At 72.1% G+C, this 57,671-nt stretch carries 49 protein-coding genes (2 of these 49 running past the window's edge); 26 read left to right on the forward strand and 23 right to left on the reverse strand.

Annotated elements, in window-relative coordinates:
* Positions 1–1,037, reverse strand: partial view of a chromosomal replication initiator protein DnaA gene (gene dnaA, locus O7607_RS12590; protein ID WP_269703330.1) — the 5' portion only. The gene continues 841 nt to the left of window position 1, outside the view; 1,037 of the gene's 1,878 nt are visible here — the first part of the coding sequence; it begins with the start codon at positions 1,035–1,037; the stop codon falls past the left edge of the window.
* A 576-nt stretch (positions 1,038–1,613) separates the two neighbouring features.
* On the opposite strand from dnaA, the gene rpmH reads away from it, so the two are divergent.
* From rpmH to O7607_RS12635, 9 genes are all read left to right on the forward strand, one after another.
* Positions 1,614–1,751 (forward strand): 50S ribosomal protein L34, encoded by a 138-nt coding sequence (gene rpmH / locus O7607_RS12595; RefSeq protein WP_184680567.1) that lies wholly within the window; start codon positions 1,614–1,616, stop codon positions 1,749–1,751.
* 34 nt (positions 1,752–1,785) lie between these two features.
* A complete protein-coding gene (rnpA, locus tag O7607_RS12600) occupies positions 1,786–2,199 on the forward strand; it encodes a ribonuclease P protein component (protein ID WP_269703333.1) in 414 nt (137 codons plus the stop codon).
* Positions 2,200–2,243: 44 nt separating this feature from the next.
* On the forward strand, positions 2,244–2,483 hold the full coding sequence (gene yidD, locus O7607_RS12605) for a membrane protein insertion efficiency factor YidD (RefSeq protein ID WP_013477538.1): 240 nt from the start codon (positions 2,244–2,246) through the stop codon (positions 2,481–2,483).
* Positions 2,484–3,485, forward strand: coding sequence for a membrane protein insertase YidC (yidC, locus tag O7607_RS12610; RefSeq protein WP_269703334.1), 1,002 nt, complete (start codon positions 2,484–2,486; stop codon positions 3,483–3,485).
* 209 nt (positions 3,486–3,694) lie between these two features.
* Positions 3,695–4,285 carry a Jag family protein gene (locus tag O7607_RS12615; RefSeq protein WP_269703336.1) on the forward strand — a complete coding sequence of 197 codons (591 nt, stop codon included), beginning with the start codon at positions 3,695–3,697 and terminating at the stop codon, positions 4,283–4,285.
* Between the two features lie 341 nt (positions 4,286–4,626).
* Complete coding sequence (gene rsmG / locus O7607_RS12620; protein WP_442929524.1) at positions 4,627–5,379, forward strand: 16S rRNA (guanine(527)-N(7))-methyltransferase RsmG; 753 nt, start codon at positions 4,627–4,629, stop codon at positions 5,377–5,379.
* A 245-nt stretch (positions 5,380–5,624) separates the two neighbouring features.
* Entirely contained in the window at positions 5,625–6,962 is a 1,338-nt protein-coding gene (locus tag O7607_RS12625) for a ParA family protein (RefSeq protein ID WP_269703338.1), read from the forward strand.
* A gap of 27 nt (positions 6,963–6,989) precedes the next feature.
* On the forward strand, positions 6,990–8,030 hold the full coding sequence (locus O7607_RS12630) for a ParB/RepB/Spo0J family partition protein (RefSeq protein WP_269703340.1): 1,041 nt from the start codon (positions 6,990–6,992) through the stop codon (positions 8,028–8,030).
* Between the two features lie 1,832 nt (positions 8,031–9,862).
* Positions 9,863–10,792: a hypothetical protein gene (locus O7607_RS12635; RefSeq protein WP_269703341.1), complete on the forward strand. Its 930-nt coding sequence runs from the start codon at positions 9,863–9,865 to the stop codon at positions 10,790–10,792.
* A 2-nt stretch (positions 10,793–10,794) separates the two neighbouring features.
* Here the strand turns inward: O7607_RS12635 and O7607_RS12640 are convergent, their stop codons facing one another.
* On the reverse strand, positions 10,795–11,790 hold the full coding sequence (locus O7607_RS12640; protein WP_269703343.1) for a D-alanine--D-alanine ligase family protein: 996 nt from the start codon (positions 11,788–11,790) through the stop codon (positions 10,795–10,797).
* A gap of 7 nt (positions 11,791–11,797) precedes the next feature.
* Positions 11,798–13,111 carry an aminotransferase-like domain-containing protein gene (locus tag O7607_RS12645; RefSeq protein ID WP_269703345.1) on the reverse strand — a complete coding sequence of 438 codons (1,314 nt, stop codon included), beginning with the start codon at positions 13,109–13,111 and terminating at the stop codon, positions 11,798–11,800.
* Between the two features lie 283 nt (positions 13,112–13,394).
* On the opposite strand from O7607_RS12645, the gene O7607_RS12650 reads away from it, so the two are divergent.
* Positions 13,395–14,060, forward strand: coding sequence for a GNAT family N-acetyltransferase (locus O7607_RS12650; protein WP_120572526.1), 666 nt, complete (start codon positions 13,395–13,397; stop codon positions 14,058–14,060).
* 8 nt (positions 14,061–14,068) lie between these two features.
* Here the strand turns inward: O7607_RS12650 and O7607_RS12655 are convergent, their stop codons facing one another.
* From O7607_RS12655 to murJ, 7 genes are all read right to left on the reverse strand, one after another.
* The gene (locus O7607_RS12655) at positions 14,069–15,229 is read right to left on the reverse strand and encodes an N-acetylmuramoyl-L-alanine amidase (RefSeq protein WP_120574075.1); all 1,161 of its coding nucleotides are present in this window, start codon (positions 15,227–15,229) and stop codon (positions 14,069–14,071) included.
* Between the two features lie 163 nt (positions 15,230–15,392).
* Positions 15,393–15,716, reverse strand: a complete 324-nt coding sequence (gene trxA / locus O7607_RS12660; RefSeq protein WP_013289375.1) for a thioredoxin — start codon at positions 15,714–15,716, stop codon at positions 15,393–15,395.
* A 38-nt stretch (positions 15,717–15,754) separates the two neighbouring features.
* Positions 15,755–16,708, reverse strand: a complete 954-nt coding sequence (gene trxB / locus O7607_RS12665; protein ID WP_030499494.1) for a thioredoxin-disulfide reductase — start codon at positions 16,706–16,708, stop codon at positions 15,755–15,757.
* Between the two features lie 177 nt (positions 16,709–16,885).
* Positions 16,886–17,833 carry a hypothetical protein gene (locus O7607_RS12670; protein ID WP_269703349.1) on the reverse strand — a complete coding sequence of 316 codons (948 nt, stop codon included), beginning with the start codon at positions 17,831–17,833 and terminating at the stop codon, positions 16,886–16,888.
* A complete protein-coding gene (sigM, locus tag O7607_RS12675; protein ID WP_269703350.1) occupies positions 17,830–18,534 on the reverse strand; it encodes an RNA polymerase sigma factor SigM in 705 nt (234 codons plus the stop codon). The genes O7607_RS12670 and sigM overlap by 4 nt, the downstream gene beginning before the upstream one ends.
* Positions 18,535–18,577: 43 nt before the next feature.
* A complete protein-coding gene (locus O7607_RS12680) occupies positions 18,578–20,188 on the reverse strand; it encodes a protein kinase family protein (protein WP_269703353.1) in 1,611 nt (536 codons plus the stop codon).
* Positions 20,189–20,597: 409 nt separating this feature from the next.
* Positions 20,598–22,346 carry a murein biosynthesis integral membrane protein MurJ gene (gene murJ, locus O7607_RS12685; protein WP_269703354.1) on the reverse strand — a complete coding sequence of 583 codons (1,749 nt, stop codon included), beginning with the start codon at positions 22,344–22,346 and terminating at the stop codon, positions 20,598–20,600.
* 133 nt (positions 22,347–22,479) lie between these two features.
* Between murJ and O7607_RS12690 the strand changes: the two genes are divergently transcribed.
* A complete protein-coding gene (locus tag O7607_RS12690; protein ID WP_269703355.1) occupies positions 22,480–23,940 on the forward strand; it encodes a CCA tRNA nucleotidyltransferase in 1,461 nt (486 codons plus the stop codon).
* 177 nt (positions 23,941–24,117) lie between these two features.
* Positions 24,118–26,154: a S8 family serine peptidase gene (locus O7607_RS12695; protein WP_269703357.1), complete on the forward strand. Its 2,037-nt coding sequence runs from the start codon at positions 24,118–24,120 to the stop codon at positions 26,152–26,154.
* A 56-nt stretch (positions 26,155–26,210) separates the two neighbouring features.
* On the opposite strand, the gene O7607_RS12700 is transcribed toward O7607_RS12695, so the two are convergent.
* Complete coding sequence (locus O7607_RS12700) at positions 26,211–27,719, reverse strand: flotillin family protein (protein ID WP_269703359.1); 1,509 nt, start codon at positions 27,717–27,719, stop codon at positions 26,211–26,213.
* 25 nt (positions 27,720–27,744) lie between these two features.
* On the reverse strand, positions 27,745–28,287 hold the full coding sequence (locus tag O7607_RS12705) for a hypothetical protein (protein WP_269703361.1): 543 nt from the start codon (positions 28,285–28,287) through the stop codon (positions 27,745–27,747).
* A gap of 81 nt (positions 28,288–28,368) precedes the next feature.
* Here O7607_RS12705 and O7607_RS12710 point away from each other — a divergent pair, with 81 nt between their 5' ends.
* Positions 28,369–28,848, forward strand: coding sequence for a methylated-DNA--[protein]-cysteine S-methyltransferase (locus O7607_RS12710; protein WP_269703362.1), 480 nt, complete (start codon positions 28,369–28,371; stop codon positions 28,846–28,848).
* A gap of 65 nt (positions 28,849–28,913) precedes the next feature.
* On the opposite strand, the gene O7607_RS12715 is transcribed toward O7607_RS12710, so the two are convergent.
* Both O7607_RS12715 and O7607_RS12720 read right to left on the reverse strand, forming a co-directional pair.
* Entirely contained in the window at positions 28,914–29,993 is a 1,080-nt protein-coding gene (locus O7607_RS12715) for an inositol-3-phosphate synthase (protein WP_269703364.1), read from the reverse strand.
* A gap of 23 nt (positions 29,994–30,016) precedes the next feature.
* On the reverse strand, positions 30,017–30,655 hold the full coding sequence (locus O7607_RS12720; protein WP_269703365.1) for a PadR family transcriptional regulator: 639 nt from the start codon (positions 30,653–30,655) through the stop codon (positions 30,017–30,019).
* A gap of 175 nt (positions 30,656–30,830) precedes the next feature.
* Here O7607_RS12720 and O7607_RS12725 point away from each other — a divergent pair, with 175 nt between their 5' ends.
* From O7607_RS12725 to O7607_RS12735, 3 genes are all read left to right on the forward strand, one after another.
* Positions 30,831–31,277 (forward strand): DUF5318 domain-containing protein, encoded by a 447-nt coding sequence (locus O7607_RS12725; RefSeq protein ID WP_013289362.1) that lies wholly within the window; start codon positions 30,831–30,833, stop codon positions 31,275–31,277.
* Between the two features lie 194 nt (positions 31,278–31,471).
* Positions 31,472–34,300 carry a transglycosylase domain-containing protein gene (locus tag O7607_RS12730; protein ID WP_269703366.1) on the forward strand — a complete coding sequence of 943 codons (2,829 nt, stop codon included), beginning with the start codon at positions 31,472–31,474 and terminating at the stop codon, positions 34,298–34,300.
* 118 nt (positions 34,301–34,418) lie between these two features.
* Entirely contained in the window at positions 34,419–35,975 is a 1,557-nt protein-coding gene (locus tag O7607_RS12735; protein ID WP_269703368.1) for a glycosyltransferase family 87 protein, read from the forward strand.
* A 21-nt stretch (positions 35,976–35,996) separates the two neighbouring features.
* Here the strand turns inward: O7607_RS12735 and O7607_RS12740 are convergent, their stop codons facing one another.
* Both O7607_RS12740 and O7607_RS12745 read right to left on the reverse strand, forming a co-directional pair.
* Complete coding sequence (locus tag O7607_RS12740) at positions 35,997–38,018, reverse strand: hypothetical protein (RefSeq protein WP_269703370.1); 2,022 nt, start codon at positions 38,016–38,018, stop codon at positions 35,997–35,999.
* On the reverse strand, positions 38,015–38,797 hold the full coding sequence (locus O7607_RS12745; protein WP_269703372.1) for a deoxyribonuclease IV: 783 nt from the start codon (positions 38,795–38,797) through the stop codon (positions 38,015–38,017). Before O7607_RS12745 ends, O7607_RS12740 begins: the two co-directional genes overlap by 4 nt.
* Before the next feature lie 637 nt (positions 38,798–39,434).
* Between O7607_RS12745 and rpsF the strand changes: the two genes are divergently transcribed.
* The 4 genes from rpsF (at position 39,435) to rplI (ending at position 41,077) form a co-directional block, all read left to right on the forward strand.
* Positions 39,435–39,725 carry a 30S ribosomal protein S6 gene (gene rpsF, locus O7607_RS12750; protein WP_013289357.1) on the forward strand — a complete coding sequence of 97 codons (291 nt, stop codon included), beginning with the start codon at positions 39,435–39,437 and terminating at the stop codon, positions 39,723–39,725.
* Positions 39,726–39,807: 82 nt separating this feature from the next.
* Positions 39,808–40,335 (forward strand): single-stranded DNA-binding protein, encoded by a 528-nt coding sequence (locus O7607_RS12755; RefSeq protein WP_018788497.1) that lies wholly within the window; start codon positions 39,808–39,810, stop codon positions 40,333–40,335.
* 41 nt (positions 40,336–40,376) lie between these two features.
* On the forward strand, positions 40,377–40,616 hold the full coding sequence (gene rpsR, locus O7607_RS12760) for a 30S ribosomal protein S18 (RefSeq protein ID WP_013289355.1): 240 nt from the start codon (positions 40,377–40,379) through the stop codon (positions 40,614–40,616).
* Between the two features lie 14 nt (positions 40,617–40,630).
* Positions 40,631–41,077: a 50S ribosomal protein L9 gene (gene rplI / locus O7607_RS12765; RefSeq protein WP_018788496.1), complete on the forward strand. Its 447-nt coding sequence runs from the start codon at positions 40,631–40,633 to the stop codon at positions 41,075–41,077.
* A 78-nt stretch (positions 41,078–41,155) separates the two neighbouring features.
* Here the strand turns inward: rplI and O7607_RS12770 are convergent, their stop codons facing one another.
* Positions 41,156–41,983: a hypothetical protein gene (locus O7607_RS12770; RefSeq protein ID WP_269703374.1), complete on the reverse strand. Its 828-nt coding sequence runs from the start codon at positions 41,981–41,983 to the stop codon at positions 41,156–41,158.
* A gap of 1,260 nt (positions 41,984–43,243) precedes the next feature.
* On the opposite strand from O7607_RS12770, the gene dnaB reads away from it, so the two are divergent.
* The gene (dnaB, locus tag O7607_RS12775; RefSeq protein WP_269703376.1) at positions 43,244–46,063 is read left to right on the forward strand and encodes a replicative DNA helicase; all 2,820 of its coding nucleotides are present in this window, start codon (positions 43,244–43,246) and stop codon (positions 46,061–46,063) included.
* 6 nt (positions 46,064–46,069) lie between these two features.
* Here dnaB and O7607_RS12780 read toward each other — a convergent pair whose 3' ends face one another.
* From O7607_RS12780 to O7607_RS12800, 5 genes are all read right to left on the reverse strand, one after another.
* Positions 46,070–46,750, reverse strand: a complete 681-nt coding sequence (locus O7607_RS12780; RefSeq protein ID WP_269703378.1) for a maleylpyruvate isomerase N-terminal domain-containing protein — start codon at positions 46,748–46,750, stop codon at positions 46,070–46,072.
* A 94-nt stretch (positions 46,751–46,844) separates the two neighbouring features.
* On the reverse strand, positions 46,845–47,249 hold the full coding sequence (locus O7607_RS12785) for a TFIIB-type zinc ribbon-containing protein (protein WP_269703380.1): 405 nt from the start codon (positions 47,247–47,249) through the stop codon (positions 46,845–46,847).
* Between the two features lie 23 nt (positions 47,250–47,272).
* Complete coding sequence (locus O7607_RS12790; protein ID WP_269703381.1) at positions 47,273–47,905, reverse strand: phosphoribosyltransferase; 633 nt, start codon at positions 47,903–47,905, stop codon at positions 47,273–47,275.
* Positions 47,902–49,245: a glycosyltransferase 87 family protein gene (locus O7607_RS12795; protein ID WP_269703383.1), complete on the reverse strand. Its 1,344-nt coding sequence runs from the start codon at positions 49,243–49,245 to the stop codon at positions 47,902–47,904. Before O7607_RS12795 ends, O7607_RS12790 begins: the two co-directional genes overlap by 4 nt.
* 40 nt (positions 49,246–49,285) lie before the next feature.
* Complete coding sequence (locus O7607_RS12800) at positions 49,286–51,772, reverse strand: putative bifunctional diguanylate cyclase/phosphodiesterase (RefSeq protein WP_269706961.1); 2,487 nt, start codon at positions 51,770–51,772, stop codon at positions 49,286–49,288.
* A gap of 642 nt (positions 51,773–52,414) precedes the next feature.
* Between O7607_RS12800 and O7607_RS12805 the strand changes: the two genes are divergently transcribed.
* Genes O7607_RS12805 through O7607_RS12825 form a run of 5 tightly spaced genes read left to right on the forward strand, consistent with a single transcriptional unit; the run spans position 52,415 to position 56,312 of the window.
* A complete protein-coding gene (locus O7607_RS12805; RefSeq protein WP_269703385.1) occupies positions 52,415–53,599 on the forward strand; it encodes a BTAD domain-containing putative transcriptional regulator in 1,185 nt (394 codons plus the stop codon).
* Positions 53,596–54,087, forward strand: a complete 492-nt coding sequence (gene moaC / locus O7607_RS12810; RefSeq protein WP_013289345.1) for a cyclic pyranopterin monophosphate synthase MoaC — start codon at positions 53,596–53,598, stop codon at positions 54,085–54,087. Before O7607_RS12805 ends, moaC begins: the two co-directional genes overlap by 4 nt.
* The gene (locus O7607_RS12815; protein WP_269703386.1) at positions 54,084–54,554 is read left to right on the forward strand and encodes a MogA/MoaB family molybdenum cofactor biosynthesis protein; all 471 of its coding nucleotides are present in this window, start codon (positions 54,084–54,086) and stop codon (positions 54,552–54,554) included. Before moaC ends, O7607_RS12815 begins: the two co-directional genes overlap by 4 nt.
* 37 nt (positions 54,555–54,591) lie before the next feature.
* Entirely contained in the window at positions 54,592–55,851 is a 1,260-nt protein-coding gene (locus O7607_RS12820; RefSeq protein WP_269703388.1) for a molybdopterin molybdotransferase MoeA, read from the forward strand.
* A gap of 47 nt (positions 55,852–55,898) precedes the next feature.
* Positions 55,899–56,312, forward strand: coding sequence for a molybdenum cofactor biosynthesis protein MoaE (locus O7607_RS12825; RefSeq protein ID WP_269706962.1), 414 nt, complete (start codon positions 55,899–55,901; stop codon positions 56,310–56,312).
* Positions 56,313–56,316: 4 nt separating this feature from the next.
* Here the strand turns inward: O7607_RS12825 and O7607_RS12830 are convergent, their stop codons facing one another.
* On the reverse strand, positions 56,317–57,671 hold the 3' portion of the coding sequence (locus tag O7607_RS12830; protein WP_269703390.1) for a glycosyltransferase 87 family protein. The gene runs 70 nt beyond the window's last position; only the last 1,355 of its 1,425 coding nucleotides appear in the window; its start codon lies beyond the right edge, outside the window; the stop codon is at positions 56,317–56,319.

Below are 57,671 nucleotides of genomic sequence, written 5' to 3' on the forward strand. Positions count from 1 at the left end.
GTCGTGGCGTAGTGCCCGATGGCGTGCAGCAGGTGCGTCTTGCCCAGCCCCGAACTGCCGTAGATGAACAGCGGGTTGTACGCCTTCGCCGGCGACTCGGCCACCGCCACGCTCGCGGCGTGCGCGAACCGGTTCGACGAGCCGATGACGAACGTCTCGAACATGTACTTCGGGTTGAGCCGGTTGCCGCCGCTCTCCGTACCGCCGGGGAGCCTGCGGTCGGCCTGGCCGCCGCCGGGACGGTGGTGGTCGGCGCCACCGCGGCCGGGGCCACCCCGACCGGGGCCGCTGTCAGTGGCGCCGTCGCGGGGCAGGCCGCGCATCGGCGCGGGATCGGCGGGGCCGGGGCTCTCCCGGTAGCGGGGCTCGTATCCGCCGGAGTCGGGGGCGGGCGGCTCGACCCGGCGCTCGTCGAAGGCGCGGCGCTCGGGCGCGGCGCGCACCGGCTCGGCGAACGCGGCGCTGAAGAGCGTGTCCTGCGCGTCCCGCCCGGACGGGATCAGATGGGGGCGGCCGCCGTCCGCGGTCCGCTGCCGGGGCGCCGGTTCGTCCGCCTGCTGCTCCGTGCGGGGATCCGCGTAGCCGGGCTCGGCGTACCCAGGCTCGGCGTAGCCGGACTCGGCATAGCCGGGCTCCGGGCGAGGAGACGGAAAGGGCGGGTTGGCCGTGGCCGGTCCGGGATGGTCGAAACCGGGCAGCGGGGCGGCGCCGTCGTGCTCGGGCAGCGGCTCGGGGCTGCTGCGGTAGACGGTGCCGGCCGGGCGGGCACCGGGGTCGTCGGCGACCCGTACGGTGACTGCCACCTGGATGGGCCGGCCGAGCCGACGGCTCAACGCCTCGGTGATGGCCGGGCGGAGCCGGGACTCGATCACGTCCCGGGTGAAGGCGTCCGGCACCGAGAGCAGCGCGGTGTCCTCGACGATCGCCCGTAGCCGGGTCAGCCGGAGGTACGCCCGTTGCTGCGCGGAGATGATCTCGTCGGCGAGTTCGTCGGTGGTCGCCGTCCACACCGCGGCAAGGTCGGTCGCTCCGGTCACCGTCGTGCCACCCCCTCGCCTGCTCCTTCTCACGCCCGCCCGGACGGCTGACCGGTCGTCATCCACAAGTTATCCACAGCCTGTGTACCGACCGATTGTGGCCGCCCACCGGACGCGGGTCGGACCTGCCCCCCTCGATCCACGGAGGCGTTGAAGCGGGTTCACCGTGCCGAACGATTCAACAGCGTGTCCGGTCTTGCCGATCGGCGACAAACCCCGGACCCCCGACGCCGACCGCAATCGCGCACGCTAACAGCGCGGACCCCACAGCATCAACCGGCGACACCCAGACGACCTTGGCAACATCAGTGAAAACCGCCCCTTCGGTCGCGCTTGCCCGCAGGTCGGACGCCGGAGTGTGACGTTTGACGGTCATTGCGCCCCTGCGTAGGCTGGAGCGGCTGCTCTCTCGCCCTCTGCTAGGGTGATTGATGCTTGCTGTCCGTGGCTGTCACTCCGCATCGCCGGGGAGCGTGTCACGGCAGCGCCGATCGGAGGTCACCGGCAGGTGATCTGGACCAGCACACGACCCCGGGCGATCCGCCGCGCGGGGCGTACGACAACGGAGAGCCTGACGTGAGCAAGCGCACCTACCAGCCGAACAACCGCCGGCGCGCGAAGACCCACGGCTTCCGGCTGCGCATGCGCACCCGTGCCGGCCGCGCCATCATCGCGACCCGTCGCTCCAAGGGCCGCACCCGCCTGTCGGCCTGACGCCGACAGGTCCGGTCCGGGGACGTGGGCAGTCGTGCTGGCCGCCGCGCAACGACTGCGGCGCAGTAGCGACTTCGCCGCAGCGGTCCGCGGTGGCCGACGCGTCGGCCGCGGTGCCGTCGTGGTCCACCTGACCCTCCCCGGATCGATCGGCACGACCGAGACACCCTCGCCGGAGCCGGCGCGAAGCAGCGGTGCGGAGATCTCCGCACCGAGCCGCGCCGGCTTCGTCGTGTCCAAGGCCGTCGGCGGCGCGGTGGTCCGCAACAAGGTCCGCCGCCGGCTCCGGCACCTGGTCCGCGAGCGGCTGGACGCGCTGCCCGCCGGGACCACCCTCGTGGTACGCGCGCTGCCCGCAGCGGCCGACGCGACGTACGCCCGGCTCGGCGCCGACCTGGACGCCGCCCTCGCCGCCGCGCGGTCCCCCCGGGGACGGCGGTCGCGGTGAACGGCCCGACGACGGCGACTCCGCCGCCCACAACCGGTGCCCGCATGCTGCTGGCGCCCATCATCGCGTACCGTCGGTGGATAAGTCCGGCACTGCCGGCCCGCTGTCGGTTCTACCCGTCGTGCAGTGCCTACGCCGTGGAGGCGGTGTCCCGGCACGGTGCGCTGCGGGGAGCCTGGCTGACGGTCCGTCGGCTGTCGCGCTGCCATCCCTTCCACCCTGGTGGACACGACCCGGTTCCGGAGCCGGGCGACCGCCGCCGTTCCGACGTGACTGGAGCCTGAGTGTTTAGTCTCGACTGGATCTACTACGCGATCTCGTGGATCCTGCTGGCCTGGCACTCGGCCTGGGACGCTATCGGAGTTCCGGTCGGGGCCGTACTCGGTACGAACTGGGCCTGGATCCTCGCCATCATCTTCCTGGTGGTGACGGTCCGGGTGATCCTGTTCCCGGTCTTCGTCAAGCAGATCAAGTCGCAGCGTGCCATGCAGGCGCTCCAGCCCAAGGTGAAGGAGCTCCAGGAGAAGCACAAGGGTGACCGGGAGACGCTCCAGAAGGAGATGATGGAGCTCTATCGGAAGGAAAAGGCCAACCCGCTCATGGGCTGCCTTCCGATGTTCCTCCAGATCCCTGTCTTCCTGGGCCTGTTCCACACGCTGCGCCGCCTCAGCCCGGACAACCAGGGCAAGACCCTGTACGGCTGGACTGTCGACCAGTTCAACAGCGCCTCGAACGCGACGCTCTTCACCGCGCCGATCTCCGGCAAGTTCGGCTCCACCGCCGAGGAACTGAGCCGGCTGGGCGCGAACACCGGCACGGTCAAGGTCGTCGCCGGCATCCTGGTGATCATCATGATCGCCACCACCTACCTGACCAGCCGTCAGATGATCCTCAAGACCGGGTGGGCAGAGGACCCGCAGCAGCGCATGGTGCAGCGACTGATGCTCTACGGCATCCCGCTGTCGCTGCTGATCTCGGGCGCGATCTTCCCGATCGGTGTGATCATCTACTGGGTCACGAACAACCTCTTCACGCTCGGCCAGCAGCAGTGGGTGCTGCGGAAGTTCCCGCCGCCGCCGACCGCGAAGAGCACCACCGCCGGCAAGAGCACCGCCGGCAAGGGCCCGGTGCAGCCGGCCAAGACCGGTGGCCTGTTCGGCCGCAAGGCGGCCCAGCCGCCGGCGAAGGCTCCGGCCGCCGCGCCGAAGGTGGCCGGCCCGAAGCCGGGCGCCAAGCCGGTCAACCCGAAGAAGGGTGGCAGCCGGCCCGCCAAGCGACAGGGCTGAGCCCACGGGGCCACCGTCGCGCGTCGGCGGTGGCCCGTTCCGGCCGCGTGCTGCCATCCGAGGAGTCGGCGCCGGGCTGGAATCGCCGCGCGAAGCGCGGACACGGGCGAAACTGGCCCGTACAGACGTGCCCGAGGGCACCCGGCGAACCTCCCGCCGGCCCCGGGAGACCAGCGGACCCCCGACGGTCCGGCCGAGCGAGTACGGAGATGAGACCCGTGACCGAGACCAGCATCCCCAGCGCCGACCAGTCCCTGGACGAGGAGACCCCCGTTACCGCCGCCACCGAGACCGAGGACGCCCCGGGCGAGGCTCGGGAGAAGAAGGCCCCGGCCGACAGCGACCTGTTCCGGCAGAGCGAGATCGCCGCCGACTACGTCGAGGGCCTGCTGGACATCCTCGACTACGACGGCGACATCGACGAGCTGGTCTCCGGTGGCCGCCCCGTTGTCGAGGTGGTCGGTGGCCGGCTCCAGAACCTGGTCGGCCAGCGCGGCGCGACCCTGGAGGCGCTCCAGGAACTGACCCGGCTGGCCGTGTTCCGTCAGACCGGTACGCCGAGCCGCCTGCTGCTCGACGTCGGCGGCTACCGTGCCGCCCGGCGCAAGGAACTGGCCGCCGTGGCGAAGAACGCGGTCGAGAAGGTCAAGGAGCACGGCGAGCCGGTGCGCCTGGAGCCGATGTCCGCGTTCGAGCGCAAGTGCGTGCACGACGTGGTGAACGCGATGAGCGGGGTGGAGAGCGAGTCGGAGGGCGTCGAGCCCAACCGCCGCATCGTCGTCCGGCCGGTGGCGGACTGAGGTCCGTGATCTCCGACGAGACGACGGCAGGAGCCGTGACCGGCCCGGGCGGTACGCCGCCCGGGCCGTCGGCTGTGCGCCCCGACCCCACTGTCGACCCGGTCTTCTCCGACGACGACGGACCGGCCGACCCGGCGTACCCGGGAAGCGCCGTGACCGACCCCGGAGAGCCCGCCTTCTCCGCCGAGCCGACGGTGGTGACCGGGATCGAGCCCGCCGATCCGGCGGCCGACGTGACCCCCGCCTTCTCCGGTGAGCAGGCGGCGGACGAGACGCCCGCCGCTCCGGCCGTGGCGGCCGACCCGGTCTTCGCGGAGCCGTCGGAGGAACCACCGTCCCTCGTGGACGGTGCCGGGGCGCCCGACCCGGCGACGGCGACGCTGCCGCCCGAGCTGGCGGAGGCCGCACGCGCGCTGTTCGGTGACCGGCTCGACCTGGCCGCCGCGTACGCCGAACTGCTCGCCACCGACGGCGTGGTCCGCGGCCTGATCGGCCCCCGCGAGACGCCGCGACTCTGGGAGCGGCACCTGCTCAACTGCGCGGTGGTGGCGGAACGGGTCCCGGAAGGGGCCCGCGTGATAGACGTCGGCTCCGGTGCGGGGCTACCCGGCCTGGTGCTGGCGATCGCGCGTCCCGACCTCACCGTGACGCTCGTGGAGCCGCTGGCTCGGCGGACCGCCTTCCTGATCGAGGCGATCCAGCGCCTCGGCCTGACGCGGGACGTGCGTGTGTTCCGTGGCCGGGCCGAAGAGGCGGCGGCCGGCTCGCGCGACCGGGAACCGCTCAACGCCGACATCGTGACGGCCCGCGCGGTGGCGCCGCTGGACCGGCTCGCCTCCTGGTGCCTGCCGCTGGTGGTTCCCGGCGGCCGTCTGGTGGCGCTCAAGGGCGCGTCGGCCGCCGACGAGATCACCGAGCACTCCGAGGCCGTGATCCGCCTGGGCGGCGGGACGCCGGAACTGCACCGCTGCGGCGAAGGGGTGATCGAACCCCCGGCGACGGTGGTCGAGGTGGTCCGGGAGCGTGTGGTCAACCCGCGCCGTCCGAAGAAGCCGAAGCGGTCGCGTGGCGGTCGCCGTCGCGGCGACCGCTGAGGCGGTACGCCATTCCGCACGCCCGATCCGGTCGTTGGACCGGTGGGCGTGACGTGATCGATCACAACCCGACATGGACCCACCGCGCCCGTCGGCCGTAGGCTGACCGCGCGTCGATAGTGTGGAACGGCGGTGCCGGGCGGCACCCGAACCCGATGGTTCCCGCCGATCCGACGGCGCCGTGCGAGGCGCGGACGCGATTCGACGGGTGCGGACCGACCATCCGGAGCGGGTAGGGATGACAGGTGCATGACGACGGCAGGTACGACGATCCACGGTTGACCGGACCAGGAGGGCAGCCCTCCGCCGACCCCGTTTCACGTGAAACCAACGACCAGGAGTGGACGGTGAACGAGTCCGGCGAGCCGTCCTCCCCGTACCCGGCCCGGCCGTCGAAGCGACGGGAGTCGTCGGCCGGCGGGCCCGTGCGGCCCGTCTCGTCGGTGCCGGCGAACGTACCGCCGGCCCGTGATCCGCTCGACCCGGCCGACGGCCCGGTGAACGCGCCGACCCCGCGCCCGCCCGCGGTGCGGGCGAACGCCGCGGTGCCCACTCGCTACGAACCCCAGCCGCCCGTCTCGGCCGTGCCGCATCAGGCCGTCCCCGAGGTGACGGTGGCGCCGTCCGACACGCCACAGGCCGACGGGTACGGGGACGAGGTAGACGCCAGCACGTACGTTTCACGTGAAACCCCGACGCGCGAAGAGGATGATCCACCGTTGGCTATGGAGGCGATGCGCGCCGTGCAGATCCTGAATCCCAGTGGCGAGGTCACCATGCCCCGCCCCGACCGGACCCGGGTGATGTGCGTCGCCAACCAGAAGGGCGGCGTGGGCAAGACGACCACCACCGTGAACCTCGCCGTGGCGCTCGCGCTGCACGGCAACCGGGTGCTCGTGGTCGACCTTGACCCCCAGGGCAACGCCTCCACCGGTCTGAACGTCCCGCACCACACGGGCGTGCCCGACGTGTACGACTGCCTGATCGACAGCGTGCCGCTCGAGGAGGTCGCCCAGGCGGTCGAGGGCATCCCGAACCTGTGGTGCGTACCTGCGACCATCGACCTGGCCGGCGCCGAGATCGAGCTGGTCTCCGTGGTGGCCCGGGAGTCCCGCCTGGCGCGGGCCATCGCCGCGTACCCGGGGCACTTCGACTACGTCTTCATAGACTGCCCGCCGTCGCTCGGCCTGCTCACCGTCAACGCGCTCGTGGCCGCGCAGGAGGTGCTGATTCCGATCCAGTGCGAGTACTACGCGCTGGAGGGCCTCAACCAGCTCATAAACAACATCAACCTGGTCCGGCAGCACCTCAACCCGAAGCTCGAGGTCTCCACGATCCTGCTCACCATGTACGACAGGCGTACCCGGCTGGCGGACGCGGTGGAGCAGGACGTCCGGAACCACTTCGGGGACAAGGTCCTCCAGGCCGTCATCCCGCGCAACGTGCGTGTCTCCGAGGCGCCGAGCTACGGCCAGTCGGTGATGACCTACGATCCCGGTTCGCGGGGAGCCACGAGTTACTTCGAGGCCGCCCAGGAGATCGCGGAGCGAGGCGTCAAGGAGCCGGTGAGCCGGAATGCGTAGTGCGGAGATGTCGCTGGGAGGCGTCGCATGAAGAACCGTCCCCGCGGCGGACTGGGCCGAGGGCTCGGTGCCCTCATCCCCACCGGACCGGTACCGGGCGCCGAACCGGCGGCCGCTGAGCCGGAGTCGTCGGCCGCAGCCGTGTCGCCGTCGGCGCCGGTCGCCGATGCGACAGCCGCCATCACCGGCAGCGTCGGAAGTAGCCCGCTGCCGGCCGCAGAGCCCGAGCCGTATCTGAGCCCGGTGCCCGGCGCCCGCTTCGCGGAGATCCCGGTCGACGCCATCGTGCCGAACCCGAAGCAGCCGCGGCACGTCTTCGACGAGGAGGCGCTGGAGGAGCTGAAGACCTCGATCCAGGAGGTCGGCTTCCTCCAGCCGATCGTGGTCCGCCAGCTCGACCCCGAGAAGTTCGAACTCGTGATGGGCGAGCGGCGCTGGCGTGCCGCCCAGGCGGTCGGGCGGGAGACGATCCCCGCCATCGTCCGGGACACCAAGGACGACGCGATGCTCCGGGACGCGCTCCTGGAGAACATCCACCGCGCCAACCTCAACCCGCTCGAAGAGGCGGCGGCGTACCAGCAACTGCTCGAGGAGTTCGGCGCCACGCACGAGGAACTGGCCCGGCGGATCGGGCGCAGCCGCCCGCAGATCTCCAACACCATCCGGCTGATGAACCTGCCGCCCGCCGTGCAGCGCCGGGTCGCCGCCGGCGTGCTCTCCGCCGGTCACGCCCGGGCGCTGCTCAGCCTCGACAACGCCGAGGCGCAGGAGGCCCTCGCGGAGCGGATTGTCCGCGAGGGCATCACGGTCCGCGGCGCCGAGGAATTGGTGCACCTGGCGCTCGCCGAGGAACCGGCGAAGGCCGCAGCCGCCAAGCGCCGGCCGAAGCCGCACGCCCCGGCCCTCACCGATCTCGCGGACCGGCTCTCCGACCGCTTCGACACCCGGGTGAAGGTCGACATCGGCCGCAGCAAGGGCAAGATCACGATCGAGTTCGCCACCGTGGACGACCTGGAACGGATCGTCGGCATCATCGGCGTGGGCCAGGACGGTCAGCCCGAGGCGTAGTCCGCTCCTCCGATCTGCCATCCGGCCGCACCGCTCGACGAGGGGTGCGGCCGGATTCGTGTCCGGGCACTCTCGGCGCTGCACGAGTCGGTCGAAGGGTGGCGGGTCGATTCCCGCTTGCATCGGCCGACGGCGGCAGGCTCCCTGCCGTGGTTTCACGTGAAACGTGGTGACGGCCGGTTGACGGTGGACCGGCCCTGCGGGGATCCGGCTCGGCAGCGGGCCGTGCCGTTGAAAGCAGGCGGGGCATGTGCGCCCGTGTCCGTCGCCCCATGGGATGGAAGTCAGGGCGGCTCTCTATCGGATTTCCCAGAGGTCGTCCGCCGGTCCACGCAGTTGCCGGTTGGTGGTCGGCTGACTCGGTCCGATCCGGTGTGTGGCCGCCTGCGCAGGCTGCCCTTCAGGACTGTCGGAAACCGAGCCCGCCGTCCGAGAACCGAACCGTAGGACCGTCGACCCGCTCCCCGGTTGGGGGTTCGGACCCGCTTTCAGAACCGTGGCGGCATGCCGCTCCGGCCACCCCTCCTCGACGGCCAAGCTCAGGTTCGGGCCCTTCCCTGCCGAGGCGGGGCCGTCCGGGTGCCGGGCGTGGCCTGGACGTCGGATCCGGGCGGTCTGGACCGCGTTCCGGAACGGGCGCGGCCTGACCTCGGAGCCGGCCCGAGGTGGGGCACGGGAATTCGGAACGGGCGCCGCGCGGACCGGCTCGGCGGGGCGGCCGGACCCTGGATAGTGCCGGCGCCGGATCGGGCCGCGCTCGCCGTGTGGCTCGGCGGTGTCAGCGCCGGGTCGAGCCGGGCTCGCCGTGTGGCTTGGTCGGTGTGAGCGCCGGGGCGCGACCGGGCTCGCCGTGTGCCTTGACGGTGTCATCGCCGGATCGGGGCGCGGGCTCGCTGTGTGGCTCGGCCGCGCCACGCCGGGTCGGGGATCCCGCTCGTCGTGCTCGGCCGTGCCGATGCCGGGTTGGGACCCGCTCGCCGGCCTGACCGTGTTAGCGCCGGCTCGGGATCCCGCTCGTCGTGCTCGACCGTGCCGATGCCGGGTCGAGACCCCGCTCGCCTGCCCGACCGTGCCAGCGCCAGCTCGAGACCCCGCTCGCCGCCTGACCGTGCCAGCGCCGAGTCGAGACCCCGCTCGCCGCTTCTTGACCGCTGGCCGACGCCGCGCCAGCCGCCAGAGGTCCATGCGGGTGAGCCGGGCGCGTGGCCAATGAAAGGTCGCCGCACACGCACCGCCTGGGCGCACCCGCCGGAGCCTCCCGGGGCAACCGAGGAACCAGGCTGCCGAGTCGAAGCTGCCCACTCCTGGGGCGTGGGAATGCGGCCCATCCCGGACATCTCCCGCGCCGACGGCCAGCCGGCTCCTCGCGCCGTTTCACGTGAAACGGCGCCTCCTGACCGACCGACGCCGGTCACCCGGGCTCGGAGCAGTGCGGGACAGGCTCCGAGGAACGCGGGTCGATCAGTCGGCGACGCCCGGACCCGCCGGATCGCCGTCCGGGACGAGGCGGCCCGCACCGGGCCGGGAGGTGCCCCTCGGTCCGTACCCCCGTTTCACGTGAAACAGGCACCAGAGGAGCCGCCGACACCCGGTGCGGATCGGCCGCCGGATCGTTGAGAGAACGGGCACCGAGCCACCCGAGGTTATCCACAGCGGTTGTCCACAGGCGCTCCTCGTTTCACGTGAAACAAAGCGCGGAAACCCTTGCTGAGCAGTGCATGACGCGCTGTGCTGGTGATCTCGGCAGCCTGTGGACAACGCGGTGGACAACCTGTGCGCGGCACATGGAACAGGTAGGGACAGGCGTCGCCAACTCGGTTAGGGTCAGCGTCGTGCCGGACACCCCTCCCTCAGTTCCAGACTTCACCCAGTGGCCGTCCTTCCCCTTCGAGGGCGATCTTCGTGTCAAGCAGCTCGACGACCCCGTACCGTTCGAACCTCCCCGCCGTGGCGAGGCGGACCGGGAGTGCACCGCCTGCAACGCGCCCGACGAGGCGTACATCTGGGTCGGTGAGCGGTGGCGCGTCCGCGCCATGGACCGGCCCACCGGCCTGCCGATGGTCCTGATCCTGGAGTCCCGCTCCCACCTGGATCTGGGCGACCTGCCGAACCTGCTCGCCGCCGAGCTGGGCGTGATGACCGTTCGCCTGGAGCGGGCCGTCCGCTCGCTCGACGGGGTGGCCCGCGTCCACGTGAACCGGTGGGGCGACGGGTCGGCGCACCTGCACCTGTGGTTCCTGGCCCGGCCGTATGGGCGGCTGCAACTGCGGGGCACATTCCTGTCGCTGTGGGACTCGATCCTGCCCCCGATCTCCGAGGAGCAGTGGCGGGAGAACCTGGCCATGGTGGCCGCGTGGCTCGCCGAGTTCGGTGGCCGCCCGCTGGCCGAGCCGCCGCGCATCCAGTGGCAGGCGCCGTCGAGTCTCTCGTCGCCCTCGCCCGAGATCGCCGCTGAGGAGCCCGAGGAGGAATCCGTATCGGTGATCGAGGCTGCGGACGAGATCCCGGAGTCCGACGCGGCAGCGGACCTCTCAGACCCCTCTGCGGGCCCGTCGGAGCCCGACCCGGCGCCGGAGGCCGGCGAGCTGCCGCAGAGCGGCCAGGCCGACGCACAGGACAGCGCGCCGAGCGACGCGGCGATCAGTGCCCAGGGCGGCACGCCGAACGGCGGGCCGGACGACAGCCCGGCGGACGCGACGGCCGGCGAGGACCAGGGCGAGCGGGAGAACGTCCCGGGCGCGGCGCGTACCCCGGAGAGCTGAGGTCAGCGGCGGGCGGCGGCCCGGGTCACGAGCGTGCCGAGGACCCGGCCGAAGTCCAGCCCGGCGGCCTGGATCGCCAGCGGCAGGAGCGACGTCTCGGTCATGCCCGGTGAGACGTTGACCTCCAGCACGTGCGGGTCGCCCCCGGCGTCGACGATCAGGTCGACCCGGGACACGTCGCGCAGCCCGAGCGCGGTGTGCGCGGCGAGCGCCACCTCGGTCACCCGGGCGGTGGTCGCGGCGTCGAGCCGGGCGGGCGCGTGCCAGGTGGTGCGCCCGGCGGTGTAGCGGGCCGCGTAGTCGTAGACGCCGTTGCGCGGCACGATCTCGACCGGGGGCAGGGCCTGCGGGCCCTTGCCGAGGTCGAGCACGGAGACCGCCACGTCCATCCCGGGGACGTAGCGCTCCACGAGCGCGGTCTGGTCGTACGCGAAACAACCCACCATCGCGGCCGGCAGCGACGCCGCCTCCCGGACCACGGCGGCGCCCAGTCCGGAACCGCCCTGCGCGGGCTTGACCATCAGCGGCAGCCCGAGGCGCTCGACGATCCGGTCCAGGACGGCCACGGCGCCCAGCTCGGAGAAGCGGTCGTGCGGCAGCGCCACCCAGTCGGGCGTCGGGATGCCCGCCTCACGCAGCACCGCCTTCGCGGACGGCTTGTCCCAGGCGAGGCGGGACGACCGGGCGTCGCAGCCGACGTAGGGCACGTCCCAGAGGTCGAGGACGCCGCGCAGCGAGCCGTCCTCGCCGGTGGCGCCGTGCAGGGCGATCACCACCGCGTCCGGCGGGTCGGCGGTCAGGGCGGGCAGCAGCGCCACGTCCGCGTCGCGCAGTTCCGCCTCGACGCCCACCGCGCGCAGCGCGTCGAGCACCCGGCGGCCCGACCGCAAGGAGACGTCCCGTTCGTAGGAGAGGCCGCCCGCGAGTACGAGCACGTGCAGCTCGTCGTCGGCGGCGGATCCGGTCACGGGAGGCGGTGCGGCAGGGCTGTCGGACATGCGGGCATCATGCCAAGTCGGGGCCGGGCGCGTCCGAGCCGCCCTGGCGACGGCGGGGTCCGGCACCGCCGACCGCGCCGAAGACCTTGCGCATGGCGATCTCCTGCTCCATCACCCCGGCCAGCCGGCGGACACCCTCGCGGATCCGTTCCGGCGTGGGGAAGGAGAAGTTCAGCCGCATGTTCCCGGCGCCGGTGCCGTCGGCGTAGAAGCCGGTCCCCGGCACGTACGCGACCCGGGCGGCCACGGCCCGCGGCATCATCGCCTTGGAGTCGAGCCCGTCGGGCAGCGTCGCCCAGACGAACAGCCCGCCCTGCGGCCTGGTCCAGGTGGTGCCCTCGGGCATCAGGTCGGCCATCGCGTCGAGCAGCGCGTCCCGGCGCTCGCGGTAGACCTCGCGGTAGACCTTGAGCTGCTGCCGCCACGGCATGGTGCCGAGGTACGTCGAGACGGCCGACTGCGCGTAGGCGCTCGGGCAGAGGATCTGCGCCTCGCTGGCGATGACCAGCTTGTCGCGGACCGCGTGCGGGGCCAGGATCCAGCCCACCCGCAGGCCCGGCGCGAACGTCTTGGAGAACGTGCTCAGGTAGAAGACCCCGTCGCGCCGCCGGGCCCGCAGCGGCCGGGGCGCCTCACCCTCAAAACCGAGCTGACCGTACGGGTCGTCCTCCACCACCAGCAGCCCGGCGCGCTCGCAGATGTCGAGCACCCGTTCGCGCCGTTCCTCGCTCAGCGTCACGCCGGCCGGGTTCTGGTAGGTGGGGATGGTGTAGAGGAACTTCACCCGGCGGCCGGCCCGGGCCAGGTCGGCGATGGCCACCTCCAGCGCCTCCGGGATGAGCCCTTCGTCGTCCATCGGCACGTGGGCCACCTGGGCCTGGGCGGCCTGGAACACCCCGAGCGCGCCGACGTACGTCGGGCCTTCGGCGAGCACCACGTCACCCGGGTCCAGGAAGAGACGGGCCACCAGGTCGAGGGCCTGCTGGCCGCCGACCGTCACCACGACGTCCTCCGGGGAGGCGCCGCAGGAGGCGTCGATCCCGGACAGGGACATCACCTCGCAGATCCGCTCGCGCAGCTCCGGGGTGCCCTGGCCGATGCCGTACTGCAGGGTGGTGGCGCCGTGCTCGGAGCCGAGCCGGCCGAGCATCTCGCCGACCGCGTCCAGCGGCAGCGCCGCGATGTACGGTGCCCCACCGGCGAGCGAGACGACCTCCGGCCGGCTGGCCACCGCGAAGAGTGCCCGGATCTCCGAGGCGGTCATCCCGCGGACGCGCCGGGCGTACCGGTCGGTGTAGTCGTCGAGCGTCGTGCCGGTCATGGACATCACCTCGATCGGGTGTCGGCGGGGCTGCCGCCCGGTGTGGTACCCGCGATGCCGACATCCATTGGCGGCGGGGGCCGGTTGGTCGATCGTAGTCCCCGGTGACGGTAGCGGCACCGGCCGTGTGGACACGTCCACATCCCGGACCCGCCACTCGGCCGTCCGGGCGGGGGTTCGCGCGTTCCCTCCCGTACCGCCGGACAGGGGCGTACGATCGCTCGTCGGGAGCAGGAGGGCGCGGGAGGAACCGGCGCTCCGAGCCTATTGGTGGGGTGCGCTCATGTCGCGACGTCTGGTCAGCCTGACCCTGGACACGCTGGAGGACCTGCCTCGATCCTGCCGGCAGTGCGTCTACTGGGAGCTGGATCCGGTCTCCGCCGAGCGGGCCTGCGCGGCAGGTGACCCGGGCCTGGAGAAGGAGGCGTGGGTCTCCCAGACGCTGCTGGAGTGGGGTTCCTGCGGCAAGCTCGTCTACGTCGACGGCATGCCGGCCGGTTTCGTCATGTACGCCCCGCCGGCGTACGTCCCGCGCTCGATGGCGTTTCCCACCTCGCCGGTCTCGGCGGACGCGGCGCTGCTGATGACCGCGCACGTGGTGCCCGCCTTCGCCGACGGCGGGCTGGGCCGGATGCTGGTGCAGGGCGTGGCCCGCGACCTGACCAAGCGCGGCATCAAGGCGATCGAGGCGTTCGGCGACGCGAAGTTCGGCGACGACGCGGACGACCCGGCCCGCGCCTGCGTGGCACCCGCGGACTTCTTCCTCTCGGTGGGCTTCAAGACGGTCCGGCCGCACCCGCGCTACCCGCGCCTGCGCCTGGAGTTGCGGACGGCGCTGAGCTGGAAGTCGGACGTCGAGTACGCGCTGGAGAAGCTGCTCGGCTCGATGAGCCCGGAGACGCTGCTGCGGCCGGTCCGCCCGGCGCCCGCCACCCGCTCAACGAGCTGAGCCGCGGCTCAGTCGACCACGGTGCCGGCGGCGACGATCGCCCGCAGTTCGCTCACGTCGATCGACCCGGTCGGCACGTCCCGCTCGATCGGCAGGTACATCCGCTGCACCCCGGCCACGATGGCCTCGACCACCCGGTCCCGGAAACGCGGGTCGACGAGACGCGCCCGGTCGTCCGGCGAGGTGAGGTAGCCGACCTCGACGCGTACCGCGGGCATCCGGGTGAGCCGGAGCAACTCCCACGCCTTGGCGTGGGTACGGCAGTCACGCAGCCCGGTGCGGGCCACGATCTCCCGCTGCACCAGCCCGGCCAGACGCTCGCCGGTCGCGGACGTGACGCCGTTGTCGGTGCCGTAGTGGTACGTGGCGACCCCCTCGGCCTCCGGGTTGGCGTGCCCGTCGGTGTGCAGCGAGATGAACACGTCGGCGCCGAGGGAGTTGGCGAGCTGGGCCCGGTCCGCGTCCGGCAGGCAGTCGCCCGGCGACGGACCCCGGGTGAGCTGTACCCGTACGCCGGCGGCGGCGAGCCGCCCCTCCAACCGGCTGGCGAGGTCGTGCACGAGGTCCGCCTCGCTCCAGCGCAGCGTGCCGTCGGGCACCACCACTCCCGGGTCGGTGCCTCCGTGCCCCGGGTCGATCACCACGGTCCGGCCGACGAGCGTGGGACCGGCCTGCCGGATGGCGTCGGACTCGCGCAGCCACTGCGGGCGGCCACCGACCACCTTGCGGCCGAGGCGGCGCAACGCGTTGACGGTGTGCGGCCCGCACGAGCCGTCCGGTTTGAGGCCCATCTCCCGCTGGAACTGCGCCACCGCGCGGGAGGTGCGGATGCCATAGATGGCGTCGGCGCGGCCCACGTCGTACCCCATCTCCAGCAGGCGTTCCTGGAGAGAGCGGACGTCCTCGCCGGTCAGCGGCTCGGGTACGGCGTGGTAGAGCGCGCGGGCGCCGAACCGCCAGCGGGCCGCGTCGAGCGCCCGCCAGGTCTCGGCACCGACCCGCCCGTCGACGCTGAGGCCGCGGGACTGCTGGAAGGCCCGTACCGCGCGTTCGGTCTGGGCGTCGTAGTCGTCGCCTCCGGCCTCGGCGGGGAGAAGTTCCAGGCCGGCGAGGACGGTACGGATCTCGGCCACCGCCGGTCCCTGGTCACCGGGTCGGATCGGACGCACGACGACCCCCTCTGCACGGACGTTGGCGGACCGGAACTCCGACGGAATGCTTACGGAGCGTACCGTGGCCGATACCCAACGGGTTCGTGTTCATGCAGGTCAGGCAAGCCGCAACCCCCGCCACCGGTTGTGGTGACGGGGGTTGCGGCGGTGTCGGTACGGCTCAGAGCGCCGACTCGATGAGCTTGACCAGCTCGCCCTTCGGCTTGGCGCCGGCGATCGACTGCACCGGCTGGCCGTTCTTGAAGATGGTCAGCGTCGGCACCGACATCACCCGGTAGGCGCGGGCCGTCTCCGGGTTCTCGTCGATGTTGAGCTTGACGATGGTGACCTGGTCCTTCATCTCGCCGGCGATCTCCTCCAGCAGCGGCGAGACCTTGCGGCAGGGGCCGCACCACTCCGCCCAGAAGTCGACCAGCACCGGCTTGTCGGACTGCAGCACGTCACTGACGAAGCTGGCGTCCGTGACCGCCTTGGTTGCTCCCACTATGAACTCTCCTCCTCCGAACCTTGCTCGTGGAACTCTCAGCCCTGGATGGTGGCGATGAACCGCTCGGCGTCCAGCGCGGCGGCGCAGCCGGTGCCGGCCGCCGTGATGGCCTGCCGGTAGGTGTGGTCGACGACGTCACCCGCCGCGAACACACCGGGCACGCTGGTACGGGTGCTGGGGGCCTCCACCTTCACGTACCCCTCGTCGTCCAGCTCCACCTGGCCGCGGAACAGCTCGCTGCGCGGGTCGTGCCCGATCGCCACGAACACGCCCGTGACGTCGAGCACCTTGCTCTCGCCGGTGTGCACGTTGCGCACCCGTACGCCGTTGACCTTGCCGTCGTCGCCGAGGATCTCCTCGACCACGGAGTTCCACTCGACCTTGATCTTCTCGTTGCCCAGCGCCCGGTCCGCCATGATCTTGCTGGCGCGGAACGAGTCGCGGCGGTGGATGATCGTCACCGACTCGGCGAAGCGGGTGAGGAAGCTCGCCTCCTCCATCGCCGAGTCGCCGCCGCCGACCACCACGATGTGCTGGTTGCGGAAGAAGAAGCCGTCACAGGTGGCGCAGGACGACACGCCGTGGCCCAGGTATTCCTGCTCGCCCGGCACTCCCAGCGGACGCCAGGCCGAGCCGGTGGAGAGGATGACGGCGCGGGCGCGGTACGCGGTCTCGCCCACCCACACGGTGCTCACCGCGTCGGACCCGATCTCGCCGGTGTCCTTCAGCTCGACCCGCGTCACGTCGTCGGTGAGGAACTCGGCGCCGAAACGCTCGGCCTGCTTGCGCATGTTGTCCATCAGCTCGGGGCCGAGGATGCCGTCGGCGAAGCCGGGGAAGTTCTCCACCTCGGTGGTGGTCATCAGCGCGCCACCCGACTGCACGCCCTCGATCACCAAGGGCTTCAGGTTGGCGCGGGCCGCGTAGACCGCCGCCGTGTAGCCGGCCGGACCGGAGCCGATGATGATCAGGTTGCGGACCTCGTCCACTGCCGTCTCCCGATGTGTGTGTTCGTCACCGGCCGCACCGATGTCGATCCCGAGTGCCGACGGCTCTGGGGGCGCCGGCGCCTGACTTGCAGAACGTCATCGTACGAAGCGGGGATTCCCGAGCCGGTCATCCGGTGGGTCAGGTCACGTGACGGGACAAGCGTCGTGACCGCGTTTTCACCCTACCCGCGTCCGGAACCGCGTGTCCGCGCCGGACCCGGGTACCCCGCACTCCGGCCCGCTCACCCAGCCCCAGCGGGCGCCGGTCGCGTCCGCGAACGTCACCACGAGCGCCGGAGTGCCCTGGTAGCGGGCGTAGTCGACCATGGTCACGGTGAGCGGCCCGGCGCCGTGTTCGGCGCCGATCGCGGTCAGGCACGCGGCGAGCGTCTCCGGCCGGGCCAGCCGGTCCAGTCCGCCGGCGGCGCCGAGGCGCTGACTGTCCATGGACAGGGGCGTCTCCGCGCCGTCCTTCGCCGCGCCGGACGGCCCGGGCATGTCGCCCGTGCTCGACTTCGTCCCGGCGAGTGCCCCGCCCGCGGCGAGGCGCTCCGGCGTCCAGTCGGTACCGCTGCGCACTGCCGGTCCGGTGGTCCGGTACGGCGCGGCGGCCATCGGTGCCGCCTCCCCGCCCGCCCGGTCGGCGGTGCTGACGCCGCCGTCGCCCGAGTCGGCCATCCGGCCCACGCCGAGCCCCACCGCGGCGACCGAGGCCGCGGCCAGCGCCACCGGCCCGGCGATGCGGGCCCAGCGCCGAGGGCGGCGACCGGGTCCGCTGTGCCGGTCGGGACGGGGGGCAGTACCGGGTGGCCGGCTCGCGCCGCCGGGCTGCGCCGGTACGACCGGCGTACCGTCGCGCAGCGCGGGACCGGCCCCGGCGAGCGCCGCGGTGATCCGGTCGGCCACCGCCTGCGGCATCTCCGGCGCGGGGTCCGCGGCCCAGGCGGCCAGATCCGCGCCGACCAGGCCGACCGCGTCGGCGAGATCCTCGTACGCGGCACGCCACGCCGGGTCCTGCTCGACCAGCCGCGCCACGGTGGCCTGCTCGGGGGTGCCGTCCAGCGCCCCGCCGAGGTAGTCGGCGAGCAGGTCGTGGTCGACCTCGCTGAACTCCCGGGAAGTCACGGCTCCTCCTGGCTGACGGCCTGACGGGACGATCCCGACGAGGATCCGACGCCCTCGGGGCGCCTACGGTTCCCGGAGGTGAGCCGCGGCACGTCGCCGGCCGGGGCGTCGGTGCCGGTCCGCAGGTGCCCGAGAAGCACGGCGAGGCGGGCCCGCCCACGGGCGCACCGGCTCTTGACTGTTCCCTCGGCGACGCCGAGCATGGCGGCGACCTCGGCCACCGGATAGCCCTGCACGTCGACCAGGACCAGCGCGGCCCGCTGTTCGGCGGGCAGTGCCTCGAGCGCCTGCCGGACCACGAGCGCGGTGTCGTGGTCGCGCGCGGGCGCGGCCGGTTCCGGACCGCCGGTGTGCCGGCCCGGTTCGCCGTCGGTGTGCACCCCGTCGGGCAGCGGGACGGTGGCGTGGGTCTGCCGCCGCCGGATCCGGTCCAGGCAGGCGTTCACCACGATGCGGTGCAGCCAGGTGGTGACCGCCGAGTCGCCCCGGAATCGGGCCGCCGCGCGGTGCGCCGACAGCATGGCGTCCTGGAGGGCGTCGGCGGCCTCCTCACGGTCGCCGATCGTCCGCAGCGCGACCGCCCAGAGGCGGTCCCGGTGCCGCTGGAACAGCTCGGTGAAGGCATCCCGGTCGCCGGCCGCGTGCGCCCGCAGCAGCTCCAGGTCGGAGCGGCCGGGACGCGTGCCGTCGCGGTCCGCCATCACCACATCCGGCGGCGGTGGCGCGGCGGGGACGGCGGCCGGGTCACGAGCCCTGGACCACGATCTCCTGGACGCCGAGCTTCCAGGTGTTGCCGTTGTCCTTCACCGGCAGCTTGGTGATCCAGAACAGCAGGTACTGGTACTTCTGGTCCGGCTCGAAGGCGTTGAAGATCATCTTTGTGCCGCCGTCCTCGTTCGCCGGCCCGATCATCGTCGAGTAGGCGTTGACGAGCTGCTTGTCACCGGAGGACGTGGACGGGAAGTCGCCGCGGGTGCCGGCGCGCAACTCGACGGTGGCGCCGGTGGCCGAGAGCGTGGCCTCCAACTGCTTGACCGAGTGCGGGGCGCCCAGGTCGATCCAGACGCCCATGCCCTTCTTGATGCCGCCGAACTTGGCGTTCGTCCGGTAGGTGTTGGTCTCCCAGCCCTCGTCGTCGTCCCCGTCGATGACCTTCTCGGCGTTGCGCACCTCGGCGCGGTCGCCGTCCGGGTCGATGATCCGTACGGCCTCGATGGTGAGCTTGCGGACCTGCGCGGCGGGTTCGGTCCCGCCCCCGGTCGCCGGCGCGCTGTTCGACGGCTGGGCGACCGGCTCCTTGTCGCCGTCGTCGCCACCACCGAGCGCGTTGATGCCGATGAGCAGCCCGACCAGGGCCACCGCCAGCAGGCCGGCGATGCCGATGGCGACCTTGCGGCCGCCGGCCGCGGCCAGCGGGGAGGGCTCCTCGCCGGGGTCGGCGGCGAAGCGCAGCGGGCCGGCCTGCTCCAGGAACTGCTCGTCCGCCGGGATGTCGAGCCGGCTCAACTCGGCGGCCAGCACGTCCGACGACGGCGGGGGGATCTCCGAGTCGAGCAGATCCATGGTGAGGTCGTCGAGGTAGGCCGGCACACCGGCGCGCATCTGCCGGGGCGCGGCGATGGCACCGCCGGCGTCCCGTACGGCGTCCGGCAGGGCGGCGCGGCCGTGCCCGGCGGTGGCGCCGTGCAGCGGAGCCTCGCCGTGCGGCCAGTGCCCGGTGAGGGCGAAGTAGAGCACCCCGCCGACCGCCCGCAGGTCGTTCTCCTGGCTGTCCGCCCCGTCGGTACGCGCGTCGGCGAGCACCACCCGGCCGTCGTCGCTGATCATGACGGTGCCGGGGTGGAGGTTGCCGTGCACCATGCCGGTGGCGTGCACGGCGGCGAGGGCACTGGCGACGGCGTTGCCGATCGCGGTGGCCCGGGCCGGGTCCAGCGGCCCGTCGGCGGCCACCATCTCGCGCAGCGACTGCCCGTCGACCCACTCGCGGACCACGTAGGCGCGGTCGTCCTCGTCGATCGCGTCGTAGACGCCGACCAGGTTGGGGTGGATGACGCGGCTCGCGGCGACCGCGGCCTGGAGCATCTCGGTGGCGGAGTCGCCACCCGGGTAGCGGAGGACCACGGCGACGGGACGGCGGAGCACCACGTCGACACCGCGCCAGACCAGCCGGCCCGCGCTGTCGTTGTTGATGTGCTCGACCAGTTCGTACCGCTCGGCGAGCAGCTCACCGACCGTGGGAGCACCGAAGGTCACGACCGCAGGAGAGGTCTCCTCCGCTTCCTGACCCTCGCCGACCTGGGTCACCCGTCCTCCCTCGGTGATCGCGTCGATCGATGGACCCGTGCTGCTGGGCATGTGGCTTCCCGCTCTGCCTTCGGTGGAACGGCCGCGGTGTCGACACCCGCGTCGATCCCGGTCGTACCCGTCGAGAGCGACCTTACCCGGGATGCCCGGTTCTCCGACATGTCATCTTCCCGCTGTGACCGGCCGGAAGGCCAGTCGCCGCGGGCCCCGGCCGGGTCACCCGCCCACCCGGCGGGCGAGCCGGACACGCACCGCCAATCTAGAGGTTGACGGCAAGGAGGCGGCACAGGGGCGTACCGGCGCGGCGGCGGGGAGGTTTTCCCCGCCCCGGCCTGCGCTCCCTCGTCCGTACGGTTGGTTGTCCACAGGCCGAGAGGCCCAGTGGACGGGGAAATTCCAAGTTATCCACAGCCGTATCCCCAGCCTGGTGATCCTCGTTCACCGTCGGTCACCGAGGCGGTCAACGCCCGAGGCGCCGCCGGACCATCCCGACCACCTCGGTGATCTCGCCGATCCGCAGCACCATCGCGAGCCCGAGGTAGGTCGCGCCGATCGCCGCTCCGCCGATCACCAACTGGACCGCGGCGGCGAGCCAGCTCAGGTCCGCCGGGTCACCGGGGAGCACCGCTACCACGAGCAGGCCGACCAGCGCGGCGCCGAGCGCCGCCACGACCACCCGGCCGAGCGTCCGCATGATCCCGCCGAGCCCGATCCGGCCCACCCGGGGCCGCAGCAGCATCGCCGAGATGATCGCCGCCGCCAGGTACGACACGGCGTTGCCGAGCATCATCCCGGCCGCCGCGAACGTGTTCGAGAAGATCAGGAACAGGCCCACCTGGAGCAGGACGCGCAGCGCCACCACCGGAATGTTGATCAGAGCCGGGGTACGGGTGTCCGGCAGCGCGTAGAACGCGAAGGTGAACAGCTGGCTGACCGCGAACGGCACCAGGCCGATCGCCGCCACCAGCAGCACCGTCGAGGTGGCCACCGCGTTGTCGCCGGTGAACGCGCCGTACCGGAACACCACCACCGAGATCGGGGCGGCCAGCACCGCGTAGCAGACCGCGATGGGCGCGAGCACCGCGGTGACCATCCGGGTGCCCCGGGACAGGTCGGCGGTGACGTCGTGGAAGCGGTTCTCGGCCGCGGCCGCGCTCATCCGCGGCATCAGCGCGGTGATGATCGAGACGGCGATGATGCCGTGCGCCATCATCAGCAGCAGGAAGACGTTGTTGTAGATCAGCAGGCCGGCGTTCTCGCCGTCCCCGCCGGTGGCCCGGTTGAGCAGGTTGACCACCACGAAGAGGCCGAGCTGGTTGACCGCGACGTAGCAGAACATCCAGGCGCCGAGCCGGGCCAGCTCGCGCAGCCCCAGCTCGCGGAAGTCGAACCGTGCCTTCCACCGGAAGCCGACCTTGCGCAGCGCGGGCAGCAGGCCGATCGCCTGCACCGCCACGCCCAGCAGGGTGCCGCCGCCGACCAGCAGGATCCGGTCCCAGCCCACCTCGCCGGGCGGCAGCGCCTTCGCGCTGTAGACGACGATGTACAGGCCGAACGTGCAGATGGACACGATGTTGTTGAGGATCGGCGCCCACATGGGGGCGGCGAAGTGCCCTCGGGTGTTCAGCACCGCGGCGATCAGCGCGCTGATGCCGGTGAAGAACAGCATCGGCAGCATCAGGTACGACAGCCGGGTGACGAGCGTGGTGTACGCCGGGTCGTCGCTGCCGGCCGCGTACAGGGCGGTCAGTACCGGCGCCAGCACCACAGCGATCAGCGCGGTGGCGGCGAGGGCCAGCACCGCGAGGGTCAGCAGGCGCTGCGCGTACGCCTCGCCCCGGTCCGCGTCGATCTTGCGCCGGCGGACCAGCACCGGCACCAGGACGCTCGTCAGCACGCCGCCGAGCAGGAACTCGTAGACCTGGTTGGGCAGGAACTGCGCGGTGGTGAACGCGTCGCCGACCATGGTGCCGAGCGCGGCGCCGATCATCAGGTTGCGGATGAACCCCGTACCCCGGCTCACCAGGCTGCCGATGGCCATCACCGCGCTGTTCGCCGCGGCGCTGGTCTCGGCGACCACCTCCTGCGGCGGCGCGACGGCCTCGACGCCGGGCTGGTTCAGCGGCTCGGCGGAGATGAAGGTGGCGCCGTCGTCCGGCGGCAGGCCGCCGCCGTGGGCGTTCGCGCTGCGGTAGAGCCCGCCGCTCATCTACCAGCCTCCAAGGGGTACGTGGCAAACCGGGCCCGGCCGGCCCCGCCCAACCGGAACCTTAGTCAACCCGGGCCCGTTACCCGCGCCCGGCGCGGTCGATCCACCTCCGGCCCGATAGGCTGGCGATCCCATGTCCGAAGCCTCCGCCTCCCACGCCGCCGACCGCCGCGAACTGACCGCCGCGCAGCGCAACGCCGTCGCCGAACTGCTCCGAGTCTCGCCGGTCGCCGACGAGCTGGGCCGGCGCTTCGCCCGGGCCGGTCACGAACTGCACCTGGTGGGCGGATCCGTCCGCGACGCGCTGCTCGGCCGGCTCGGCAACGACCTCGACTTCTGCACCGACGCCCACCCGGACGACACCATCAAGGTCATTCGCGGCTGGGCGGAGTCGATCTGGGAGACCGGACGCGAGTTCGGCACCATCGCCTGCCAGCGCGACGGCCTCAACCTGGAGATCACCACGTTCCGCGCGGAGGTCTACGACCAGGTCAGCCGCAACCCGGTGGTGCAGTACGGCACGAGCCTGACCGAAGACCTCAAGCGCCGCGACTTCACCGTCAACGCGATGGCGGTCAGCCTTCCCGACCACCGGTTCACCGACCCGTACGGCGGGCTGGCCGACCTGGCCGCCAAGATCATTCGTACCCCCGGGACGCCGCAGGAGTCGTTCCGCGACGACCCCCTGCGGATGCTGCGCGCGGCCCGGTTCGCCGCCCAGCTCCGCTTCGCCGTCCACCCGGACGTCCGCGCGGCGATGACCGAGATGGCCACGGACCTGGACCGGATCACGGCCGAGCGGATCCGGGACGAGTTCACCAAGCTGCTCTGCGGCGCCGACCCGATCACCGGGCTGCGCCTGCTCGTCGACACCGGGCTGGCCGAGCGCTTCCTGCCCGAGCTGACCGGCCTGAAGCTCACCATCGACGAGCACGCCCAGCACAAGGACGTCTACGAGCACACGCTCACAGTGGTCAGCAACGCCATGTCGCTGGAGTCCGACGGCTGCGACTTCGTGCTGCGGATGGCCGCGCTCATGCACGACGTCGGCAAGCCGGCCACCAAGGCGGTCGGCGCGGACGGCCGGGTCAGCTTCCACCACCACGAGGTGGTCGGCGCCCGGCTGACCAAGAACCGGATGAAGGCGATGCGCTACTCCAAGGAGATCACCTCCCAGGTGGTCAAGCTGGTCGGGCTGCACCTGCGCTTCTACGGGTACGGCCGGGGCGAGTGGACCGACTCGGCGGTGCGCCGGTACGTCACCGACGCCGGTGACCTGCTGTCCCGGCTGCACAAGCTGACCCGGTCCGACTGCACCACCCGCAACCGGCGCAAGGCCGCGCAGCTCGCGGCCGACTACGACGCGCTGGAGGAGCGGATCGCCCGGATCGCCGCCGAGGAGGACCTGGCCCGGGTACGGCCCGACCTGGACGGCAACGCGATCATGGAGCTGCTCGGCGTACCGCCGGGGCCGGTGGTCGGTCGCGCCTGGCAGTACCTCAAGGAGTTGCGCCTGGAGCGCGGGCCGCTGGACCGCGACGAGGCCGAGGCGGAGCTGCTGCGCTGGGCGCGCGACGAGGGCATCACCGGCTGAGACCGGCGTCCTTGATCTGACGACGATACGGCGGCGTGTCGACCGAACGGGTGACCCGTTCCGGTCGATGTCTCCCGCATGATGAGTCATCGGCAGCCGCCGAATCGACAGATGCGGCTGGTCCGATCTCATCCGCCCGTCCGCTCCGGACGGTCGCTTGACACGGGGAGTCAATTCATGACACGTCACGGCGGCCTGCGCCGCTCCGCGCTGGTGGGGATCGCCCTCACCAGCGCCACCTCCATCCTCTGCGCCACAGTCGCCGGGCCGGCCCTCGCCGACCCGAAGCGACCGTCGGTCCGCGGCGCCGGCACGGCCGAGGCGGTGCCCGGCCGGTACATCGTGGTCCTCAAGAAGGGCAAGACCCCTCCGGCCAAGGTGAAGTCCGCCGCGTCCGCGCTGGCCGGCGAGCACGGCGGCACCGTCCGCCGGGTCTTCGGCAAGGCGCTGAACGGCTACTCGGCCACCATGGACGCCCGGCAGGCCGCGCGGCTCGCCGCCGACCCGGACGTCGAGTACGTCCAGCAGGTCCAGCGCTGGAGCACCGCCGGCACCCAGACCACCCCGCCGTGGGGCCTGGACCGGATCGACCAGCTCAAGACCCGGACCGACGGCAAGTACACCTACCCGGCCACCGGCGCCGGGGTGACCGCGTACGTGATCGACACCGGCATCGACATCGACCACCAGGACTTCGACGGGCGGGCCCGCAACGGCTACGACGCGGTCGAGCAGGACAACGTCGCGCAGGACTGCGACGGGCACGGCACCCACGTGGCGGGCACTATCGGCGGCACGACGTACGGCGTCGCCAAGGGCGTCGACCTGGTCGCCGTCCGGGTGCTCAACTGCGACGGCGCGGGCGACACCGAGCAGGTGATCGCCGGCATCGAGTGGGTCACCGCCAACGCCACCGGGCCGTCCGTGGCGAACATGAGCCTCGGCGTCGACCGGGTCGACCAGGCCGTGAACGACGCGGTCACCCGCTCGATCGCCTCCGGCATCACCTACGCGGTCGCCGCCGGCAACAGCATGCAGGACGCCTGCGCCTCCTCCCCGGCGAGCGTGCCCGCCGCCATCACCGTCGGCGCCACCGACCGGGTCGACATGCGCGCCTGGTTCTCCAACTACGGCCGCTGCCTGGACCTGTTCGCCCCCGGCACCGGCATCGTCTCGGCCAAGGCCGGCACCAGCGCCGGCACCGAGTCGATGAGCGGCACGTCGATGGCGTCCCCGCACGTGGCGGGCGCCGCCGCACTGCTGCTGGAGGAGCACCCGGGCTGGTCGCCGCAGCAGGTGCGGGACTCGGTCGTGACCACCGGCATCGGCGGCGCGGTGCACGACATCATGGGCTCCACCGACCGGCTGCTGCACATCGGCTCGGCCGTGACGGCGCGCGGCTCGTACGGGCTCAAGGCCCGGGTCAACGGCCGGTACGTCACCGCGGAGAGTGCCGGGACGAAGCCGCTGATCGCCCGGGGCACCGCCATCGGCGCCTGGGAGAAGTACGACGTGGTCGACGCCGGCGGAGGGCTGTTCGGCCTGCGGGCGCGGGTCACGAACAAGTTCGTCACGGCGGAGAGTGCCGGCGCGAAGCCGCTGATCGCCCGCGCGGCCACCATCGGCGCCTGGGAGAAGTTCCAGATCATCGACAACACCGACGGCACGATCAGCCTGAAGGCGGCGATCAACGGCAGGTACGTCACCGCGCCGAGCGCCACCTCCCCGCTGATCGCGAGCAAGACCGCGATCGGCACCGCCGAGAAGTTCGACTTCGACGCACCGGCGCCGCTCGTGAGCATCAAGTCGGTGGCCAGCGGCAAGTTCGTGACGGCGGAGAGCGCCGGGGCGAAGCCGCTGATCGCCCGCGCGGCGACGGTCGGCGCCTGGGAGAAGTACGAGCTGGTGAACGTCGGCGACGGTTTCGGCACCTTCGGCCTGAAGGCCCAGATCAACGGCAAGTTCGTGACGGCGGAGAGCGCCGGGGCGAAGCCGCTGATCGCCCGGGGCGCCTCGATCGGCGCGTGGGAGGGGATGTCGTTCCTCGACTACAACGCCGACGGCTCGGTCTACCTGTACGCGAACATCAACGAGAAGGCGGTCACCGCCGGCAGCGCCGGCACCAGCCAGCTCATCGCCGGCCGGACCATCGACTGGAACAGCCCGACCCTCGGTCTGGGTGCCGGCGAGAAGTTCGTCGTCGCCGTGCTCTGACCCGTACCACGCACGACGCCCGCCGGCTCCCCGAGGGGAACCGGCGGGCGTCGTCGTCACGGGGTGACGGTGGTGCCGTCCACGGTGGTCTTGCCGTTGTTCTGCGCGCTGCTGCCCAGCCGGGCCAGCAGGCCGGCCAGGTCGATGCCGGTCAGGTCGCTGCCGAGCTGCAGCCCCTGGGCGACGTTCCCGGCCACCGACTTGGTCAGCGACGACGCGCCGTCGGTGGAGATCACCGTCATCTTGTCGATCGCGCCGATCGGGGCGCTGGCCGCGCCGACCACCTCGGGCAGCACCTTGACCAGCAGGTCCAGCACGGCCGCCTCGCCGTACGCGGCGAACGCCTCGGCCTTGCGGGCCATCGCGTCGGCCTCGGCCTGACCCTTGGCGAGGATGGCCGCGGCCTCGGCCTGACCCTCCCGCTCGACCGCCTCGGCGATCGCGGAACGGCGACGCTGCTCGGCCTCACCCTCCTTGGCGCCCTCGATCGCGTTCGCCTCGGCCAGCGCGGCCCGGCGGGCCCGCTCGCCCTCACCGGTGAGGCGGGCCTGCTCGGCGGAGGCCTGCGCGGCCGCGATCGTGGCCTGGCGCTGCGCGTCGGCGTTGAGCACCGCCGCGTTACGGTTCGCCTCAGCCTCCTGCTCGACCTTGTACCGGGCGGCGTCGGCCGGCTTGCGCACCTCGGTGTCGAGCTGGCGCTGCTTCAGCTCGGCGTTGCGCTCGGCCACCTTCTGCTGCTCGGAAAGGATCGCCTGGTCCCGCTCGGCCTGCGCGAGCGGACCGGCCGCGGCCGACTTCGCCTTCGCCGCGTCGATCTCGGCCTGGATGCCGGCCTGCTTGAGCGCCAGGTTCCGGTTCGCCTCGGCGATCGCCTCCTCGGCGAGCAGCCGCTCCTGCTCGGCCTGCTGGCGGGCCCGCGCCTCGGCGATGGCCGCGTCCTTGAGCACCCGGGCCGCCTCCGGGCGGCCCAGGTCCTGGAGGTAGGAACCCTCGGCCAGGATGTCCTGGAGCTGGAACGTGTCCAGCACCAGGCCCTGGTTGGTCATCGAGTGCTCGGCCTCCTCGGCGACCGCGCTGGCGAACGCCGCCCGGTCCCGGATGATCTCCTCGACGGTGAGCCGCCCGACGATCGAGCGCAGCGCGCCGGCGAGCACCTCGCGGGTGAAGTTGTCGATCTCCTCCTGCTGGTTCAGGAAACGCTGGGCGGCGGCGCGGATCGCGTCCTCGGTGCCGCCGACCTTCACGATCGCCACGCCGTGCAGCTCGGTGCGGATGCCCTGCTTGCTCACCGCGCCGCGGATGCTGACGTCGATCCGGCGGCTGGACAGGTCGAGCGACTGGAGCTTCTGCACCACCGGCAGCACGAACACCGAGGCGCCGAGCACGACCTTCTGCCCGGACATGTCGGTGGAGCGGGCTCCGTCGGCGGACTGGGTGGTGCGGCCCTTGCGGCCGGTGACGATGAACGCCTGGTTCGGCCCGGCCACCTTGATCCGGGACAACACGAAAAGGACGAGGACGACGGCGAGGAGGACCGCGCCGCCGATGGCGACGAGCAGGGGCATGGGGGTTCCCGTCTGTGTGGTGGTGTCAGTAGGTCTCGACGTGCACGCTGGTCTCGCTCAGGGCTTCGACCACGAAGATGCGGGTGCCGACCGGCATCGGCCCGTCGGCGCGGGCGTTGAGCTTCACCGGCTGGCCGGCGAGGCGTACCCGCACCTCGCCGTAGCCGCCGCTGGGGATCGGCGTCACCACCAGCCCGATCGCGCCGGCCAGGTGGTCGCGGGTGGGTGTGGCGTCGGTGCGCATGGTGCGGGCCGCGCGGCTCAGCCGGGCCGCCAGCCAGCCGGTGGGCACGGCGGCGAGCGCGCCGCCGGCCACCGCCGCCGCGATCATTCCGGGGGTACGACCGCCGAGCAGCTCGTTGACGATCGCGCCGCCGAACCCGAACGCCCCGGTGAAACCGGCGGCCGCCTCCAGCGACACCGGCCCGTCGACGTCCGGCTGGCCGAAATGGAGCACGCCCGAGCCGAGCAGGGCGAGGGTCAGCACGCCGACACCGATCCCGCCGATGATCAGGAAGATGAGCGTCCCGGGTGCCATGACCTGCACGGTATCGGCGCCGTGCAACATCGACTTCGCTCAGCGCTCGCCCAGCCCGCCCTCAGAGAGCCCGGCCGGGGAAATGTCGGCGGGCGCGCGACAATGGGTGGCATGCGCTGGACCGTGCTCGACTCACCGATCGGGGAGTTCTCCGTCGGCACCGACGACGACGCGGTGCGCGGCGCGCACTTCGGCCGGGTGGACGGGGCGGCCGACGAGCCCGGCGACGCGGTGGCCCGGCTGGCGGTGGCGGAGCTGCGGGCGTACTTCGCCGGTGAGCTGACCGAGTTCACGGTGCCGGTGTCCGCGCCCCGCGGCTCGGAGTTCGAGCGCGCCGTCTGGCGGGAGATGACCCGCATCCCCTACGGCGAGACGACTACCTACGGCGAGGTGGCGAAGGCGGTCGGCGACCCGGGTGGCGCCCGGGCGGTCGGGGTGGCCTGCAACCGCAATCCGGTGCCGGTGATCGTGCCATGTCACCGGATCGTCGGCGCGGGCGGCAAGCTGGTCGGCTTCGGCGGCGGGCTGCCGCGCAAGGTGACGCTGCTGGAGCTGGAGGCGTCGGTGGCGCTGCGGCGCGCCTGGTCCTGACGTACGCGAAGAAGGAAGGCCGGGTCCGCGCGGACCCGGCCTTCCTTGTCGTGCGTGTCAGCGCGTCAGCGCTCGACCTCGCCGGCGATGAACGCCTCGACGGCGGCGTGCGCGTCGTGGTCGGCGTACTGCTCCGGCGGGGACTTCATGAAGTACGAGGAGGCGGAGAGGATCGGGCCACCGATCTTCCGGTCCAGCGCGATCTTCGCGGCGCGGACGGCGTCGATGATGACACCGGCCGAGTTCGGCGAGTCCCACACCTCGAGCTTCAGCTCCGCGTTGAGCGGGGTGTCACCGAAGGAGCGGCCCTCCAGGCGGATGTACGCCCACTTGCGGTCGTCCAGCCACGGCACGTGGTCGGACGGGCCGATGTGCACGTCGCTCTTGCTCATCTCGTGCGGGATCTGGGAGGTCACCGACTGGGTCTTCGAGATCTTCTTCGAGACCAGGCGGTTGCGCTCCAGCATGTTCATGAAGTCCATGTTGCCGCCGAAGTTGAGCTGGTACGTGCGCAGCAGCTCGACCCCGCGGTCCTCGAAGAGCTTCGCCAGGGCGCGGTGCACGATGGTGGCGCCGACCTGGCTCTTGATGTCGTCGCCGACGATCGGCAGGCCGGCGTCGGTGAACTTCTGCGCCCACTCCGGGTCGGAGGCGATGAAGACCGGCAGGGCGTTCACGAACGCGCAACCGGCGTCGATCGCGGCCTGGGCGTAGAACTTGTCGGCCTCCTCGGAGCCCACCGGGAGGTAGGAGACGACCACGTCGACCTGGGCGTCGCGCAGCGCCTGCGCCACGTCGACCGGCTTGGCGTCCGACTCCTCGACGATCTCGCGGTAGTACTGGCCCAGACCGTCGAAGGTCGGGCCGCGCTGCACGGTGACGCCGGTCGGCGGCACGTCGCACAGCTTGATCGTGTTGTTCTCGCTGGCGACGATCGCCTCCGCGAGGTCCATGCCCACCTTCTTGGCGTCCACGTCGAACGCCGCGACGAACTTCACGTCGGAAACGTGGTAGTCGCCGAAGGTGACGTGCATGAGACCCGGGACGCGGTCGTTCGGGTCGGCGTTCCGGTAGTACTCCACGCCCTGTACGAGGGACGAGGCGCAGTTACCCACACCGACGATGGCGACGCGGACGGAGCCCATAGCGTCTGCCTCCTTCTTCTTCATCACGGCCGCTCTTTCCTGGACGTTCCAGGCGTGGGCGGGCTGTCGTTGTCTCCTCGGCCACCGGCCGTCCCGGGTCGCGGGTCGGCCGGGGCCCGGCCGGAGCGCTCGTTGGCGATGAGCTCCTCCAGCCAGCGGACCTCGCGCTCACAGGCGTCGAGCCCGTGGCGTTGCAGTTCCAGGGTGTACGCGTCGAGTCGCTCGGCTGCCCGGCCGAGCACGTCACGAAGACCTTCGCGACGTTCCTCGATCTTGCGACGACGACCTTCCAGGATCCGGAGCCGGGTGGCCTGGTCGGTCCGGGCGAAGAACGCGAAGTGCACGCCGAAGCCCGTGTCGTCGTACGTCTCGGGTCCAGCCTGCGCTATGAGCTGGGCGAAGCGTTCCTTGCCCTCCGCGGTAATGGTGTAGACCACCCGACCGCGTCGGCTGGTCAGCGCGGGAACCTCCTCGGCGGTCGCGGGCGTCTCGGCGGCTTCGGTGATCCATCCCGCCGCCTGCAGCCGGCGCAGGGTCGGGTAGAGAGAGCCGTAGCTGATCGCCGCCCGGATGGCGCCGAGCTTGGCGGTCAGCTCCTTGCGCAGCTCGTAGCCGTGCATCGGCGCCTCCTGCAGGAGGCCGAGGATGGCGAGCTCGAGCACGGGCCATCCCTTCTTTTCCCCCTGCGCGGAGTGCTAACCACCGCGATGTATCGGACCGATACATCGCACGTTAGCGGAGAGGGGAGGGTGGGGCAAACCCCTGCTTACGCGACGCGCTCATCACGCATCGTGACCATGGTCGCCTGGGTTCGCCGGAGCGCGTACCCTTTCCCGCATGCGTACGCAGCGCCAGGTCGTCGACTACTCGCTCCAGAAGCGGGCTGTGCTGCGTGAACTGCTCGCCGGGCGGATCGGCACGTACGACGTCTGCGACGCCTCGCCGTACCTGAAGAACGCTGCTCGTTTCCACGGCGAGCCGACCGACCACCGCTGCCCGATCTGCCGCAGCGAGAACCTGATCCACGTCCACTACATTTACGGGGACGAACTCAAGCAGTCGGCCGGCCAGGCGCGTACCCGGGCCGAGTTGCCCGTCCTGGCCATGACGCTGCGTGAGTTCCAGGTGTTCGTGGTGGAGGTATGCCCCGGCTGCGACTGGAACCATCTCGTCGAGCAGTTCCTGCTCGGCCGGGACGGCCTCGCGGGCGAGGCGGAGGACGCGGACGAGTCGGTCGCGGCCAACGGCTCCACCCCTCGGCGAAGGCGAGAGGCGCAACGGTGAACGCGGCTGTCCCGATCGCTGTCGGCCCATTCCCCGGGCGGCAGGATCGACAGCCTTTACGCGTAATTGGTCCGAATAGGTCGGATTTGACGGGCGCGCGCCGGTACCGCCGGCGGGTAACGTCCCGTGTTCCAGCTCACGGCAACCCGGTGGCGGCGCCCCCGCGCCCCACCGCGACCGGCAGGGTGTGAGGAATGAACTACGGCGATCCCAGTTCTTCGCGTGGGCGGGCCCAGATCCCGGGCCCGAACGGCGACCCCGGTTCCGAAGGGAGCCGGGGCGGGAACGGTTGGTCCGGCGCGGCGGACGGCGGCGCCTCGGCGCGCGCCTCCGTGACACCGTACGGCGCGGGTGGCCGGGCCTCGGTCGGCGGCGCCGCTCCGGTGCCGCGCGGAGCGTCCGGCTCGGCCTCGGTCGGCCGGGCCGGCGCAGGCGGCCGCGCCTCGGTGCCCGTCTCGCCGGCTCCCGGCGCCTCCGGGCGCGCCGGCGCCGGCCGGGCGTCGGTGCCGGTGTCCCCGGCCGCTCCAGCTGGGCGGGCCTCGGTGGGCGCGGCGAGCGTGGGCGCGGCAAGCGTCGGCGGGCGTGCGAGCGTGGGCGGACGCGCGAGCGTCGGCGCGGCAGCAGTCGGTGGCCGCGCCCGGGTGCCAGGTGCCGCCGGCGGTGGTCCCGGCGGCCCCGGCGGTCCGCTCGGTCCCGGCCGGCGTGGCCGCGGTGAGGACCCGGCGCGCGCCAAGAGGCGCCGCCGGATCAACATCCTGATCGCCGGCTTCGCCGTGTTCATCATGCTCGCCGGCATCGGCGTGGTGAGCTTCACCTGGTACTCCACCAAGGTGGTGCTCCCGGAGGACACCATCCCACCGCTGTCCACCACCGTCTACGACTCGACGGGCACCGCGATCGCCCGGATCGGCGACCAGAACCGGCAGCTCGTCACCATCGACCAGATCCCGGAACACGTCCAGCACGCGGTCGCCGCGGCGGAGGACCGGAACTTCTACAAGCACTCCGGTGTGGACTACAAGGGCATCGCCCGGGCCGCGTGGAACAACCTCACCGGCGGCGACAAGCAGGGCGCCTCGACCATCACCCAGCAGTACGCGCGCAACGCGTTCGAGAACCTGAACCAGGACACGTACGGCCGCAAGGTGAAGGAGGCGATCCTCGCCTCCAAGCTGAACGACAAGTACGACAAGCGCGTGATCATGCAGCACTACCTGAACGTCATCTACTTCGGCCGGGGCGCGTACGGCATCCAGGCGGCGGCACGGACCTACTTCGGCAAGGACGTCAAGAGCCTGACCGTGGCCGAGGCCGCGGTGCTCGCCGCGCTGATCAAGCAGCCGGAGCCGAGCGCCACCCACCAGGGCTACGACCCGGCGATCAACCCGACCGCCGCGCTGGACCGGTGGAACTACGTGATCAACGGCATGATCACGGAGAAGTGGCTCGATGCGCCGAACAAGCCGAACCACCCCACCGAGTACCCGAAGAACATCGCGAAGCCGTCGAAGAACAGCGGTGGCGGCTTCGGCATCGACACCCCGTACGGCAACATCGTCAACTACGTCTCGCAGGAACTGCGCGAGATGAAGCTCTGCACCGACAACGAGGCCGAGGCGACGGAGAAGAAGCCGCTGTGCGCCAAGGCGCTCAGCCGCGGCGGCTACAAGATCACCACCACCATCAACCGGAAGATGCAGGAGGCGGCGCTCGACGCGGCCCAGCGGGCCAGGAAGAAGTCCGAACTCGCCGGCCAGCCGTCGAACCTGATGGCCGCCGTGGTGGCCATCGACCCGAAGACCGGCCGGGTGCTCGCCTACTACGGCGGCGACAACGGAACCGGCACCGACTACGCCGGGAAGAACGTCGACAACGGCGTGGTCAGCGGCGGGCACTCGCCGGGTTCGAGCTTCAAGATCTACACGCTCGCCGCGGCGCTGAAGGAAGGCATCTCGCTCAAGTCCCGGTGGAAGGGTACGGCGTTCACGCCGAAGGGCACCAAGTTCAAGGTCAGCAACGCCGGCGCGGACCGGGTCACCTGCGGTGACTCCTGCACGCTCGAACAGTCGACGCTGAAGTCGCTGAACGTGCCGTTCTACTACATCACCGAACAGATCGGGCCGGACAAGGTGCTCGACATGGCCAAGCAGGCCGGCGTCACCACCATGTGGCAGACCGACACCAACCCGGCCAAGGCACACGACCTGACCAAGGCCGACCCGAAGGACCTGGCTCCCTCGCCGTTCTTCCACGTCATCGGCTACGGCCAGTACCCGATCACCGTGCTCGACCACGCCAACGGCGTCGCCACCTTCGCCAATCAGGGCGTCTACAACAAGGCGCACTTCATCCGCAAGGTGGAGAAGCAGAACCCGGACACCGGCAAGTGGGACGTGCTCGGTGGCGAGAAGCTCAAGCCACAGCCGCGGATCGACCCGGAAGTCGCCGCCGACGTCACCTCAGTGCTGAAGCAGTACCCGGGCCAGATCAACAAGCGCCTCGAGGAGGGCCGTCAGGTCGCCGAGAAGACCGGCACCTGGGAACTCAACGACAAGACGACCGCCAACGGTGACGCCTGGATGATCGGCTACACGCCGCAGCTCGCCACCGCGGTCTGGGTCGGCAACGTCAAGGACCGCAAGGCGATCAAGTACAAGGACGGCCGGGACATCAGTGGCGCCCGGATGCCGGGTGACATCTTCCAGCGCTTCATGAACGACGCGCTCAAGGGCAAGGACAAGGAAGAGTTCCCGCCCGCGGCGAACATCGGCAAGGACGACACCGGCAACGGCGAGGCGCCCCCGCCGGCGAACGAGCCCGGCCAGCCCGGCGGCCCGAACTGCGACCCGCTCGGCCTGTTCTGCCCCGGCGGCACGCCCGGCGGCGGCACCCCGGGTGGTGGCGGCGACCAGGGTGGCACCAACCCCGGTGGAGGCGGGCTCCCCGGCGGTGGTGGACGGCCCGGTGGCGGCGGTGGCGGCGGTGGGTTGCTACCGAGCACACCACCGACACGACAGAACTGACGTACCACCTGACGACGGCGGCCGGACCTCGGGTCCGGCCGCCGCCGCGTTTCGCGTACCGGAATTTCTCCGCGCGCGACGGGACGGCGACCCCCGGTGTACGGCAGGATGCCTCACCATGAGCACCCAGTCGCCCGCAGGCATCGATGAGCCCGGCGCGTCCGAGGCGGCGCCGCGATCGGCAGAGACGATCGACCATCCGTCCCGCTCGGACTGGTTCGTCCGCGGCGCCTCCGGACTGATCGGCGGTCCGCTCGGCGACCACGCCGCAGCCCTGGACCGGCCCGCCGGCCGGGAGAGCCGGTTCTGGACCGCCGGCCGGATCGTGCTGGCGCTCGTCTGCCTGACGCTGGCCCTGCACTGGGTGCAGAAGTCGCCCTGCCAGGACGGCGCCTGGCAGAACAACATCCAGTACACCCGGATGTGCTACACCGACGTGCTGGCGCTCTACTACGCCGAAGGGCTCAACGAGGGCAAGGTCCCCTACGCCGACCACCCGGTGGAGTACCCGGTGCTGACCGGCTACTTCATGGGCGCCCTCGGCCTCCCGGTGCACGCCCTCGGCTCCGACAACCCCGCCATCAACCAGGGCCAGTGGTTCTACAACCTGAACGCGCTGGTGCTCGGCGCGCTCGCCGTCGCCACCGTCGCGGTGATCCTCAGCCTGCGCCGACGACGACCCTGGGACGCCGCGTTGTTCGCGCTCTCCCCGGCTCTGGTGCTCACCGCCACCGTCAACTGGGACCTGCTCGCCATCGGCCTGGCCGCGTTCGGCCTGCTGGCCTGGGCACGCGCCCGGCCCGACCGGTACGCGCTGCTGCTGCCCGGAGTGGCCGGCGTCCTCATCGGACTGGGCGGCGCGGCCAAGATGTGGCCGCTGTTCCTCCTCGGGCCGATCCTGGTCCTCGCGTTGCGCGCCGGCAAGATGCTGGCCGGGCTCGTCGCCACGGCGACCGCGCTGGTGACGCTCGTGGCGGTGAACCTGCCGGTGGCAATCCCGTACCGGGAGAACTGGGAACGCTTCTTCGACCTGAACACCACGCGCCCCATCGACTGGGGCACGCTCTGGTACATCGGCCGCTACCTGGACGGCCGGATCAGCCCGTCCTCACCCGGCGAACTCGGGCCCTTCGAGTGGCTCAACGCGAACATCCCCACCCTCAACTGGCTGTCGTACCTGCTGTTCGGGCTGGCCTGCCTCGGCGTGGCCGGGCTGGCCCTGCTCGCGCCGCGCCGGCCCCGGCTGGCCCAGCTCGCCTTCCTTGTGGTCGCCGCGTTCCTCATCTTCAGCAAGGTGTGGTCCCAGCAGTTCGTGCTCTGGCTGCTGCCGCTCGCGGTGCTCGCACGGCCGCGCTGGGGCGCGTTCCTCGCCTGGCAGGTCGCCGAGGTCGGCTACTTCGCCGCCTTCTACGGCGAACTGCTCGGCACGGCCATGTCCCGGCCGGTCTTCCCCGAGGGCGTCTTCGTGCTGGCGTCGAGCCTGCGCCTGATCACCGTGGTGGTGCTCTGCGGGTTCGTCATCCGGGACATCGTGCGGCCCGAACTGGACGTGGTCCGGCACACCTACGCCGACGACCCGGACGGCGGGGTGCTCGACGGCGCACCCGACGCGCCCTGGCATCAGCGCTGGCGGGCACGAGCCGCCGAACGGCCCGCCGAACCCGTTCCGGTGTGACCGAGCCGGTCGTGTTCCGGTCTACAGGCGGAAGACGACCGCCTCGCCGACCTGCTCCCGGGTCACGCCCGGCGCGTCGACCGGCCGGTCGAGCATCCCCTCCCACGGGGTGCCCGCCAGCTCGTCGCGCAACACGACCACGTTCTTCACGCCGATCTGCCGTAGGTAGTCGACGCTCGCGTAGTCCGGGAAGCTGACAGTCGCCTCGCGGATCTGGGCCTGCGAGCGCGGCGTGAAACCGCTGCCGCCGTTCACCATCGGCTGGAACCGGTCGGTGGACCAGAGCATCACCGGCTGGTCGAGGTTCTGGCTGCTCGGCAGCACCAGCATCGGGCCGTCCACGGTCCGCATCGCCGCCGGCTGCAGCGGCACCACCGGCTGCGGCGTCGCGTTCAGCCCTTCCACGAGCACCAGCGCCAACGGCAGCAGCGTGGCCAGGCGCAGCCACGGGCCCGGCCACGGCGGCACCCGCTCGGCGGCCAGCTCGCGTACGCGCATGCAGAACGCGGTGACCGCGCCGGCCGCGAGCAGGCCCAGCAGCAGCGTGGTCCAGAGCATCATCCGGCCCGGCGTCCGCAACCCGCTCCAGCCCGGCAGGTAGTCGAACAACGGCACGTAGGTGAACCGGCCGCCGAAGAACCGGGTGCCCATCGCCAGCGCCATCGTCACGAGCACCCCGGCGAGCAGGAAGATCCGGTGCCGGACCCGCCAGACCGAGAAGAACAGGCCACCGGCGGCGAGCGCGTAGAGCACGAAGCCCGGCAGCAGCGTCATCTCCGGATGCCAGGGCAGCACGGCGCGGGCGCCCTCGTGCAGCCCGCCCCAGACCCGGGACTCGGCCGGGGCGGTGAAGAACCCGCTCGCCGGTGGCGAGTAGAGCCCGATGTCGCCGAGCGTCCGCTCCGCGTTCGGGTGCAGCTCGGCCACCCTGAAGTAGGGCACCGCCAGCGCCGCGCCCACGGCGGCGAAGGCCAGCCCGCCGAACACGTCGGCCAGGAACAGCCGCCGCCCGAACGGACGCCGCACCCGGCGCCGCCGCACGAACCACAGCACCACCGCGACCAGACCGGTCCCGGCCAGCATGTACGCGAACGGCAGCCCGATGCCGAACCCCAGGCTGAGCTGCCACGCGGCCACCAGCCACCCGGCGAACGCCCAGCCCGCGTGCCGGCGACGCGGCCGGTAGCCGTACCGCAGCGACCAGCCGTGACCCCGGGCCAGCATGGCCAGCGCCAGCGGGATGCCGCCGTTGGAGATGATGTGCAGGTGCCCCGCCTGGGCCAGCAGCCACGGCGCGTAGGCGAAGCTCGCCCCGGCCACCGCGCCGCCGATGCGGCCCGCACCGAGCTGCCGGGCCAGCACGTACGCACCGAACGCGGCGAGCGCGTGCGCCAGCACGAACATGATGTTGTAGCGCAGCACGGCGTGCTCGGGACCGACCCCGATCAGGCCGGCCGGGGCGTACCCGAGGAGCGTGTCGGAGAACGCGAAGCTCCAGTTCTCCGGATAGAACGTGTTCGCGTGCCACAGCATCGCCGGGTCGGTGCGCAGGATGTGGCCGGACCACGCCATCTGCCACGCCTGCAGGCTCGGATCCCAGTAGTCCTGCGGCAGTGTGTGCCGCGGATAGCGCAGCGTCGGCCAGGTCATCGCCGCGGCCAGGGCCAGCGCGGCGACGGCGGCGAGCGTCCACTCGTGCGCCAGGAACCGGCCGACCGTGCGGACGGCCCGGCGGGCCCGGCCGAGCGCCGGCTCCGGCGCGGGGCCGAACGCGGACCAGGGGTCGGCGGGCTCGTCGCCGGCCGTACCCGTTGCGCTCTTGTCCCCGCCCTCGGCCGTGTTATCTGCCGGCTCGTCCCGGGCCTCGGCCGCCTTTGCGGCGGCGTCGTCCTCGACGGAGCTGCCCCCGGCACTCCCGGCCTCGTCGGAAGAGGGCGCCCCGGCCTTCTCCGTCTCGTCCGGCCGGTTCTGCGCGCCCGTCCCGGCCGGCCGGGGCTCGGCGCCGGGCCGGTGGCCGGTCGTGCCGGACTGTTCGGTCGTCACGCCGCCGCGCCCAGCTGCCCGCGCAGGAACGCGATGTCGGCGGCCTGACCCTCGACGCCGCCGGGGGTCTCCACGATCACCGGTGCGCCGGCCGCACGGATCACCGCGACCAGGAGTTCCGGGTCGATGGTGCCGCCGGTGAGGTTGTCGTGCCGGTCCTGGCCGGAGTTGAACGCGCCCTTGGAGTTGTTCGCGTGGATCAGGTCGATCCGGCCGGTGATCGCCTTCACGCGGTCGACCAGGCCCAGCAGTTCCTCGCCGCCCGCGTACGCGTGGCAGGTGTCCAGGCAGAAACCGACCTCGTGGTCGCCGAGCACGTCCCATAGCCGGGCCAGCGCGTCGAGGTGCCGGGCACAGGCGTTGTCACCGCCGGCGGTGTTCTCGATCAGCACCGGCAGCGGGAAGCCGCCGGAGTCCGCCGCGTACGCGAAGGTCTTGCGCCAGTTGTCGAAGCCGACGGCGACGTCGTGGCCGGCGTTGACGTGGCCGCCGTGCACGATCAGGCCCTTGGCCCCGACGTCCGCCGCGGCGGTGGCGTGGGCGAGCAACAGCTTGCGGCTGGGGATGCGGATCCGGTTGTTCAGCGTGGCCACGTTGATCACGTACGGCGCGTGCACGTAGAGGTCGACGTCGGCGCCGCGCAGGCGCTCGGCGTCCTCGCGCGGCTTCGGGGCCTTCCAGCCCTGCGGGTCGGCCAGGAAGAACTGGACCGCCTCGGCCTGCCGGGCGGCCGCCTCGGCCAGCGGGTCGGTCGGGTCGACGTGGGCTCCGATTCGCATGCAGGGCAGCCTACGTCGCGCCTGCGACGGTCGGCGCGCTCGCGCGAGGCACCCGGCGGGTCGAACGCGTCACCACCCGGCCCGGCGGTCGTTGTCCGAGGTGGGATCGATGGTCGACGCTCCGCCCGCACGTGGTCCACAGCACGGACGGGCGAGGGTGGACCCCCGGTGACGGGACGCCCCGCCGTGCGGCCCGGCACGACGGGGCGGGATCCGCTCGTCGTCCCGGTACGGGAGGTCGGCAGTAGGAGCAATTCCTCCATTTACCCCAAGTGGTGACGAGAGCCATTGTATGGTCATAGCAGGTGACAACACGATAAAGCTCCGCGGGGCGTCTTCGATCCAACCTCATCGGTGTGGTCGTTCCTCCCCAGGTCCCACCCAAGGAATGCGGACGGGACGCCCCGCGGTCCCGTGGACAGGGGTCCACCTGCCGGCTCGCGCCGGAGGTGGGCCCCTGTCGCCGCTCCCGGCTCGCCGGGGCCACCGGCCCGGCCATGATCGTCCGGACCGGCTATCCTGGTCCGGTTGTCCGTGTGTCCGACCGGGTTCCCCCGGCACCGGCCACGGGCGACGACGCACGACCTCCTGCCACGGAAGGACCGTGGCCGCCTAGCCCACAGGAGGTGAGCACGTCTTGCGTCATTATGAAGTCATGGTGATCCTCGATCCCAGCCTCGAGGAGCGCACCGTCGCCCCGTCGCTCGACACGTACCTGAACGTGATCCGGACCGCGGGTGGCTCGGTGGAGAAGACCGACGTGTGGGGCCGCCGGCGCCTCGCGTACGAGATCAACAAGAAGGCCGAGGGCATCTACGCCGTCATCGACCTCCAGGCGACGCCGGAGGCCGTTGGCGAGCTGGACCGTCAGCTCCGACTCAACGAGTCGGTGCTGCGCACCAAGGTCATCCGCCCGGAGATGCGCTGAGCATCTAGACCCGGCACGTCCGGATCACAAGCCTCATCCACGCTGTCGTACGGCTCTGAGAGCCTGTACGGCACAAAGATGAGTGCGCGAGGAGATGGTCATGGCAGGAGACACCACCATCACGGTCATCGGCAACCTGACCGATGACCCCGAGTTGCGATTCACCCCCTCCGGTGCGGCGGTCGCCAAGTTCCGGGTCGCTTCGACGCCCCGCTTCATGGACAAGGCCTCCGGCGAGTGGAAGGACGGCGAGCCGCTGTTCCTCTCGTGCACGGTCTGGCGCCAGGCCGCCGAGAACGTCGCCGAGTCGCTGCAGCGCGGCGCTCGCGTGATCGTGTCCGGCCGGCTGCGCCAGCGGTCGTACGAGACCCGCGAGGGTGAGAAGCGCACCGTCATCGAGCTGGAGGTCGACGAGATCGGCCCGTCGCTGCGCTACGCCACGGCGAAGGTGCAGAAGATGTCCCGCTCCGGTGGCGGTGGCGGCGGCTTCGGTGGTGGTGGCGGCCAGGGCGGCGGCGGAGGCAACTTCGACGACCCCTGGGCCTCTGCTGCCCCCGCCCCCTCCCGCGGTGGTTCGGGCGGCAACTTCGACGAGGAGCCTCCGTTCTAATGGCGCCGAGCGCCCGCGATCGCAAACCAGGAGCACGAGCAATGGCTAAGGCTGCGGCCCTTCGCAAGCCGAAGAAGAAGGTGAACCCGCTCGACAAGGACGGGATCACCTACATCGATTACAAGGACACCGCGCTGCTGCGCAAGTTCATCTCCGACCGCGGCAAGATCCGCGCTCGGCGGGTGACCGGCGTCACCTCGCAGCAGCAGCGGCAGATCGCCCGTGCGGTCAAGAACGCCCGCGAGATGGCGCTCCTGCCGTACACGGCCACGACCCGCTGAGAGGAGGCACGGACATGAAGATCATCCTGACTCAGGAGGTGTCCGGCCTCGGCTCTCCGGGCGACATCGTCGAGGTGAAGGACGGCTTCGGCCGTAACTACCTGCTGCCGCAGGGCTTCGCGATCGCCTGGACCAAGGGCGCGGAGAAGCAGGTCACGGTCATCAAGCGGGCCCGCTCGGCCCGCGAGATCCGCGACCTGGGCCACGCCACCGAGGTCAAGACCCAGGTCGAGGGTCTGAAGGTCAACCTGAAGGCCCGCGCCGGCGACGGCGGGCGGCTCTTCGGCTCGGTCACCCCGGCCGAGATCGTCGACGCCGTCAAGGCCGCCGGCGGCCCGACCCTGGACCGCCGCCGGCTGGAGCTGCCCGGCCACATCAAGGCGCTCGGCTCCTACCCGGTCAGCATCCGGCTGCACCCCGAGGTGACCGCCAAGTTCGACCTGAACGTGGTCAAGGGCTGACACCCGAAGCACGACGCGAAAGGCCCGCACCAGTTCCGGTGCGGGCCTTTTCGTATCCCCGCCGATCCACCGCCGGACTCAGCCGAGCGGATTGCCCGTCACCGCGCTGATCACCACGGTGGACAGCCCGCCACCCACGACCGCCGCCGCCAGCGCCACGGTCGCCGACCGCCACGTCGTCCCGACCTGCCGCAGCAGCACCGCCACCACCAGGCTGCTCACCATCGCCAACCCGAACCGCGGCGCCGCCGACACCAACGAATCCAGCGCGTGCGCACGCTGCGAGTCGCATCCCCCGCCGGTGATGTCCGTGACGCACCCCGCCGGAGGCTGACCACTCAGGAACAGCAGACCGACCATGAGCAGTACCGCCGGCACCAGATAACACGCCGCCGTGTAGACGAGCGGCCGCAACGGACCACCCGGATCCGGGTCCAGCAGGTCGTCTTCCAGCCGGCGGCCCCACGAACCGCCGCCGATCGTCTCCACCCGCCGCCGCAACGTCGACGGCGCGGGTTCCACGGGGCGACGGCGAGGCACCGCACGCGGACGCGGCGCCGAGTACGCCACCGCGGGCGAACGCGGAGCCGTCGACGGCGTCTCCATCCACCGCGGATCGTCACCCGACAGCCGGGTACCGGACCAGAACGCCTCGGCCCGTTCCGGCGACGCCCAGCCCTCCCGTACCGGCGGCGCCGTACGGTCCCACGGGTCGGCCGCCGGGTACCGGTCGTCGGTGTCCCGCACCGGCTCCAGGAAACCGGTGTCCGTGAACCGGTCCCACTCGCCCGTGTGCTCCGTACGGTCCCACCGACCCTCCGCCCGCTCCCAGCGGCTCGCGGGCACCGGTCGGTCCCAGGCGTGCACCCCCGACGCGTCCCACGGATCGACAGCCGGCGGCTCCACCCATTCACGCTCGGCCGCTCGGCGGCGCTGCCACGGATCCGCACCCGGCCGCGCCGGCTCCGACGGCGCCGCCGCCCGCCCCCAGGCCGGCTCCGACTCGGACGCCCTTGCCCGCCCCCAGGTCGGCTCCGGCTCCACGGCCGGCGACGGCGACCGGCCCGCATCCGCCGCCGGCCACTCCGCATCCGTCCCCGAGCGGGACCACGCGTCGTCCGAGGCGGCCGGCCGCGACCACGAGGATTCCGACCCCGCGGGTGGCGGCCAGGAGGAGGAAGCCGACCGTCGCGGCCGACCCGCCGGCCGTTCGCCGTCCGACCCAACCGGCCCTTCGCCCGAACCCGTCGACTCCGGCAGCCCCGACCAGATCACCTGCGGCCGGCGCGTCGCCGCCCGGCGCGGACGGCTCCGGGGTGCCGCCCCCGACACCGGCACGTCGTCCTCGTCCGCCCGCCGGTTGCCCACGTACCCCCGCTCCTGCGGGGCGTCCATCGTCCACTCGGCGGTGTGGTCCGACAACGGACCCGCACCGATAGCGCGCAGATCCCGCCGGTCGTCGTCGCGCCGGCCGGCCGCCGCCCGCCACCCACCGCCGGACGAGGGCGTCTCCACCTCGTCTTCGTCCGGCGCGGCGTGCCGCCCGCCGCCGTCCGCGCGACTCACACCGGATTCGAGCGCCCAACGGGGAAGGTACGTCTCCACCGGCTCGTCCTGGCCACGTTCGACCGCCCGCCGCCGGCTCGCCGTGCGGTAACCCTCCGGGGCGTACGAGCCGACCCGGCGCGGCGCGGCGGGCTCGTCCCAGGAACCGCTCGGCCGTCGCTCGCGCGGGCTGTCCTCCCCGCTTCCCCAGTCCCGGTGTCTCACGGCCGGAGCGTGACCTCTCTCAACCCGAAAGTAAACCCGCTGTCCCAGGTGTCGCCGTTCGCAGCGATAGTACGGGACGAACGACGACAAAGCTTGGCCGGAAATCTTCCGTCCACAGGGTGGGGAAAGGAAAAGCCCAGGTCAGAGGGGATACGCCCGGAATTCCCCATCACTTTTCCACACCCTGTGCACACCCTGCGCACATGCCTGTCCCCAGACGTCCACAGGTTGTCCCGAGGCTCATCCACCGGCCTTGTTGAGCGGCTGACCTCGGGTTCCGTATCGTGGTCCCCCGACCGCCGGGCGATGACCCCCGATCGACCGGAGGGTCGGCGGAGAGTTGTCATACCCCGGCGATAGAGCTGGACTCGATCCGACGCAGCGAGGGGGGAACCCGTGTCGGTCACCGACGAGACGCGTGCGGAACGGACCGGGGGATCCTCACCCGAGCCGCCGCCGCGCGATGCGCCGTTCGAGAAGACACCACCTCAGGACGTCGCCGCCGAGCAGTGCGTGCTCGGCGGCATGCTGCTCTCCAAGGACGCCATCGCGGACGTCGTGGAGATCCTGAAGACGAACGACTTCTACCGGCCGGTCCACGCCACCATCTTCGACGCGATCCTGGACATCTACGGGCGCGGCGAACCCGCCGACCCGATCACCGTGGCCGCCGCGCTCGCCGACTCCGGCGACCTGGCCCGCATCGGTGGCGCCCCCTACTTGCACACGCTGATCGCCAGCGTGCCCACCGCCGCGAACGCCGCGTACTACGCCCGCATCGTCGGCGAGCGGGCCGTGCTCCGCCGGCTGGTCGAGGCCGGTACCCGGATCGTGCAGCTCGGCTACGGCACCGGACAGGGCGGCAGCCGCGACGTCGACGACGTCGTCGACCTCGCCCAGCAGGCCGTCTACGAGGTCACCGAGAAGCGCGTCAGCGAGGACTTCGCCGTCCTGGCCGACATGCTCCAGCCGACGCTCGACGAGATCGAGGCGGTCGGCGCCCAGGGCGGGGTGATGACGGGCGTGCCGACCGGGTTCACCGACCTCGACCGCCTGCTCAACGGCCTGCACGCCGGTCAGCTCATCATCGTGGCCGGCCGGCCCGGTCTCGGGAAGGCGCTCGCACTCGACACCCCGCTGCCCACCCCACAGGGCTGGACCACCATGGGTGAGGTGCGCGTCGGCGAGCAGCTCCTCGCCGCGGACGGCACTCCGACGACGATCACCAACGTCTTCGACGTGATGGACGACCGCCCCTGCTACGAGGTCGAGTTCTCCGACGGAAGCGTCATCGTGGCGGACGCCGAGCACCTGTGGAAGACCACCACCCGGGCCAGCCGACGCCAGCCGGAAGCACGCCGGCGGCACCACTGGGCCGAGCCGGTGTTGGCGAAGGTGCGGGCGGCCGAGGCGGCCGCGTCCGCCGAACCGCACCGCCTGGTCACTCTCGCGGAAACCCTGGAACAGGTCGGCCCGGAATTCCGGAACGTGCTTCACACGGTGGCGCAGACGGTGGGTTCCAACGGCCGGGTCGCCCGACCGGTGACCCGGGCCGGCAAGACACGCAACTGGACGGCCCCGGGCTACCCGGTGGGCGCGTTGATCTCCGGCCTCCGTGCACGCGCGGAGCGACCGGTGAACGCCGGCAGTCGCGCCGAGCACGACGGGATCGTCACGACGGCGCAGATCGCGGCCACGCTCCGTACCGAGACGGCCGACCGCCGTCTCAACCACGCCGTGCGAAACTGCGCGCCGCTTCGACTTCCGGAACGCGACCTGGCCGTCCCGCCGTACACCCTCGGGGTGTGGCTCGGAGACGGGCACACCGGGGCCAGCCGTTTCACCACCGCGGACGCCGAGATGGTCGACCTCGTGGCCCGGGACGGCTTCCTGGTGCGCCCGAGCGGTCCCATGGTCTACGGCGTGCATCTGCCCACGCCGGCCAGGGCGGCGGACCGCACGTGCGTCGACTGCGGCGGCTCCACCCGTGCCCTGCGGGAGAACCCCGGAACCCGCCGCTGCGCCGAGTGTCACGAGCGCAACGGCTCCTTCCTGGCTCTGCTCCGCCACGTCGGGGTGGCTTACGACAAGCACATTCCGCAGGACTACCTACGCGCCTCCGAGACCCAGCGCCGGGCGTTGCTCGCCGGTCTCATGGACACCGACGGCACGGTGGCGCCGAACGGGAACCTTCAGTACACGTCCACCTCCCGGCGGCTGATCGACGGTGTGCGGGAACTCGTCGTCAGCCTGGGCTACCGGTGCACCATGACCGAGCGCAAGGTGCGTGGCCGTACCGAGGAGTCGTCGGTCGCGTACACGCTGAACTTCTCCACGCCGGACACGGTCTTCCGGCTGGATCGGAAGCGGACCGCCCATGCGGCCCGGCGACGGACGTCCTCGGACGTCCGCTCCCACTCCCGCTTCATCGTGGACGTCCGTCCGGTGCCGAGCGTTCCGGTGCGCTGCGTGACCGTCGACAATCCCGACCATCTGTATCTGGCGGGCCGCTCGATGATCCCGACGCACAACAGCACGGCGAGCATGGACTTCGCCCGCAATGCGGCTATTCGCGCCAACCAGGCGGCAGCGATCTTCTCGCTGGAAATGAGCAAGGTCGAGATCGTCATGCGACTCCTCTCGGCCGAGGCACGCGTACCGCTGCACGTGCTGCGGAGCGGGCAGCTCTCCGACGACGACTGGACCAAGCTCGCCCGCTGCATGGGGGAGATCAGCGAGGCGCCGCTCTTCGTCGACGACACGCCGAGCATGAACCTCATGGAGATCCGGGCGAAGGCGCGACGGCTCAAGCAGAGGCACGACCTGAAGCTGATCGTCGTCGACTATCTCCAGCTGATGACCTCGCCGAAGCGCACCGAGAGCCGGCAGCAGGAGGTCGCGGACCTGTCCCGTGGCCTGAAGCTGCTCGCCAAGGAGGTCGAGTGCCCGGTGATCGCGGTGAGTCAGCTGAACCGTGGTCCCGAGCAGCGAACCGACAAGCGACCGCAATTGTCCGACTTGCGTGAATCTGGATCGATTGAGCAGGATGCGGACGTTGTCATCCTTTTGCACCGCGACGACTACTACGACAAGGAGTCGCCGCGAGCGGGCGAAGCGGACTTTATTGTTGCCAAGCACAGAAATGGTCCTACCGACACGGTCACGGTAGCGGCCCAGCTGCACCTGTCGCGCTTCGTGGACATGGCGATCGTCTGAGCGGCGTCAGCCGAGCAGCGGGAACCATCCGGCGGCCTCGCCCAGTTCCAGCCGGTCCCGGTCGGTGAGCGGCACCCGCCCGGCGGCCTTCAGCAGGTAGTCGTGGTCGTCCCAGCCGGCCGGCCGTACCGCGTCGTCGCTGAGCAGGCCGTCCATCGTGGTCACCGCGACCCGCGTCGGGTCCGCCGCCGGCCGCGGCGCGTCCGGCAGATCCACCACCAGGTCCAGGTGGTGGATGACCGCCTCGGTGGTCAGGGTGGCGAGCAGATGGGGTACGCGCAGCACGTGGCCCTGTGTGGTCACGTACCCGTCGGGGCCCGCGGCGGTGGCCGCGCGGACGGCGGCGGGCGCGGTGTCGGCCCAGAGGCGGACCACGCTCGTGGGCCGGTCGAAGGCGGCGGCGGAGCGGCGTGCCCACCAGGCGTGCCGCGCGCTCGCGTCGTCGTCGCCGGGGGTGAAGGCGCGCCAGTAGCTGACGTCGTCCACGTCGGCCGGTCCGGACGCGGGGCTGGCCAGGGCCACGAGTGCGCGCTGGGCGTCGCAGAGCACGTGGAAGAGCAGGTCGGCGACGACCCAGCCACGACACCGGGTGGGCCGTTGCAGGCCGGCGTCGTCCAGCGGTGTGACCACTGCGGTGATGCCGTCGTACGCCTGGGCCAGCGCCTCGTGCTGCCGGATCGGGCTCATGCCGTGCAGCCTGCCACGGTGTGGCGGGTGCGGCACGGCGACGAGCGCGCCGGGTCGATGCGGTGCACCGGCCCGGCGTGCGCGTGCTCGGCGGTCAGTCGAACAGTTCGCCGAGGAAGCCGTGCTTCTTCTTCCGCCGGTAGTGGCCGTGGTAGCCGTAGTGCTGCTGCTGGCTGTGGCCGTACGCGGGCTGCGCGTAGCCGTGGCCGGGCGGCGGCGGAGGAGGGGGCGGGGGGACGGCGCCGTAGCCGGGCTGGTGCGGCGCGGCGGCGGGCGGGGGCGGCGGGGGCGGCGGGGGCGGCGGGTAGCCGGCACCGGACGGGGCGGGCTGCCGGGCGCCGCCGTGCTGCTGGTTCCAGTTGGCCTCGGCATCGAACAGCTTTTCCAGCTCGCCGCGGTCGAGGAAGATGCCCCGGCATTCGCCGCACTGGTCGATGACTACTCCGCTGCGCTCGTACTGGCGCATTTCTCCGCGGCACTTGGGACAGGTCATCTGCATGACAACGACGGTACCGGGTGTTTTCACGCGGTGGCGGTCAGCGCCTGCGTGACCTCGTCGTCGGAGACCTCGTGGAAGTCCTCGTAGTACCCGCCGACGGCGGCGAAGTCGTGCGGGAGTTGGCAGCTCACGACCGTGTCGGCCGCGGCGGCGAGCATGTCGTACGCCTGCTCGGAACCGACGGGGACGGCGACCAGGACGCGGGTGGCGCCGAGGTGGCGGGCGACCTGGACGGCGGCGCGGGCGGTGGCGCCGGTGGCGAGTCCGTCGTCGACGATGACGGCGGTGCGCCCGGTGAGGTCGAGCGGTGGGCGGCCGCCTCGGTAGCGCCGTTCGCGGCGGTCCAGTTCGGCCTGTTCGCGGCGGCGGACCTGGGCCCTGTCGTTCTCGCTGATCCGGTCGGCGACCATCTCGTTGAGGACCTGCACGCCGCCGGGGCCGAGCGCGCCGTACGCGACCTCGGGCGCCCAGGGCACGCCGAGTTTGCGGACGACGAGCACGTCCAGGGGTGCGCCGAGCCGGTCGGCGACCACCCGGGCGACGGGTACGCCGCCGCGGACCAGGCCGAGCACGAGGACGTCGGGCCGGCCGGCGAGGTCGGCGAGTCGCTCGGCGAGTTCACGTCCCGCCTCGGTCCGGTCGCGGTAGGTGGTCATTCCTCAGGTGTACGCCTTTCGGCCGGGTCGCGCGGGGCGGTTGCCGGGAATGTCGCCCTGTCGTCCGGTCGGGTGAGCGCCAGCGCGGGGGCGAGGACGAGCAGGGCGGCCGGGTAGAGCAGGTAGCCGAAGCGGGTGGAGGGCATCAGCAGGATCGCGGCGAGCAGCCCGTACCCGCAGATGAGGGCCGTGGCGGCGGCGGTGCGGGGCGGGCGGCGCAGCAGCCGGACGGCGATGGCTGCTCCGGCGGCGACGAGCAGCGCGGCGGCGACGGCGCGGCCGGCCGGGAGTGTCTCGGCGATGAGGTGTCCGGGGAAGGGCGACTGGGCGGGGCTGGTGACGAGGCCGTGGCCGAGCGGGAAGCGCAGGACGTTCTCGACGAGGGCGTCGCGGTCGACGAGCAGGACCGGGACCAGGGCGAGGACGGGTAGGCCGACGGCGCCGAGGGCGGTGCGGGTCGCGGACCGGCGGGTGGCGGCCCAGCAGATCAGCACGACGGCGATCGGCCAGGCGAAGAGTTTGAGGGCGCCGGCGGCGCCGACCGCGAGGCCGGCCCGGCCGGGCCGGCCGGCGGCGGCGAGCGCGAGGGCGAGGAGGCAGAGCGCGAGTACGGGGAGGTCGTCGCCGCCGGTGGCGAGGGTGAGCGCGCAGACGGGCAGGACGGTGGCGGCCTGGACGGCGCGCAGGACGGCGGCGTCGCGGCGGGGTGCGTCCGGGCCGCCGCCGGTGCGCAGCGTGGCGACGAGGGCGACGACTGTGAGTGCGGTGACCACGGCGAACCAGACGCGGGAGTCGGTCCACCAGGTGTTCAGGGCGGCGCGGGGCAGCCCGAACAGCGCCATGCCGGGCTGGTACGGGGTGTAGCCGAGGAGTTGTTCGCCGGGTGGCAGGGCGGCGATGGCGTCGGGTCCGAGGTAGGGGGTGCCGTGTTCGGCGAGGCGGGCGCCGGCGTGTTCGACGACGATCACCTCCTCCTGGGCGCGGTCGGTGCGTCCGCCGGCGCGTTCGATGCTCTGCGTGACGACCGGCAGGAGCGCGGTGGCGGCCCAGGTGAGACCGGCCACGGTCCAGCGTGCGGGCAGCCCGGCCAAGGGGGTGCCGGGGTGGCGGCGGCGCGCGAGCAGTTGGGTGGTGGCGGCGAGCGTGGCGAGGGCGTACCCGATGGTGGCGACGGCGCCCCAGGCGCGGTGCGGGGGGAGTGTTGAGGTGGCGGCGGTGATCGCGGCGAAGACGGTGGCGGCGGCGTAGAGGCCCAGGTCGAGGGCGAGGCCGCCGGCGGCGGTGTCGAGTGCCGACCAGCGGCGGGAGACGGGGGTTGCCGGGTCGGCGTGGGCGGTCACGCGGGCCAGTGTGGCAGACCGGCGGGGTGCCCCGGCCGGGTCAGGGTTGCCGGGCGTCGGTGGCGGTGGGGGGCGCCGGGCGGGTGCGGCCGGTGCGGCGGCCGGGGAGGCGGATGACGGCGCCGGTGTCGTGCAGCGCGGGTGCGAGCGCGCCGGTCCGGCCGCCGTGGCCGCGTTGGAGGGTGGCGAGCAGCGCGGCGGCGGGTAGCGGGCGGGCGAACAGGTGGCCCTGCCCGGCGGCGCAGCCGAGTTCCCAGAGCGCGCGGCGTTGCGGTTCGCTCTCCACGCCTTCGGCGACGACGGTGAGGTCGAGGCTGCGGCCGAGGTCGAGGGTGGAGCGGATGACGGCGGCGGCTTCGGGGGCGGTCTCCATGGCGCCGACGAAGCTGCGGTCGATCTTCAGTTCGTGTACGGGGATGCGGGAGAGCAGGGAGAGCGACGAGTATCCGGTGCCGAAGTCGTCGAGTGCGAGCCGGACGCCGGAGTCGCGTAGCCGGCTGAGGACGCGGTCGACGACGTCGAGTTGGCTGAGTGTGAGTGTCTCGGTCAGTTCCAGCACGAGGCGGTCGGGCGGGAGGTCGTGGGCGCGCAGCCGGGCCAGGACGGCGCCGGGGAAGCGGGCGTCGAGGAGGCTGCGCGGGGACACGTTCACCGAGACGGGCAGGTCGAAGCCCGCGTCGCGCCAGGAGCCGGCGGCGATGAGCGCCTGGTCGAGTATCGCCTCGGCGAACGCGGGGAGGAGTCCGGACCGTTCGACGGCTTCGAGGAAGCGCAGCGGGTCGATGAGCCCGTGGGTGGGGTGGTGCCAGCGGGCCAGGGCCTCGGCGCCGATCACCTCGCCGCTCGCCAGGTCGACGATGGGCTGGAAGTTGACGGTGAACTCGTGGTCGGCGACGGCGCGGGGCAGTTCGCCGCCGAGGGTGAGTCGGCTCAGGTCGGCGGTGTCGCGGACCGGTGCGTAGGTGGCGACGCGTTGCCCGGCGCGTTTGGCCTGGTACATGGCCACGTCGGCGCGTCGCAGCAGTTCCGCCATGCCGCCGGTGGCGGGGGCGACAGCGATGCCGCCGCTGGCCTCCACGCTGATCCGCATGCCGTCGAGGTCGAGCGGGTCGTGCAGTGCCGCGAGCAGGGCTTCGGCGCGGTGGGCGGCGACGGCCGGGGCGGGCAGGCCGCGCAGGAGGACGGCGAACTCGTCGCCGCCGAGCCGGGCGACCAGGTCGTCGGGGTTCGCGGCGTCGCGCAGCCGCTCGGCGACCTGGATCAGTACCCGGTCACCGGCGCCGTGCCCGAGGGTGTCGTTGACCTCCTTGAAGTGGTTGAGGTCGATCAGCACCAGGGCGGTGACGCCGTCGGCGTGCCGGGTGGTGAGCTGGGCGCTGCCCTCGTCGAGCAGGTGCCGGCGGTTGGACAGGCCGGTGAGGGCGTCGTGGGTGGCGGCGTAGGCGTGGTCCTCGGCGATGCGGGCGAGTTCGGCGTACGCCTGGGCGTTGCGGACCGCGGTGCACAGGGCGGAGGCGAAGGTACGCAGGGTGTACTGCTCCCGCTCGGAGAGTTCCACCGGACCGGCGAACCGCAGCCGCAGGACGCCGACGTCGTCGGTCCGGTCGTGGCCCTCCAGGGCGACCGGCATGACCTGACCGTCGACGGCGCTGGGCTGGGGGGCGACTCCGTCGTACGCGATGTTCGTGCTGTTGCCCCGGATGGTGCGTCCGCCGTCGCGCAGCTCGATCTCGACCTCGTCGGCGGAGAAGAGTTCGCTGGCTTCGGTGACCGCCGTGGTGAGCACCTGGTCGAGGTCGACCACGTTGAGGGCGTCGGTGGTCCGGGCCAGGCGCTGCCATGCCTGTTGCTCGGTGCGGGTGCGGATCCGGGCGGAGTAGGCCAGGTGCAGGCTGAGGACCAGCGGAGGCACGGCGAGCAGTAAACGGGGGTCGGCCCGCAGGATGAGGACGGTGCACGCGGCCACGAGGAAGCGGACAGCGAACCCGGCGACCCGCAGGTCGAGGTCGGTACGGAACTGGCGGGCGATGGGCGTCCCGGACGCGAGGGCGATGACCGGCATGGCCAGGAGATCGTCGAGTAGCGCCGCTACCAGGTAGACGACCCCCAGCAGCAGCAGGATGTGGAGCGGCTCATGGGGTGGCCAGATCCCGCCGAACAGCAGTGTGACGAGCGCGCTGCCGCCGGCGACCAGCGTGTGCTTCGCGACGGCGAACGTCGTCTTGATGGGCGCCAACCGAGTGACTGATCCGCAGCCCACACCGACGCCGGTTGCCAGGATTACCCAGGAGGCCGGGGCGACGGCGAGACCGATGACGATCGCGGTCTCGACCCAGGCGAAGGCCAAGGTGGTCGACCGTATGCGCAACGGGGTCTTGATCACCGTGGCCAAGGCGACCGTCACCACCAAAGCTGTGACGGTCACGAGATCACGGACCGAATCGGGCGGCTGGTTCCGGACGGTGAGCAGGGCGGCGAGCACGACGAACGCCGCGCAGCCGCTCACGCTGTACACGAGCAGGCGCAGAGGCGGTTCGACAACCCTTCGACTGTCCGCCGTTCGGCTCAACCGGCATCACCCGCCGCTCACCGTCGGAATGCGATGAGCGGCAGCCTACCTCTTCGCCGGGGCCGTGAGAACCTTCAGGTCCATTCGGTGCTACGCATTGATCGCCCCTCCTCAGATATCAATTGGATCGTGATTGCAGATGGCCGGAGTTCTCTCAGGTCCATTCGGTGCTGCGCATTGTCACGACCCTCCTCGGATATCTCTGTTTGGGCGGTTGAGGCGCCCCCTGTTCCCTTGAAGAGCAGGTTAGAGCGAGGTGAGGCTGATAAGAAAGCATTAATGTCGGTATGCGCAATATAAGTAACTATTGCGGATTAAATGACGTTCTGTCCATGCGCTGTAAGCGGAGCGGAGCCGACCGTATGCTTCACGTACCCGCCCAGTCGCTCAGCGCCATGGGAAAGGCCAAAGCCTCTCTCGTCGCCTGTAGCGTCGCCGTGACGGCTGGACATTACAACCGTTGCTCGGGCGGCTTTCATCGTCGGGACGGATGAGGAGTGGCGGTGCGTGGCCCCCCTGGATGGGGCAACGGCCTTGCGGCCGATCGATTACGCTGCGGCCTGGGCGTGGACGGGAGCCGACTGAGGCTGGAACAGCACCATGGAAATCCAAGTTGTCGGTGGTTTGGCGGTGCGGCTCGGCACGGCCGACCTTTCGCTCGGGACACCCAAACAGCAGTTGGTGTTGGCGCTACTGATTGTGCGGGCCAACCAGTTGGTCCCGGTGCACGAACTGGTTGACGAGCTGTGGCCCGACGGCCCACCCCGCTCCGCGATCGCCAACGCGCGGACCTACGCCGCCAACCTGCGGCGAGGCCTCGACTCGTCCGGGGTCGAGAGGCTCAGGATTGTCCGTGAACAAGGTGGCTACCGCCTTGTCGCCGACGAGAATCTGATCGACCTGCACCGGCGGACCGCGCGCTGGCGCCAGGGCCGGGAGCTGATGCGTGCGGGAGAACCGGCGCAGGCGATCACGTTGCTGAAGGATGCGGTTGATGCTGCAGATCCACTGCTCGCGGGGTTGACGCTGGGGCCGGTGCTGACCGTCCGGCGGGAAGCGATGAACCAGGAACGCCGTGCAACGCTGGAGCTGCTGGCGGAGGCCCACCTCAGCATGGGGAATCCGGAATCGGCGGTGTCGTTTCTGCGGGATCAGGTCCCGCGCGAGCCGCTTTGGGAACGAGCACAGTGTCTCCTGATGCGTGCCCTCATCGGGGCCGGTGACGCAGGTGGCGCCCTCGCCGTCTACCGCGCCACTCGCGAAGCGTTGTCCGACCAGCTCGGGGTGGCACCCAGCGCGGAGATGGAGCGACTTCGGATGGCGGCGACCCAGGCTCGACGCCGGATTCCGGAATCGGCGCGCGAGGTGGAGCCCATCCGGAGTGGTGCTCATAAGCGCAATTGGTTGCCACGAACGGTGATGAATTTCGTCGGCCGGGAGGAAACGGTCGATCGATTGTTGTACGAAGTGGGCGAGGCTTCCGGGCAAGGTCCGACGATCCGGGTGATCGACGGCATGGCGGGCTGCGGCAAGACGACTCTCGCCCTGCACGTGGCCTCCCGGTCGGCCGAGCGCTTCCCCGACGGGCAACTCTTCGTCGACCTGCGGGGACACAGCGCGCGAACACGGACGAACGAGGCCCCCACCGTCAATTTCCCCCCAGCGAATCGACGGTGGGCAGGTGAGGGAGGGGCGTCGTGCATCGGCACCCGAAACGGCGCTCCTCCCCGCCGCCGGCCGCCTCACCCCGCGGCGTCGTACCCGGCGGATAGGGTCGGGCCGTGACCGAACCCGCGCAGCTCACCCACGTCGACCCGGCCGGTGCGGCCCGGATGGTCGACGTCTCCGCCAAGCCGGTCTCGGGCCGGCTCGCGGTCGCCGCCGGCCGCCTGCGCACCACCGCCGAGGTGGTGGAGTTGCTGCGCCGCGACGGCCTGCCCAAGGGCGACGCGCTCGCCGTCGGCCGGCTCGCCGGCATCATGGGCGCCAAGCGCACACCGGACCTGATCCCGCTCTGCCACCCGATCGCGCTGCACGGCGTCACCGTCGACCTCGACCTCACCGCCGACACGGTGGAGATCACCGCCACCGCGAAGACCGCCGACCGCACCGGCGTGGAGATGGAGGCCCTGACCGCCGTGGCGGTCGCCGGGCTCGCCCTGGTCGACATGGTGAAGGCCGTCGACCCGGCCGCCTCGGTGGACGCCGTCCGGGTGCTCCGCAAGGAGGGCGGCAAGACCGGCGAGTGGGTCCGGCCGGAGGACCGGCCGTGATCCGGGCCCGGGTGATCGTGGCGTCCAACCGGGCCGCCGCCGGGGTGTACGAGGACACCAGCGGCCCGCTGCTCGTGACCGGGCTGCGCGAGCTGGGCTGCGAGGTCGACGCCCCGGTGGTGGTGCCGGACGGCGAACCGGTCGGCGACGCCCTGCGTGCCGCCCGCGCCGACGGCGTCGACGTGGTGCTGACCAGCGGCGGCACCGGCATCACGCCGACCGACCGCACGCCCGAGGTGACCCGGGCGCTGCTCGACTACGAGATCCCCGGCATCGCCGAGGCGATCCGCGCGCACAGCCGCGACGCAGTGCCGACCGCGGCGCTGTCCCGCGGGCTGGCCGGGGTGACCGGCCGGACGCTCGTGGTCAACCTGCCCGGTTCACGCGGCGGCGCCCGGGACGGCCTGGCCGTGCTCGGGCCGATCCTGCGGCACGCCGTCGACCAGCTTCGCGGCGGCGACCACTGAACCCGCGAGGCACGTGCTCCGGCGTTAGGCTCGCCGGATGAGCACGGAAACCGAAGCCGCCGCGGCCGAGGCGGCCACGCCACCCCCGGCCGGGTGGGAGGAGGCCCGCTCCCGGGTGTACGCGGTGGGCCTGTCCGCCGCGCTCCCCGCTGTCGCCCGTCCGCTGGCCGAGGCCGACGGGCACACGCTGGCCGAGCCGCTGACCACGCGTACCGACCTGCCCGCGTTCCCCACCTCCAGCGTGGACGGCTGGGCGGTGCGCGGCCCGGGGCCGTGGCGGGTCGTCGGGCGGGTGCTCGCCGGGCACACCGCACCGCCGCTGGAGGCGGACGGCAGCACCGTCGAGATCGCCACCGGCGCGATGGTGCCCGAGGGCACGACGGCGATCCTGCGGATCGAGGAGTCGGCGCGTACGGCGGACGGCCTGGTGTCCGGCACGCCCCGACCAGCACCGGAGTGGCGGGAGCCGGGTGAGGAGGCGCACCTCGGGGAGGAGCTGCTGCCCGCCGGCACGCCCGTCGACCCGGCGGTGATCGGCCTGGCCGCCTCCTGCGGGCACGACACGCTGCGGGTCCGCCGCCCACCCCGGGCCGCGCTGCTGGTCTTCGGCGACGAACTGCTCACCTCGGGTCCGCCCGGCGCGGGCCGGGTCCGGGACGCGCTCGGCCCGTCGGTGCCGGCATGGCTGCGTCGCTACGGCTGCCAGATGCGCGCCGCCGACGTGGTCGGGCCGGTCGCCGACACGCTGCCCGCGCACGTGGCGGCGTTGCGCGGCGCGCTCGCCAACGCCGACCTGGTGTGCACCACCGGCGGCACCATGCACGGCCCGGTCGACCACCTGCACCCGACGCTGGAGGCGCTCGGCGCCGACTACGTGGTGAACACCGTCGCGGTGCGCCCGGGTTTTCCGATGCTGCTCGCCCGCCTGGTGGACGGCGACGGCCGGGTGCGGTTCGTGGCCGGCCTGCCCGGCAATCCGCAGTCGGCGGTGGTGGCGCTCGTGTCGCTCGTCGCGCCCCTGCTCGCCGGTCTCACCGGCCGGCCGATGCCGGTGCTGCCGCACGTGACGCTCGCCGAGCCCATTCCCGGGCGCGGTGACTACACCCACCTGGCACTCGCCCGCCGGGACCGCGTCGCCGGCACCGCGTACCCGGTGCGGCACGTCGGCTCGGCGATGCTGCGCGGACTGGCCGGCGCGGACGGGTTCGCGGTGATCCGGCCCGGCACCAGCGGCGCGGCCGGTGACCGCGTGCCGTTCGTGCCGCTGCCACTGACCCCCGGGGAGCGATTCGGGTGAGCGCGACGAACGAACCGACGGGAGACGTCGTGACAGTGGACGCAGGCATGGTGCTCGGCACGGTGACCGACCGGCCGCTCGACCTGGCCGAACACGAGGCGGCGGTGGCCGACCGCCGGGCCGGTGCGGTGGTGTCCTTCCAGGGCGTGGTCCGCGACCACGACCACGGGCGGGCGGTCACCCGGCTGGAGTACGAGGGCCACCCCACCGCCGAGGCGGTGCTGCGCGAGGTGGCGGCCGAGGTCGCGGCCGACCCGCAGGTGTACGCGGTGGCGGTGTCGCATCGGATCGGCCCGCTGGAGATCGGGGACGTGGCGCTGGTGGCGGCGGTCAGCACGGCGCACCGGGCCGCCGCGTTCGCGGCCTGCGCACGGCTGGTCGACGAGGTGAAGGCCCGGCTGCCGATCTGGAAGCGCCAGGTTTTCGACGACGGCACCGAGGAGTGGGTGAACTGCCCCTGAGGGCTCAGCGCCGGGCGGCGAGCGCGGCGGTACGGCCCCACCGGTCGTGGTAGAACGCCGGCTCCGCGCCGGGTCGCCACGGCAGCGCCGCCACGAGCACGATCAGTGCGATGGCCAGGGAGTTCTCCATCAGCGCGCCGAACAGGCCGTCCTGGTAGTGGGACACCTCGGGGAGCTGGTGCTCGTACGGCCAGATCGGTGAGATCAGGAACAGCAGGTAGAGCCCGAGCGCGCCGACGCCGTGGCGGAGCCCGGTGAGCGTCGGGTACCAGATCGGCGGACGCAGTGCCGGCACCCCGTTGGCCGACGGGCCGCCGGTGCCGCGCAGCGGCAGGCCACGGCTGGCGTCGCGGCGGCGGACCGCGGCGTCGGCCAGCACGATGATCGCCGGGATGACCCAGATCAGGTGATGCGACCAGGAGATCGGGCTGATCACGTTGGCGGTGAGCCCGACCAGCGTGAACGCGGTCAGCTCGTCGCCGTCGGCGCGGGCGCTCATCGCGCGGGAGAGGCCCAGCGCCAGGATCAGCACCGAGAACGCCAGCCAGAGCAGGCCGGGCGTCTCGATCGAGTCGTAGAGCCGCGCCAGCAGACCGGCGAGGGACTGGTTGGCGGTCATGTCCGCCGCGCCGACCCGTTCGGTCTGCCAGAGCACACCGGCGAAGTACGCGCGGGACTCCTCACCGACCACACCGAACGTCGCGACTGTCACGCCGGTCGTGGTGGCGACAGCGGTGAGCGCGGCCCGCCACTGCCGGGTCAGCATCAGGTAGGCCACGAACAGCGCCGGGGTGAGCTTGACCGCGGTGGCGAGCCCGATCCCGACACCGGCCCAGGCGCCGCTGTAGACGAACCGGGCCAGCGGCGAATCGGCGGTCTCGTAGTGGGTGCCCCGCTTGGCCCGCCAGCGCAGGCCCACCATGTCCGCCATGATCAGCGCGAACAGCAGCAGGTTGACCTGCCCGTAGCCGAGCGTCTCCCGGGACGGCTCGATGGCGACGGCGAGCGGGGTGGCGATGCCGACCGTGAACCAGAGCGGCCAGCCGAGCCGATCCACGACGGGACGCAGCAGCGCCGCGAGGACGACGGCGAGTGCGCCGATGCTGGCGAGCGCGTTGACGAAGCCGGCGCCGTCGACCGGCAGCCAGGACATCGGCAGCATGACCAGGGCGGCGAACGGCGGGTAGGTGAAGCCCAGCGTGGTCGAGGGCGCGACGAAGTCGTACAGCTCGTTGCCGCCGGCCCACCACAGCACGGCGCCGTGGTAGATCTTCATGTCGAAGAAGTTGTACGGCCGTCCGAAGGCGCCGATGGCGAGCCACGCGGCGTACGACACGGCGGCGACGACGCCGAGACGCA

This window comes from Micromonospora sp. WMMA1949, assembly GCF_027460145.1.
Classification (GTDB): Bacteria; Actinomycetota; Actinomycetes; order Mycobacteriales; family Micromonosporaceae; genus Micromonospora.

Coding starts and splice junctions, on each gene's coding strand:
- yidD (WP_013477538.1), top strand. CDS start 2,244: ATGCTGCTGGCGCCCATCATCGCGTACCGTCGGTGGATAAGTCCGGCA.
- O7607_RS12615 (WP_269703336.1), top strand. CDS start 3,695: ATGAGACCCGTGACCGAGACCAGCATCCCCAGCGCCGACCAGTCCCTG.
- O7607_RS12630 (WP_269703340.1), top strand. CDS start 6,990: ATGAAGAACCGTCCCCGCGGCGGACTGGGCCGAGGGCTCGGTGCCCTC.
- O7607_RS12640 (WP_269703343.1), bottom strand. CDS start 11,790: ATGTCCGACAGCCCTGCCGCACCGCCTCCCGTGACCGGATCCGCCGCC.
- O7607_RS12645 (WP_269703345.1), bottom strand. CDS start 13,111: ATGACCGGCACGACGCTCGACGACTACACCGACCGGTACGCCCGGCGC.
- O7607_RS12650 (WP_120572526.1), top strand. CDS start 13,395: ATGTCGCGACGTCTGGTCAGCCTGACCCTGGACACGCTGGAGGACCTG.
- sigM (WP_269703350.1), bottom strand. CDS start 18,534: ATGGCGGACCGCGACGGCACGCGTCCCGGCCGCTCCGACCTGGAGCTG.
- O7607_RS12680 (WP_269703353.1), bottom strand. CDS start 20,188: ATGCCCAGCAGCACGGGTCCATCGATCGACGCGATCACCGAGGGAGGA.
- murJ (WP_269703354.1), bottom strand. CDS start 22,346: ATGAGCGGCGGGCTCTACCGCAGCGCGAACGCCCACGGCGGCGGCCTG.
- O7607_RS12690 (WP_269703355.1), top strand. CDS start 22,480: ATGTCCGAAGCCTCCGCCTCCCACGCCGCCGACCGCCGCGAACTGACC.
- O7607_RS12695 (WP_269703357.1), top strand. CDS start 24,118: ATGACACGTCACGGCGGCCTGCGCCGCTCCGCGCTGGTGGGGATCGCC.
- O7607_RS12700 (WP_269703359.1), bottom strand. CDS start 27,719: ATGCCCCTGCTCGTCGCCATCGGCGGCGCGGTCCTCCTCGCCGTCGTC.
- O7607_RS12705 (WP_269703361.1), bottom strand. CDS start 28,287: ATGTTGCACGGCGCCGATACCGTGCAGGTCATGGCACCCGGGACGCTC.
- O7607_RS12710 (WP_269703362.1), top strand. CDS start 28,369: ATGCGCTGGACCGTGCTCGACTCACCGATCGGGGAGTTCTCCGTCGGC.
- O7607_RS12715 (WP_269703364.1), bottom strand. CDS start 29,993: ATGGGCTCCGTCCGCGTCGCCATCGTCGGTGTGGGTAACTGCGCCTCG.
- O7607_RS12725 (WP_013289362.1), top strand. CDS start 30,831: ATGCGTACGCAGCGCCAGGTCGTCGACTACTCGCTCCAGAAGCGGGCT.
- O7607_RS12730 (WP_269703366.1), top strand. CDS start 31,472: ATGAACTACGGCGATCCCAGTTCTTCGCGTGGGCGGGCCCAGATCCCG.
- O7607_RS12735 (WP_269703368.1), top strand. CDS start 34,419: ATGAGCACCCAGTCGCCCGCAGGCATCGATGAGCCCGGCGCGTCCGAG.
- O7607_RS12745 (WP_269703372.1), bottom strand. CDS start 38,797: ATGCGAATCGGAGCCCACGTCGACCCGACCGACCCGCTGGCCGAGGCG.
- rpsR (WP_013289355.1), top strand. CDS start 40,377: ATGGCTAAGGCTGCGGCCCTTCGCAAGCCGAAGAAGAAGGTGAACCCG.
- rplI (WP_018788496.1), top strand. CDS start 40,631: ATGAAGATCATCCTGACTCAGGAGGTGTCCGGCCTCGGCTCTCCGGGC.
- O7607_RS12780 (WP_269703378.1), bottom strand. CDS start 46,750: ATGAGCCCGATCCGGCAGCACGAGGCGCTGGCCCAGGCGTACGACGGC.
- O7607_RS12785 (WP_269703380.1), bottom strand. CDS start 47,249: ATGCAGATGACCTGTCCCAAGTGCCGCGGAGAAATGCGCCAGTACGAG.
- O7607_RS12790 (WP_269703381.1), bottom strand. CDS start 47,905: ATGACCACCTACCGCGACCGGACCGAGGCGGGACGTGAACTCGCCGAG.
- O7607_RS12805 (WP_269703385.1), top strand. CDS start 52,415: ATGGAAATCCAAGTTGTCGGTGGTTTGGCGGTGCGGCTCGGCACGGCC.
- O7607_RS12820 (WP_269703388.1), top strand. CDS start 54,592: ATGAGCACGGAAACCGAAGCCGCCGCGGCCGAGGCGGCCACGCCACCC.
- O7607_RS12825 (WP_269706962.1), top strand. CDS start 55,899: ATGGTGCTCGGCACGGTGACCGACCGGCCGCTCGACCTGGCCGAACAC.